Here is a 51545-nt window from a genome sequence, read left to right on the forward strand (position 1 = left end):
GAGCTCCATCGCCGCCTGGCCCGCGGTTACCGCAACCGGGACAACTACCGGCTCCGTATGCTCCTGGCGGCCGGCGGGCTCATCCCCTGATCCCCACTCAATGACCGAAGAGCCAGTTTAAGGCTCGCGCGGTGCGCATGATGCGCGAGCACCAGCAGGACTATCCGTCGCTGACGGTGGCTTGCCAGGAGATCGGTCAGCAACTGGATCTGGGCCGGGAGACGCTGCGCAACTGGGTCCGTCAGGCCGAGATCGACGCCGGGAACCGGGACGGGGTCACCACGGCTGAGACCGAGGAGATCAAGCGGCTGAAAGCCGAGAACAATCGGTTGCGCGAGCCAACGAGATCCTGCGCAAGGCCTCGATTTTCTTCGCGTCAATGTCATCGTAGGAAGTGCCGGCGGGGTTGGCTCGTTTATTCGCTGCCCTCGATCCTGGTGGGCTTGTCCGCAATGTGCCGCCCCGCCGGTCCGGCCTGGCGAGGCCCGGGTGTGGCCTGATAGGAGCGTGCGCTGTTCGGCGTCCGATTGAGGTGTGCCCGCCGGGGGCTCGTCCTGCCTTGCGATCAGGCACGAGGAGCACGCGGAGGTAGCCATGGTCACCGTTGTGGGTATCGACACCCACAAGAACACCCACACCCTGGTCGCCGTGGACGGGCTCGGGCGAAGACGCGCTTTGGAGGTCGACTTGCTGCTGGCCGGTCACCAGGTCGTGCGGGTGCTCACCCGGTTGATGGCTGGAATGCGCCGCGGGGCCAGGCAACGCGGCAGGTCCGATCCGATCGATGCTGAGGCCGTCGCCCGCGTCGCACTGCGGGAGGACGAGCTGCCGACCGCGGTGATGGCCGGCCCGGAACGCGATCTGAAGCTGCTGGCCGACCACCGCCGGTCCATGGTCGCCCGGCGCTCGGCCCTGCAGTCGAAACTGCGATGGTTCCTGCACGAGATTGACCCGGCCATCAAAGTTCCCTCTCGGGCCTTGCCCCGCTACTGCGTCCTGGACTCCCTGCAAGAGCAGCTGGCCGGCAGGGACGGGGTGGTGGTCGAGATCGCCGGGGACATGATCGCCGAGATCATCAGCCTGACCCGGCGGATCAACGAGCTCGAGGCGCGGCTGGGGCGACTGGTGCGCACCGAGTACCCGCATCTGTTGGCCGTGGACGGTCTCGGGGTGCTCGGCGCGGCGACGATTGTCGGGGAGACGGCCGGGGCGGCGCGCTTCCACTCTAAGGACGCCTTTGCCCGGTCCAATGGCACTGCCCCGATCCCGGTCTGGTCCGGCAACAACGAGCGGTTCCGTCTCAACCGCGGCGGCAATCGTATGATCAACACCGCTTTGCACATGGCCGCTGTGACGCAGCAGAGACTGGGCAGCGAAGGAGCGGACTACGTGGCCAAGCAATTGGCCCGCGGCAAGACCCGCACCGAAGCGATGCGCCTGCTACGACGGCGGATCTCGGACCGAGCCTTCGCCGCTCTGCGCGCCGATGAGAGGGCCATGGAGTCACCAACCGATTTCAGGCATCGCCCTGATGCGGAACCAGTTCTCGAGGTTGCTGCTTGACATAGGCGCATCGGGCAACTCGACCCCTGCAATCACTGATCATGGGGTTCATCGACCAGATGAGGGTCGAAGGCTACGCGGTCGAGTCGATCTGCGCGGTCCTGCGTCAGCAGGGCGTGCCGGTCGCCGCGAAAACGTATCGGTCCTGGAAGTAACCCGGCTGGAGGATCGCCGCACGCACCGTGAGCGACGCGGTGGTGGTGGTGGTCATGGACGCCCTGATGGCCACCGTGGGCACCCCGGAGGGCCTCTATGGCCGGCGGAAGATGACCGCCTTGTCAACGCCGAACGAAAATTGACCCCCTATCGCCGAGTGAAATCTGACCCCTCCTCGGTGGTGTAGCGGCGGGTGCGGTAGGACTCTCCGTCCATGGTGAGCACGTGGGCGTGGTGGATGAGGCGGTCGATGGTGGCCGCGGCGATCACGTCGTCGCCGAGGGTGTGGCCCCACTGGGAGAAGGCCAGGTTCGAGGTCACGATGACCGAGCCGTGCTCGTAGCGGTTGGCGATGAGCTGGAAGAAGAGATTGGCGGCCTCGGCCTCGAAAGGGATGTACCCGACCTCGTCGATGATCAGCACCCGGTAGCGGCGCAGCCGGCGCAGTTCCTTCTCCAGGGTGCCGGTGTTGTGGGCGGCGAGTAGGCGGGTGATCCATCCGGTGGCGGTGTCGAAGAACACCGGGTAGGAATGGTTGGCCGCGCAGACCCCCAGGGCGATCGCCAGATGGGTCTTGCCGGTGCCCGGGGGCCCGAGCAGCACGACGTTCTCGGTCCGGGGCACGAAGGTCGTCGTCGCCAGGTGCGCCAGCAGCTCGTTCTCCCGGGCGGCCAGCACACTGGGGTCGAAGTCCTCGAGGGTCTTGATCTGTGGGAAGTGGGCCCCTGCGATCCGCAGCCGATTGCCGTTGGCGGTGCGGGTGGCGACCTGCCGGCCCAGCACCGCGGCCAGGTACTGCTCGTAGGACCAGTGCTCGGTGCGGGCCTGGGCGGCCAGGGGGCCGGCCAGTTCGGCGATCTGTGGGGTCTTCATCGCCCGGCACAGGTAGCCGATCTCCTTGGCCGGGTCGGTGGACGGGTTCATGAGGCTCTCCTGATCAGTTGGTCGTAGACGGCCAGATCCCGGGTGGGCACGGTGAATTCCCTAGGCCCTGCGGCCCGGGTCGGGCGCTGCTGGTAGGCCGCACGGGCTGCGGCGGCCGCGGCCATGTGCACCGGGTCGGTGACGGTGCCAGTTCCCGCCCACAGCCGGGCATGGCAGGCCACCTCGCGCCCGGCGGTGGTCGCGGTGACGGTGTGGTGATCGGCGCGCACGCTCACGATCCGCCCGATCGCATCGGGGTGGATGGAGTAGTCGACCCCGGCCAGGCGCAGGTGGTAGTCCCGTCCCAGCCGGGTCGTGCTGCTCAGGCCCGTGGCCGGGGCCACCGGCGGCAGTGCCCCCATCGCGGCCCGATCGGCCTCGAGCACCTCGAGGGGTCGGGCGCCCAGGGCGCGGACCTTCCGCCGGTTGGCCACCTCGTCCAGCCAGTCCTGCAGCTGAGCGTTGAAGTCGGCCGGGGAGGAGAACGTGCGTCCGGGCAGGAACGAGGTGCGCTGGTACCCGTTGGCTCGCTCGACCATGCCCTTGGTCTCGGGGTCGTAGGGGCGGGCCTGCCAGATCCGGGTGCCCAAGGTCCCGGCGAATGCGGTCGTGGCCGGGGCCAGGCGCCGGTGGGCGCCGAGACCGGCCTCGTTGTCCCACAGCAGCATCCTCGGCACCGCGCCGAGCTGTTCCAGCAGCACGTACATGCCCTCGAGGATGTCCCCGCCCGCCCGCGAGGGCAGCATCACCGCCATCAAGAACCTCGAGTGCGCGCAGATCATGCTCAGCACCGGGAACGACCGGGCCACCTCGTGCTCGTCGGGCACCACCGGCGGCGGGAACCACAGATCGCACTGGATCACCTCCCCAGCACCCCAGCGCACCCGGTCCACCGGATCCGGTGGGGCGTAGCGCGGCCGCAGCTGCGCAACCTTGGCCCGCAGCACCGAGGCCGAGTGCTCCCACCCGATCCGCTGGCCGATCACCGACGCCGGCATCGTCGGGAACTCCCGCAGCAGGGCCTCGATCCCCGGCACGAACGGGTCCACGATCGAGCCGGCCGGAGCGCGTTCGTACCTCGGCGGCACATCACTGGCGATCGCTGCCCGCACCGTGTTCCTGGCCAACCCCAGCTGCCGCGCAATCGCCTTGATCGGCATGCCCTCCGCCCGGTGCAACCGGCGGATCTCGGCCCAGTCCTCCACACTGATCACTCCCTCAGCATCACCGCCGAGGGGTCAATATTCGCTCGGCGCCCGAGGGTCAGTATTCAGACGGCATCGACACGCCTACCTGCGCCGGTCCGGGCTGGTGTTGGCCCACTGCACGGTGGACCGTCTGATGCGCACCCTTGGGTTGGCTGGGGTGGTCCGCGGCAGGCGGGTGCGCACCACGATCCCGGCCAAGGATGGGACGCGGGCGTCGGATCTGCTCAACCGCAACTTCACCACCGCGGCCCCGAACACCGTGTGGGTGGCCGATTTCACCTACGTGCGCACCTGGGCCGGGTCCGTCTACGTCGCCTTTATCGTGGACGTCTTCGCCCAGCGGATCGTGTCCTGGAACGCGGCCAGCACGCGCACCACGGATCTGGTGCTGACCTGGCTACGAATGGGCCGGTGGGACCGCACCCGGCATGGGCTTGTGCTGCCGGATGGGCTGATTCATCACCACGACGCCGGGTCGCAATACACTGCGTTGCGCTTCACCGAACACCTGGGGCTGGAGAGCATGGCGCCGTCGATCGGCTCGGTCGGGGACGCCTACGACTCCTGCCTGATGGAGTCGATCATCGGTCACGGCAAGACAGAATGCATCCGCTCGGGCCCGTTCGTGAAAGGGCCGCTAAAGACCGTCAGCGACGTCGAGTACTCCATAATGGCGTGGCTCGACTGGTACAACACCCGCTGGCTGCATTCCAGCCTCGGCAACATTCCACCTGCCGAGTTCGAGGCCGCCCACTACGATCAGATCACTGCGTCCCGGTCGGAGGCGCAACCAGTATGAAGACGGCAGGAAAGCTGAGACGGTTCATTTTATGTTTTTGTGTGTTCACGGACGGAAGATGGTCTGCCTGTCGATCCCGCACACGCGAAAGCTACACGAGCAAACTTTGGATTTCTTGGGCTGTGGCCTTGAGCAGGGTGCCAAGTTCGATGCGCAGTTGTTCGGTCATGCGGTGAGCAGGAACTGACACGTTGATGCCATAGCACTTTCCGTTTGGGCTCATCACGGGCGCGGCGACTGACATGACGCCGTCTTCACTTTCTTCCCGGCTTGTGGAGTATCCGATTTGTCGGATCGTTTCGAGGGCACGCTCCAAGACAGCACGGGAGGTGATAGATCCCTTGGTAAGGCCCGGAAGTGTTTCCTGCGGATAGAGCGCATGGAGCTCATCCTGGGTGAGCAGGCTCAACATTGCTTTGCCAGTTGCGGTGCAGTTGGCTGGAAGTCTCGCGCCCCGACGTGAGGAGACTCGAACGGCGCGTTGGCTCTCGATGACTTCGAGGAAGTGCACATTCGAGCTTTCGAGCTCGGCGAAGTGCACCGTCTCTCCAGTGGCCTCGAACAGCCGTTCCAACGCTGGTCGGATCAAAGTGCCCACATCGACATGGCGCTGTATGGCGACAGCGATGGAGCTGAGCGCTTGTCCGGGTTCGTACGCCTTGGTGTCGGGGTTCTTCCGGACGAAACCCCGATAGAGGAGCATTCCCAGTAGTCGATGTGCGGTCGAAGAGGCCACGCCTAAGTATTTGCTCGCGTCCGTGAGCCGAATGCTCGGGCGGGTTTCGAACAGCAACAACAGTCGTAGTGCGTTGTCGACGGACTCGATGGGGTACTGCGGGAGAGGGCCGTACCGGGACGTGTCCTCCGCCGTCTCTGATGAGGGCATGAACTTCATGGTACTGAGCCACGGTGGCCTTGGCAGGTCGGCCGTGGCAGTTGCTTTCAACGCCGCTCGCCAAGGCGTGCCAGTTCATGCCTCCACGCAGTACCCATGTTGAATGCTCCTCCGAGGTCGGGGAGTTCAGCCATGTCGGCCTCGGGCAGGTCGACGAGCTCCCCGCCCGCGGACGTCACCTGGAGGGCCAGGCCGGCTAAAATGTCCACGCTGATCGCCTGCAACACCGCTTGTTCGACAGTCTCGGCCGCACTCGTGAGGCCGTGCCCACGGAGCACCACGATGGGCCTCATCCCCATGGCATCGACCATCTCGGCCGCGAGCCCCCGGTTGCGGATGAGGACTCCACGGGGATAGACGGGCACCCCATTAGCCGCGAGACGGGTTCCGGGGATGTCGAAGGCTCCCACGATGGGGCGAACCGTCAGTCCTGCAAGGTCCGCAGCGACCACTTGCGGAGGATGGGCGTGGACCACGGCCCGGAGGTCGGTACGGCGCCGGTACAGTTCGGTGTGCAGCGGCAGTTCGTTAGGGACCGTGTATCCTCCTCCCAGTTCGCCATCGGCCGCAGGATTGCCGTCGAGGTCTACCAGGCGGATATCTTCGGGCTGGGTGTACGCGAGGCCTCGCTCGTGGGGGCCCCGGCAACGTACCAGAAGGGTGTTCTCGGTGATCCGGAGGCTGATGTGTCCCAGGATGCCGTCGGCCAGGCCTCGGTGCGCCAAGACCCGGCAGGCGCTGGCGATGGTCTCGCGCGCGGCCCCGTGGTTGCGGGGCAAGGGGTTTTCCGAGGTCATGGTGCTCCCATCGGCTGGGTCTCCAGTTGGGGTTCGAGCTTCTCGCGCAATTCCTGAACCGTGGTGCCCTTGGCCATGCCGAGCCGGCAGGCGAGGAGGGCCTTGGGCCAGTTCACGATTGCTGCGCCTCGAAGGGTTGTGCCGTCCGTGGTGTACAGGGCGACGAATCGGCCGTGGACCTGAGGATGTCCGATGACGACATGGTCGACGTTGCCCCCGACGCGTCCAACGACCTGGATCTTCCAGTTGTGCTGGTCGCTCCACACGTACTCGATGGGCGTGTAGGCGCGAGGTTGATCCGGATGCGTGATGTTGTGGGCCACGCATGCGGCCTGCTCGACCGCATTGGTCCAGTGCTCAATCCGGACGTCCTCGCCGTGTTTCTGGTGGCGCCACCGGGCCACGTCACCGACGGCGTACACATTCGCGGCGTCGAGTGCCTGGCAGTACTCGTTGAGCACGACTCCATTGTCCACGAGCAGGCCGGAGGAACTGAGCCAGGAGTCGTTGGGGATGACTCCGATGCCGACCAGGATGGTGGCCGCCGGAACGCTCTCGCCGTTGGTCAGGCGGACGGCGAAGTTGCCCTCCTCGCCCTCGATGGATTCCACGCCGACGCCGAACATGGTGGTGACACCATTGTCTCGATGCAGATCACCGAACCAATGGCCGATCTCAGGATTGAAAATGCGGCTCATGGGTACAGGAACCGGGTCGATGACCGTGACCTCGAGTCCCAAGGAACGGGCAGTGGCTGCCGCTTCGGCGCCGATGAAACCTGCGCCGATGACAACGAGTGCTCCGCCCCGGAGAAGATCCCCTCGTAGTTCGCGGGCGTCTTCGAGCGTGCGCAACACGTGGATCCCCGGGGCTCGGCCCCAAGGCGAGGGCCGCGGATCAGCTCCTGTGGCGACGACCAGCTGGTCGTAGTGAAGGGGCTCGTGCCCTTCCAACTCCAGCAGGTTTTCGGCGATGTCCAGGCCGACGGCGCGGTGTCCCAGCAGAAGTCGGATGCCGTCGGCATCGGCTTGCTCCTGGCTCAGCAGACGGATGGACTCCTCGTCGGCGGATCCTGCCAGGACGGATTTGGACAACGGAGGCTTGTCGTAGGGAAGCTCGGTCTCTTCTCCCACGAGGATGATTTCTCCTTCATATCCTTCCAGGCGGAGCGACTGTGCGGTGCGTACCCCCGCGATGGAGGACCCGACGATGACGACGGTGCCCGCGCTCATGCTTCCTCCACCATGAGTGCGGAAACCGGGCAGCTGCGCGCAGCCTCGGTGACGCGGGCGCGTTCGGACTCGGGAACTTCAGTCTTGAGCAGGACGACGACTCCATCGTCGTCCAGGTCGAAGTAGTCAGAGGCTCCGACAATGCAGTTTGCATACCCCTGACAGGCTTCCAGGTCAGCTTTGACTACAGGCATGGTCACATTCCTTTTTGAGACGGTAGTGCTTTAGCGATTGGAGTTTTTACTCGTCACTCGTCTTCGGCCACGAGCGGTCCGAAGGGGTGGCCGATCATGGCCGAAAACGTGGCGGGGGCCTGCCAAGTCAGAGACTCCAGTTCCAGTGGGCACAGCGTGACCCACTGGCCCGAACGGGGCGACTTAATCAGCAGTCGTGAGCCGTTGCGGGTTTCGATGCGGGTGACCTGGACCTCAGAGAACTCATTGGCGATGACAATCGGCTTGCCGGTGACGTGTTGCTCCAGCCGGTGACGTTCCTCGGCGGCTCGGATCGCCGCGAGGCGATCCTCCTCTTCACCTTCCCATTCCAGTTTCACAGGAAGATCGCCAGGTTCTGCATGCGGATGACCGACTCATCGACCATGATGGTGCGCCGAGCCAATTCCCAACCGGTCGCGGTCCGTCGGAGCAGGTCTTCCCGTCCTGCGGACACGGTGGCGGCCTCCCCGACATCACCACGGCTGCGAAACAGCAGGACCGCCGAGTCCACGATGATTTCCTCCGGATTGGGGGTGCGGAAGGTGCGCACGTTGGTGATGTAGTGGCGCAGCCGTGACGGGGGGTCCTCAGTCCATGCGTGCTCCGTGGCAAAGCGAGCCACCCGGCGGCTGAGCGAGTACTTGTTCTCGTCCCAGTGCGCCATGCCGGGTGAGGTGGTGTATCCGGCACCCAGTGCGGTCGTGACACGCACCGGCATGAGATAGTGCACGTCCTCGGCGATCCGCGCAAGCCATTCGTCGTAGTCCTGCGCGTCGAGCAGGTATGCCTCGTCGACGAGCCACCGGTGCGCCTCCAGATGGAGATCGTCGTTGAACGGAAGGCTCTGCCCGATCCGCTGCGTTCGAGGTGCGTGAGATCCCAGTGCCGACTGCTCGGACAGCGTCAAGTCCTCGTTCTCGTGTGCTCCAACAGTCATGGTCAGGCCTCCTCGGGAAGGGTGGTTGCGGGCATGGTCGCTGCGCTGCCGCTGGCGGGCTGGGCAGGTCCCGATCCCGTGGCAGCTGGCGCCTGCACCGGGTCGGAGCCGACGTGAACCTGCGCCGCGGCTTCCGCCGGCCGCTCGAGGTGCTCTGCCCAACGGATCAGGAGCTCTCGCTGGTTGTATTCGCTGTATCCGATACGGGTGGAGCCGGGCCCCGAGTACTCCTCGGGGGACAGGGCCTCGACGACGTTCTGACCGTCCTCGAGCATGCCCATCCGGCTGTTGAGCAGCAGCCGCCGTGCCATAGACCCGGCGGCGGTGTTGGTGAGGGACACCCAGTTCTCGACGTCGTCCTGCTCGAACATGCCACCGCTGCCGAAGCACATGAGATACGCCTTGTAGGAGAGCGCCTTGAACTCCTCCGGCGCGTTCTTGTCGACGGCGAACCAAGAGAGAATCTCGGTCTCATTCTCGCTGATCGGCTGCCACATGCGGATGGAGATGAAGGGAAGGACCTCATCGGACCCCTCCTCGACCCTCGGCCAGTTGTGGACAAAGCTCATGTTCGGAAACACCGATGCCGCCGACACCATGAACCCGTCCTTGCCGACAACGTCAAGCTGCTGTTGGGTCCACTGCTCCTTCATCCGGTCGATCATCTCGTCCGGATAACCCACGTAGCGCAGGCGCTCCTCCAGAGTTCCTTCGGGCAACTTGTACGTCGTGCCGCCGCCGTTGCCTGCCCAGTAGGTGGTGCCGTCCTTGCGCTTCTCGGCCTTGGGCTCTCGGAAAAGGCCGATTTCTACCACGGAAGTGTGGGTCTGGGGTGTGTGGTACATGTCTCCGGCGAAGTTTTCGGCACCGATTTTCCAGTTGGCCTTGACCCGCCAGCGCTGTGGCCCGCGCAGTTCGATGCCATCGGCGCTCTGCTTCGTGTAGTAGTCCAGGTAGAACTTGAAGTCTCCCAGAAAGTCCTCGAGGGGCTCGGCGTCCGGGTCCATGCTGATGAAAATCAGCCCGTTGTATGTGGCCAACGAGGGGGCGGGCAGCAGTGTCTGGCCCTTCTTTTTGAAGCCTTCCTCCCCGCCGTAGGCCTCCTTATGGAACGGCAGGCCGACGATGCGCCCGTCGTTGCGGTACGACCATCCGTGGTACGGGCAGCGGAAGTGGGAGGCGTTGCCCATCTCTGCTCGGCAGACTTGCATCCCTCGGTGGAGACACATGTTGAACAGGGCTCGGACCTCGCCCTGTTCGTCCCGGGAGATGATGAACGAGTCTTCGAGAACTCGGCGGACCACGTAGTCGCCGGCCTCGGGGACCTCGGACTCATGGGCGACGAAGAGCCAGCTACGGCTGAAGAGCCGCTCCTTCTCCAGTTCGAAGATCTCCTTGTCGTTGTAGATGTGCGCGGGGATCATGCCCCGTCGAACGTCCTCTAGGACGCCGTGGTGGTCTGCCATGGGAGAGCTCCTTATCAATCTGAACGCGAAGTCTGGAGAGCAGAGGACTTCTCTGTAAGATAGAGAATCGCGTATTTTGTGATGTACGTCAAGCCCCGAGCGGTTTTCGTCTACTGCCGGGATACGTGTGGTCCGGGAATCAGTGGCCGTTCTCGGGGGCATCCGAGTCCCGCGCGGCGTGCTCCCCACGGTCCAGTACTGCCATGGCTTCCATGTCCTCGGCTGTCAAGCTGAAATCGAACACCGCGATGTTCTCCGCCAACCATTCGGGCTTGGCGGCCTGGGGGATCGGGATGATTCCTTGCTGGACGTGCCATCGGAGGAGAACCTGCGCTGGCGTCCGCGCCATTCTGCGCGCGATCTCAACCACGATCGGGTGGTCGCGCAGGCCCGTTTCGCGGCCAATGGGACTCCACGCCTCCGTGACGATTCCTAGGCTCTGGTGGACGGCCCGCGGTGGAAGTCGTGCGAGATCGGGACTGAGCTGGATCTGATTGACGTCGGGGGTCACGTCTGTCGCGGCGATGATCTTCTCCAGGTGTACCGGCTTGAAGTTGGAAACACCGATCGCCTTGACGCGTCCCTCGTCGAGGAGCTTGACGAGACCTTTCCACGCTTCGATGTACCGGCCTAGGGCGGGCACGGGCCAGTGGCACATGAACATGTCGAGGTAGTCGAGGCCAAGTGCCTGGAGGCTGTGGTCGTAGGCCCGCTGGACGCCGTCGACGCTGTGGGACTCTTTGTTGAACTTGCTGGAGACGAACAGTTCCTCCCGGGGGACCCCGGCCGTTCGGAGGCCCCGTCCCACGGCCTCTTCGTTGCGATATTGGAACGCCGTGTCGATGAGCCGGTAGCCGCTCCGGACGGCGTATCGAACGACTGCTTCGCATTCTTCTTCCACCATCGGCCAGGTGCCCAGTCCCAGGTGCGGAATGCTGTGCCCGTGCAGCAGGTCCAGCCGCGGGACTGCTGGGGGCTCGTTGATTGGATGGGTTTCCGTTGTCATGAACAACCTCTCTTCGAAATGTCTGTCGTGTCGGTCGCTGGATGCGAACGCCCGGGGCTCGGAACCTGTGTCGATCAGGTGACACCCTTGTTCGATCTCCAGGTGGTGGCCGCCGGGGCGGTGATGAGCAGGCCCGCGGCCAGCAGTGCAGCCGTCACGGGTGCAAGGGCGACCACTCCTGCCATAGCCACTGGTGTGAGCATGAGCGCCGTCGCACGGAAGATGCCCGTGAGCGCCAGTGCGTCGCCGCGTTCCTCTGGGTGCACCTTTTCGGCCGCGATGGCCGGGCCAACGGTCTGCAAGATCCCGGCGCCGATTCCGGAGACGGCCAGGGAGACGGCTACAAGGCCAGTCAGTCCGGCGAACGGTCCCGCTGCGGCCACACCGAGTCCTGTCGCGAAGACTCCGGTGACCAGAGACGCCCTGATGCCCTTCTGGCGTATCCAGCCGCCGAAGGCGCTGCCGGCGAGGACGGTGCTGTTGGCAATGGACAGCAGGATGCCGATGACTGCAGCCGACTGCCCTGCCAGAGACAGGGCGAGCGGAACGTAGGAGTCCAAAAGACTCTTCCATGCGCCTGCCGCAGCGTTCATCCAGCAGGCTGCGTTGACGCCGGGGCGTCGCCACAAATGCTTCTCCTGGTTTCTGCGGGCAGAAGGCCTGGGCGCGAACGGAGGAAACCTGATCAGCATGGCCGCCGGGAGAACGGCCATGGACCCCGCAACGGCTCCCAGCACCAGTGGAAGTTGCACTGAGACCTCCCAGAGGTAGCCGGCCACGACAGGTCCGACCAGTGCGCCGGCGCCGGCCGCCAGATTGACGTCCCGAAGCCCGTTGACTGCTGAGGCCGCAGTGCGGACGGCGTGAGTCTGGCTGCTGGTCCAGAAGAACGCTCGGGCTGCTCCCTGCACCAACTGGGATGCCATGAAGATCATGAACGCGGGCGAGACTGCCAGGAGGGCGCACGAAACTGCGATCATCAGCCCGGAAGCTATGAGGAACGACCTGTCCGGGATCCTACGCATGAGCGCGCCCATGCAGAGGCGTGTGAGGAGCTGCGCGATGGCAGCCACAGCCACCAGCAGACCGATCTCACTGGCGCTGTAACCCGCATGCACTCCTAGCAGAGGGACGACGACGGACAGAATGCCCAGCGCGACACCGAACAGCACGATGGCCAGCGCGCTCAACACCCTGTCACGGCCGACGGAGGGCAAGAACTTCCCCGTGGTGGCAGCTCGTTAGGCCGGGCGTCCCAGGGGCTCCCCCGGCGCGCGAGAGCTTACCCTCATCGTTTTTAGTCGCGGACATGCTGGAGGTAGGCGCTGGCGTCCTCCAGGCTCACGACGTCACCGTACTTGTTGTCGATGTCGAAGAGACTGGCAAGGTGCGGCAGCTCGGCCCTGTCTCCGACGCCCTCTTCCACGACGACCGTGTGGAACCCGTAGGAGCAGGCGTCCACGGCGGTGGCTCGGATGCAACCGCTGGTCGTGCATCCGAGGAGCATCACCGTGTCCACGCCCCGGGACACCAGCCGGGCCGCCAGGTCGGTGCCGAAGAAGCAGGACGCATACTTCTTGACCAGCAGCATCTCGTTCTCGCGGCGACCGAGCCGTTCGTCCAGCTCCACCCACTCGCTCCCTTCCACCAGCCAGCTGTTGGAGGGGATCTTGCGGATCCATTTGCCGGCCTCCTGGAGGTCGGAGTCGTAGGCGACCGTCGAGAAGATCACGGGCACGTCGGCCTCCCGCGCGTCCGCGAGTAGCTGTTGGGTGGCCCGCAGCTGAGAATCGAGCTCGCCGGCCAGGGGGGATCTCGTGTCGGTGAACCCCCGGATTAGGTCGATGACCAGCAGTACCGGGCGCTGTCCGAAGCCGGTCCGGCCTCCCAGGCCTTTGGTCTTGAATTCTGCTCGAAGACGTTCGTACTCATCCACCGCAGCGCTGTGGGACATGGTGTGCCTCTCTGTGGCTCGTTCGGACGGTCGTAGGTGATCTATGACCCATGTTCAGGACTTCTTGCTGAGTCTGCGTTCAACTGCCCAGAGCACCATGTTGCCGATCAAAGCTATGGCTGCGAGGAGCACGATAATTCCGTACATCGACGGCAAGTCCAACCGGCCGTAGGCGCGCAGGGCCAGGAGGCCGAGGCCTGCGCGTGCCGCGAAGAACTCGGCGATGATGACGTTGATGAACGCGATGCTGAAGCCGATCCGGATGCCCACCATCAGCGACGGAGCCATCGCGGGCACATAGATCTTGGTCACAGTCTGCAGCCGAGACAGGCTCAGCGATCGTGCAAGTTTTGGTAGTACCGGGTTGATGGCACGGACACCGGCGGTCGTGGACACAATGATCGGGAACACCGCCGCGAGGGCGGCCATCGCCGACTGGGCGCCGACTCCCACCCCGGAGATCTGCAGGAGCACGGGGAAGAAGACGATGCGCGGGATGGCGAAGGCCCCCGCGACGATGGGGTCGAAGACGGCGCCCAGGAACTTGCTTCTGCCGATGGCGTAGCCCAGTGGGAAGCCGATGGCTGCTGCGATGAGGAAGCCGATGGCTACTGCCTCCAGCGTGGTGCCCAGATGCCGGTAGATGGAGCCGTTGGCGAAGAGCTCAGCGAGTGCGGCGAAGGAGGCCGCGGGGGACGAAACCAGGTCCGAGAGGACGGACAGCCCGGCCCAGATGGCAATGAGCGCGAGGACCACCGCGACGCGCCACAGATTGTCCTTAATGGTCGTCGTCGTCCGGGCTCCGGAGGGTGCGGCAGTCTTGGGCGCTGCAGGAGCGCTCACGTCCGTGCTCATAGCATGTCCTTTCTGATCCGCTTCTCCGACCACGTGAGAATGCCGTTGACGATCACGCTGAGCACGACCACGATGGTGATGTAAGCCCACATGTCCGCGGTGTTCAGCTCGCGGTAGTAGAAGCCGGCGCGGAATCCGATGCCCTGTGCCGCGAGGATGAACTCCATGGCGATCGTGCCGATCACGGCGTAGATGAATCCGAGTTTCACGCCGGGGAAGACCAGAGGGGTCGCGGCGGGGAGCAGAACCTTCAGGTAGTACTGCGAGGCAGAGGCGTTCACCGATTTCGCGAGCTTGTGCAGGATCGGTTTGATCGAGCCCAGGGCGACCATCGTGGTGAGCGCTATGGGAATGAGCGACATGGTCGCCGCAATGACGATGATGGGTCCTGCGTTCAGGCCCATGATCGCCAGCAGGACCGGGTAGAACAGCAGGGTCGGCATCGCGTATCCCGTGACAAGGAACGGTTCCAGCACGCGTCCCACGCCGGGAAGTCGCCACAGGAGCACGCCCAGCGGTATTCCTCCGAGGAGTCCGACGGCGAAGGCCGCCAGGATGGTCGTCAGCGTGCGTACGGCGTCCGCACCGAACTCGCCGGTCGGGACGATCGAGGCCAGACGTTCGACGATCTCCGTCGGCGGCACCATGAGGCTGCGCTCGATGAGCCCGAACCTGGTCGTGGCTTCCAAGACGACGACGAGTCCGACGACGATGCACCAGCGCACGACCCGGGGCCGGCGCCACAGAGGATCTGTCCTGAGCTGCGGTGAGGGCTTCTTTTCTGTGACCGTCACGCCGACTGCGCTCCTGGGCCCAGGGTCTTCTCCGCTTCGACCTTGACCAGTTCCCACAAATGATCCTCGAGCTCCCGGAACCGCGGCATGGCATGGGTCCCAGCAGGCCGAGGGCGGGGGAGGTCGATCTTGACGACCTCCTTGACCACCGACGGTCTGGCGGACATGACCCAGACCTCGTCCGAGAGGTAGACCGCCTCCTGGATGTCGTGGGTGATGAATAGAACGCGGTTGCGCGTCTTCTCCCAGATGTTGAGCAGTTCCCGACCGACGAACTGCCGAGTCTGCTGGTCGAGCGCTCCGAATGGCTCGTCCATCAGCAGAACCCGTGGCTCCATGGCCAGCGCTCGGGCGATGGCCACCCGCTGCTTCATGCCTCCGGAGAGCTGCCCCGGGCGATGGTTCTCGAACTGTTGCAGCCCGACGAGCTCGATCATGGCGCGGGCTCTGTCGAAGCGCTCAGCCTTGGGCATCCCCTTGACCTCGAGCCCGAACGCCACGTTGTCCAGGACGCTGCGCCAGTGGAGTGTCGAGTCCTCCTGGAAGACCATCGCGGTGTCGCGTCGCGGGCCCGTCACGGTCTCGCCGTCGATGCTCACCGTTCCCTGGGTCGGCCTGAGCAGGCCGCCGACCATGTCTAGAAGAGTGCTCTTCCCGCAACCGCTGGGACCGATCACGGAGACGAATTTGTGCTCGGGGATGGCACCGCTCACGTTCGCGACGGCCTGCGTCACCCCGGTCGCACTCTGGAAGGTCATGCCGATGTTGTCGAAGACGACGTCGTGTTCCTGCGCGGTCGCCGGCTGGGTGGAAGCCGCGCTCATGACAGGAAGTCCCGCACAACGACGGAATCCATGTCCGGCTCCTGGGTGATCTGGTCCTGTTCCATACCGGCTTCGACGACCGCTTCGAGCTGCGCGTCAGTGAAGTCGAGACTGAAGAATTCCTGGGAGTTTCTCAGCGCCTCGAGAGCGACCTCCGGTTCGTACTCAATGGCCCTGGCGTAGACTTCGGCGGCCGCCTCCACGTCGTTGGAAATCATGTCCATCGCCCTCTGCAGGGCCCTGCCCCATCCCCGGAGGGCGTCGGCATTTTCGTCCATGAATGCTCCTGTCGCGACCAGGCAGGTGTCGGACCAGTCGGTGACGTAGTCCCTGGACCGCCAAATGACTTTGCCGCCGCTTTCGCTAGAAATCCTCTCGGACAGCGGCGAGGCGGTCCACGCCACGTCCACGACTCCCTGGGAAACTGCGGTCCACGAATCGGCGGCCGAACCGACACTGACCAGCTGAACGTCCGTGCCTGGCGTCAGTCCTGCTTCGCGCAGAGTTCGCTCGGCAAAGTACGAGGAGTTCGACCCCGGCGTGCTGACAGCGACCGTCCTGCCTCTCACGTCCTCGATGGCGTTGATCGGAGAATCCGGAAGAGCGATGAAGTCGACGGATGCGGCGGTGTAGACGTTGCCGAAGATTCGAACATCCATGCCGCTTTCCGCAGCAATGAAGACCGGCAGGGTCGAGGATGTGCCGAACCCGATGCCCGACTCGATGCCGCGCACCGTGTCCAGCCCACCGGGGAACTGGACGTGCTCTAAATCCAGCCCCTCTTCCTCGTAAAAGCCCTCTGACTGGGCGATGAAGAACGGTGCGGAGTGGATGAGGCTGGCGAGACCAGTGACGGCGACGTCCCCGGAGTAACCCCCGCTTCCGCCGCCTCCGCCCTGTCCGCATGCCGCCGTCGAGCCCAGCGCGACAACACCCCCTGCCGCGGCTGAGAGCTTTAAGAAACCTCGGCGCCCCATGGGGCGAAAGATGGTGGTCATGCGGTTCTCCCTCGTCGTGTGTGGCGCATATCCCAGTCAGTGAACCACGTCACTTCACTGCTGTCCAGACCCTTCCTCTGCTCTACAGATATGTCTAGGATCACTTTCACAAAGCGAGGAGCCGCGGAACGCCTAGGCGCGATAGTCGCGCGTGCTGAGCAGCCGGAGGACTCGTGCCGTCTGACCGAAGGACCATGTATCCGATGGACAACAAGCTCTACGACTACAGTCCGATCACTGATCGAGCGCCCCTCCACTGGCCCGAGGGCAAGAAAGTGGCCTTCTACTTGGGCCTGAATCTCGAGCACTACTCGATCGACAAGCCCTCGACGTCGATATTTGGGGGCACGGCAGGACTCCACCCCGACCCCCTCAACTACGGGTGGCGCGACTACGGACTGCGCGTGGGGCTCTGGCGCATGATCAACTCACTCGACGTGCACGGCATTCGGGCCAGCGCCCTGGTGAACGCGGAGGTATGCAGGCACTACCCACAGGTCGTCCGGGCCGGCCTGGATCGGGACTGGGTCTGGGTCGCCCACGGACGCGACAACTCGACCTTCCAAACGGGAATGTCGCGGGAGGAAGAAGTTGACTACCTCGAAGACGTGGTCCGCACCATCGAGTCGCACACGGGCTCAAGGCCCAAGGGCTGGCTGGGACCCGCACTGACAGAGACTGACAACACTCCCGAGATACTCGCAGAACTCGGTCTGAGCTACGTTCTCGACTGGTGCGCAGACGACCAACCTTTCCACCTCAACGTCGCCGGCATGATGAGCGTTCCCTACTCGATCGAGGTCAACGACGTCACGCTTTTCTCGAACAGAAACCTCAGCGGCCCCGATTTCCTGCAGATCGTGAAGGATCAATACGAGCAACTGAGCGCGGACGCGGGGGAAAGTGGGCGGGTGATGTCTTTGCCCCTCCACCCCTTTATCATCAACCAACCCTTCAGGCACAAGTACCTGGACCTCGCGCTCGAATTCATCGCAGGCCAGCCCGACGTCTGGTTGACCACCAGCGATGACATCGCGAAGCACTTCAAGGACATGCCTGAACGTCAAGACAGTTAGGCGCGCAGGCGCCTAGCCCAGCCACGCTGGTTGGCGCGCGCCGTCCCGTCCGGGCCGTCCCGGACCCGGCCCTGTTCACACCGGTGGGGCAAGCCGTGGCCGACTACCGGGTCGGCCGTGACCAACGAGAAACCGCCCGTCTGAGACGCCGCATCGAGCGCAAGGACCGGATGGGCCAGCCGCAGCGGATCAGCGACCTCCGCCGGGCTGAACGGAAAGGAATGTTCCATGGGTAGGCTCTTCGACAGCCCCTTCATGATCCTGATCATCCTGCTGGTGATCCTGCTGCTGTTCGGCGCGCCCAAGCTCCCGGGCATGGCCCGCAGCCTCGGCCAGTCGCTGCGCATCTTCAAGTCCGAGGTCAAGGAGATGAAGAAGGACGACCAGCCGGACGGCTCGGACGTGGTCATCGACGGCAAGGCCGTGGCGCCAGGCCGGGACGGCACCACCGACCGTGACCCCGGCGCCACCGGCACCGCCTCCGGCACGGACGCCCCGCGCGACCCCGAGCAGCACCCCGGCCGCCCTCCGGCCTGACCCTCGCCCCCCTCTCCCGGCGTCCGCCGCCGCCCCGATCCGCCGCACCGGCCGGTCCGCGCCCCGCCCGGGGAGCGGGCCGCCCGACCGGCCCCGCCGCCCCGGGCGGGCCCCGAGTCCCGAAGGTCCTCATGTCCTCGCAGTCCCCCCGCGGTCCGAAGAAGCGCCGGACCGCGCGCAAGGCCAATCCGCAGGCGCAGATGGCCCTGGCCGAGCACCTGCGGGAGCTGCGCAACCGGCTGATCAAGTCCGCGGTGGCCACCGTGGTGGGCATGGTCGGCGGGTTCTTCCTGTACATCCCGTTCATGGCCTACATCACGGAGCCCCTGCAGCGGCTGGCCTCCGCGGAGGGCAGCGAGGCCTCCATCAACTACTCCGCGGTGGGCTCGTCCTTCAACATCATGGTGGAGGTCTCCCTGGTGCTCGGCCTGGTCCTGGCCAGCCCCGTGTGGCTCTACCAGCTCTGGGCGTTCGTGACGCCGGCCCTGCACCGGACCGAACGGCGCTACGCGGTCGGCTTCCTCGCCGCGGCCGTCCCGCTCTTCCTGGGCGGGATCGCGGTCGCCGTGCTCACCCTGCCCACCGCCGTCTACGCCCTCACCGCGTTCACCCCGGCGGGCGGGACCAACTTCATCTCCGCGGACGTGTACCTGCGGTTCTTCCTCCAGCTGATCCTGACCTTCGGCGTCGCCTTCGTGCTGCCCGTGTTCCTGGTGGGCCTGAACATGCTGGGCGTGCTCTCCGGGCGCACGGTGCTCAAGAGCTGGCGGATCGTCGTGGTCCTCGTGATGGTCGTCTCCGCGATGGCCGCCCCGGGCCCCGACCCGATGACCATGTTCTACCTCGCCGTGCCGCTGCTCACGCTGTTCTTCGTGGCCGTCGGGCTGTGCCTGCTCCTCGACCGCCGGCGGGCCCGGAAGGAGGCCCACCGCGCGGAGGCCACGGGCGCGGGCGCCGACACGGCTACCTCCACCGATGAAATCCACCGCTTGGGGGAGGACTCCGTATGTTCGGTATCAACGGCGCTGAAATGATCGTCCTGATCTTGCTGGCCCTGGTCCTTATCGGGCCGGAGCGGCTACCGGAATACGCGGAAAAGCTCAAGCAGCTCGTCAAAACCGCCAAACGCTACGCCACCGGTGCCACCGAGGACCTCAAGGAATCTTTGGGACCCGAACTCGCCGACGTCGACTGGCGCAAGCTCGATCCCCGCCAGTACGACCCCCGCACCATCGTGCGCCAGGCCCTGATTGAGGACCAGGACGAACCGGCCCCGGCCCGGCCCAACGGGCCGATACGCACCAGCCTCGCGCCCGGCGTACCCGCACCTTTCGACGCCGAGTCGACGTAGACCTGTCTGTCGCACAACCGCGTAGCGGGAGATAGCCGATTCCCGCGTGATGTGACACGGCCGGCCGCCGTCACCGCACGAACCAGACACGGGCGATTGGCTCGTGAACAACGGAGTCAAGAGCAGCTCGACGCCTATCGCTTTACATATGGTCGGTTAGCGGCGTTGACGACGATTCCGTTTGATGCTCCAGATGATCCATACGGGGATCTGGATGAGCGCGGCCAGCCAGGCCAGGGCAACTGGTGCGACCCAGATCACGGAGTCCGGAAGGATGATCGCGCCGATCACCGCGAAGATGAACATGCCCACGGTCAGGAAAAGGAAGACCGCGCCCATGATGAGGTGGAACTTCTGCTGACCTTCCGAGGGCTTTTTGAGAGTTGGCATCTGAGCAGGTGGATTGGGTGCCGGCGGATACGGCTGACGGTGCGCGACGGTCTGTGGATGGGGTGACATCGGTGCCCCTCCGCCGCGGGTGTACTGGGTTGGCGCGGGTGCCTTCGGAGAGGTCGGCGCCGACTCCATTGGACGCGGCGATCTGGAGCTCTCGTTGTGTGTCCCGGGCCCAGACGGTGGAGCCCATTGCTTCGGTACGGGGACCGTCACCGGTGCCTGGAAGGGTGCTGTTACTGGTGATGGGCCTGCTTCGGGCAGAGCAGCCGGCTTCTGCGCCTTCGGTGCCTCGGGCAGAGGAGCTTGCACCGGCGCCGGAACCGGCTCCATGTTCCTGGCCGGCTCTGCTTGCGGTGGCGCGACCGGCTGGATGGTTGGCTTCTCTGGCATCGGAGGAACCGATGGTGTCGTCGGCTGGCTGAAGGCCCTTGTGGGCTTAAGCGTGGTTCTCGTGGCCGGCGTCGTTGTCCTGGCCCTCAGAAGCCGCTTTGGTCGATGCGAGGGCGTTACCGGGGTAGGCCCGGCAGGGCTCCCTAGGACGTGGGTTATTTCCACTTCCGGAAGGGAACGCTTCTCGGCCTCTGAAGAAGTGTTTGGCTTCTTTCCCTCGGCCCAGGCCATGAACTCTTCGGCCGTGAAGACTGGCTTGCCCCACTGGGTGGCCTTCTGGGCCTTGCCCGACTGGGATCCAGCTTCGGCTGAGATGAGGACTTCGCACTTGGTCTTGGTGACGGTGTCGACCGGCTTGAGCCCGCGCCCGGTCGCCAACTCTTTCAGGTCCTCCCGCGACAGAATGCGTCCTCGGCCGTCCCGGACGGAGCCAGTGAAGCAGACGCGGGCTCCGGCCACCATGACTTGCTCGATGTCGTGTCGGCCGTCCTCGGTGTAGGTCTCATCAAGGACTGGTGTCCCGGTGGTTGCTGATACCGCTCGGGCGAGGTCTTGGGCCTGTGGGTCCAGCCGTGCACGGCGTGAAGCTGCCTGTAGCTTCTGTGCCAGCACCTCGCCTGGGGTCGACGACGGTGGCATCTGGCCGCCGACGAGAAAGGTCGTGCGGCCGTTGGGACGAGGCATCAAGTAACCGGTGTGACTCGTGGGGTTGGGGAAGACATCGGCGAAGGCGTCGCTGGGTTTAAGTTTTGCGGCGATGTCTCGGACTGCGTGGGCGCGTTCCAGGGCGGTGGGCGCCTCGAGCCGTTTCCTGTCACGGGCGTCGAGTCGGTTTTCATCGATGTTCGTGCCGATCGGCATCTGCACGACGTAGCCGTTGCGTTTGAGCTCGAAGTCGAGGTACCCGAGGCCCCGGTCGATGTTGACGCCCACTGGGGTCCGCCCGCTCAGGTGGGGTGCCAGGGCGGCCCAGGCTTCGGTGAGCAGCGGGGCCAGCTGCACGTCACCGGCGGTGATGCCGTATTGCGACCGGGCTTCGCCCATGTCGCGGGTGGGGTTGACCAGTGTGGTGAGCTCTATCCCGTCGTCGGTGACCAGAGCGATCTCGGCCGGGCGCGGCCGCCACCGATCGCCCTCATCTCCGACGGTGCACAGGCCCAGGTAAGCAGTGCCGAGGGAGGTGGTCTGGGTGCCTTTGGAACGCAGGAAGCGGCGGATCCGCTGGTCGACCATCAGGTCCTTCGGCGCCACATCGCGGCGCAGCACCAGCCCGTCCAGGGAGGTGCACCGGCTCAAGGCCACATAGAGCTGGCCGTCGGCGAAGGTGCCCCCGGACAGGTCGACCACCACGCGCTCCAGGGTCTGCCCCTGACTCTTGTGGATGGTGATGGCCCAGGCCAGCCGGAACGGCAACTGGGTGTAGGTCCCGACCACCTCGTGCCGCAGCGCACCGGCCTCGACGACGGGACGGGTGACCTCCCAGGTGTACGGGCCGATTTCGACCGTTTCGCCGCGGGGCAGTTCGACCGTGACGCGCTGCTCCCCGTCCTTGACCCGGTGACCCGCGACCCGGGCGAGGGTCCCGTTGACCCACCGGTCCTGGGGGTCGTTGGTGAGCATCATGATCTGAGCCCCGGTCTTGAACACGAGCTCTTTTTCGGCCGGCAGATCGAATCCGTCCAGCTCTCCCACCGTCTGGCCCGGGTGCCGTGTGGAGGGCTCATCGATCTGCTCGAGCATCTCGCGATTGCGCGCGGTGGCCATCCGGTTGGTGGTCGTCAATGTCAACCAGAATTGTTCAAGCGGGGGACGGAAAGAGGGGTCGGTGCGGGTGTTGAGCTCGGCCCGATCGTCCTCCAACAACGCGCCTTCACGTACGGCGTTGAGGATCTCGACCAGCCGGGTATCACCGACCTGGCGGAAGACCGTGGTCAGCTCCACCATCGGGAAGGCATGGGTGTCGTAGTGATCGGCCGAGAAGAAGTACGGCGAGTCGTATCGGGTACCGAAATGCTCCCGCTCACCGTCGGTGACCACGGGCGGAAGTTGGTATAGGTCACCGACCAACACCAGCTGGACCCCACCAAACCGTTTCCCCGGGCGTGGGCCAAATTGCTCCAGGGCGATGGCCAGGCAGTCGAACAGGTCAGCCCGGACCATCGAGGCCTCATCGATGATCAGAGTGTCGAGTTTCTTGAGCGTCTTCGCGAACCGACCCGGGTAGTAATCACTGCTGCGGACGTACTCCGCGGTGGTGCCCTGTCGGAAGGAGAACAAGCGGTGGATGGTGTAACCCTCGACATTGAGGGCGGCAATCCCCGTAGGAGCGGCCACGACCACGTTGCGGTTCGTAGTGGCCAAGAACTGCCGTACCAGCGTGGACTTACCCGTCCCGGCCTTACCGGTCAAGAAGAGGTGATCGCCTCGTTCCAACCGGGACAGTGCATCCTGGAACTCCTGGGTAAGGACAAGTCCTGATTCCACGCCAGTCAACACCCGGCCACTTCCTTCCTAGATACATGCACCTTCATGTTATGCCGATGAGTCAGCTACGCGGCTCTGGGCTCACGGGGAAGGGGAACGGGCCTACGACCTAGTGACTTCTAATTTGGCTTGCCCGTGGCGTGGGTGCGGCGGAAGTTTGAGGGCGACGCTGTGCAGCTTCTGCTTGGCCCGCGGACGACGAGTACCAGGGCACTTTGTCCTAATGACTTTACATAAGGACAATTATCGGCGCTTTGACCCACGGGAGTTCTTGCATCTGGTGTGACTCCCGTTCGGCCGATTTCGCCCCGGTTCCGCGGCATCCCGCGGGCGATGGGACGGTGCCGGACGTCGAATGGATCACCGGGGTGTTGCCGCGGTGCTAGTGAGCGTAGATTTCCTGCATCAGATGCACGATTCCACGGTGAGGTGGGATTCGGATGGACGCTGTACCTGGCCAGGTCCCTGCCGTCCTGACCGACGCCGGTGTGAGGTTGTTCCGCGCCGACGAGCGGGTGTTCGAGGCGATGCTGGACGGGTGGCGGGCGCAGATGCTGGCCCGCGGGCTGACCCCGGCGACGATCAAGGCCCGGTGCGGTGTCGTGACCCGGTTTCAGCGCTTCACCGCCACGTTCCCCTGGCAATGGGGTCCGGGTGATCTGGAGGACTTCCAGGCGCAGCGGCGCTCCGGTCCCAGACCGATCAGTCTCACGACCTTGCGCGCGGACGCCAGCGCGGTCGCGGCGTTCTGCACCTACCTCACGACCCCGGTCTACGGATGGGCGCCCTTCTGCCAGCAGGCGTTCGGGGACGTGCCCGCCCAGGTGGTCTTCGAGTGGAACACGCCCCGGCACACGGCTGATGACGCCGTCACACCGGGGCGCCGGGCGTTCACCCGGGCCGAGCTGCAGCGGCTCTTCGACCATCTCGACGACCACATCGACCGTGAGCACGCCGCCGGGAGCAAGCGCTGGTTGCCGGCCCTGCGGGACTCGATCGCGTTCAAGGTCGCCTATGCCTACGGGTTGCGGCGCCGGGAGCTGACGATGCTCGAGATGGGCGACTTCGGGCCCAATCCGCACGTGCCCGCCTACGGGGGCTTCGGTGCGGTGCAGGTGCGCTGGGCCAAGGGCACCACCGGGTCGGGACCGCGCCGGCGCACCGTGCTCACCGTCCCGGAGTTCGACTGGGTGGTGGGCCTGCTGCGGTTCTGGACCGGCCCCGGCGGGCGGGCCCGGTTCCCGACAGCTGACACATCCGGCGCGCTGTGGCCCAGTGAACGCGGCGGCCGGCTGCGCCTGGGCAGTCTCGGGGACGCCTTCGCGCAGCTTCGCGAGGAGGTCGGGCTGCCGAAGGAACTGGGCCTGCACTGCCTGCGCCACTCCTACGTCACGCACCTGATCGAGGCCGGCTACGACCCGGCGTTCGTGCAGACCCAGGTCGGCCACGCCCACGCCTCGACCACCGGGCTGTACACCTCGGTCTCCTCGGACTTCAAGCAGAGGACCATCCAGCAGATGATCGCCGCCCGCCTGGCCACCGGACTCGAGGAGGTTCCTGATGCCTGAACAGCGCCGCATCGGCTACCGCTGGCACCTGCGCACCGTGATGGCCGGACGCAACCTGTGGAAGAGCACCGAACTGCTGCCGCTGCTGCGCGCCCGCGGGATCACCCTGTCGGAGAGCCAGGTCTACCGGCTGGTGACCGGCACCCCTGAACGCATTCCGGCGCACACCCTGGCGGCACTGTGCGACATCCTGGACTGCTCCCCCAACGACCTCTTCGAGCCCTACGTCGAGCTGCGTGCCGCGGCCACCGCCAACGCCCCGACCCGGCCGGAGGACATCGGCGTTGACCCGGGACAGCCGATGGCCCGCCGGATCCATCTGGTGCCCGAGGAGACCGACGAGTCCTCGTGAGTAGGCCCCGCCCACCCAGCGACCCGAAGACCTGGCCGATCCCGTGCACCCGGTGCCAGGGCCACCACGAGATCGCCGCCCACTGGCCCGACGGACCCGTGTGCCGGTACTGCTACCAGGCCGCCAAGCGCACCACCGGCACCTGCGCCTGCGGCCACACCGGCGTGCTGCCCGGCCGGCTCGACGGGCGACCGGCCTGCCGAAACTGCGCCGGGATCACGCTGAACCTCGACTGCCGCACCTGCGGCGCTGAGACCGAGCTGCACTCACACGGCCAGTGCTGGTCCTGCGTGCTGGCCGCCACCGTCGACCGGCTGCTCACCAACCCGCACACCCAGCAAATGCACCCGTCCTTGACCCCGGTGGCCACCGCGCTGAAAGCGATGACCCGCCCCAACAGCGGGTTGACCTGGCTCAACCAACCCCACGTCACCGCTTTCCTCACCGACCTGGCCACCACTGCGACCATCAGCCACGACGCCCTCGACGCGCTGCCGCCCACCCGGACCCGCGACTACGTGCGGGCCCTGCTAGTGACCCACGGCGGGCTGCCGGCCCGGGACGAGCAGCTGGCCCGGTTCACCGCCTGGAGCCAGGACGCCATCCAGCGCCTGCCCGCCGGGGAGCACCGCGAGGCCCTACGACGCTTCATCCGCTGGGACCAGGCCCGGCGGATGACCACCACCGACGGGAAGACCACCCACGGCGCCTTCCTCACCGCCAAACAGACCACCACCGTGGCCATCGACTTCCTGACCTGGCTCACCAGCCGGGACACCACCCTGAGACGGCTCACTCAGGCCGAGCTCGACGCCTGGCAAGCCGGAGGGCCCGCCACCCGAGAACTGGCCGACCGTTTCCTGGGCTGGGCGATCAACGCTCGTCTGGTGGACTCGCGCCTGCGCATGCAACCCCACCGGCGCGGCACCGCAGTGCGCCTCTCACACCCCGAGCAGGCCCGCGCCCTGGCACGGGTCGTCGACCGCGAGGAGCTCAGCCCCAGAGACCGCCTCGCCGCCATCCTCGTCCTGGTGCTGGCCCAACAGGTCGAAGACGTCGTCCGCCTGACCTGGGGCCAGGTCACCGTCGATGACGACCGGGTCACCATCACCATCGGGGCCCATCCCGTCGAGCTTCCGCCACCGCTGGACGAACCGCTACGCCAGCTGGTCACCGATCCCGGCCAGGACCGGACCGCCGCGCACCCCCACAGCCCGTGGATCTTCAGGGGTCACTCCCCTGGCCAGCACATCGACGCGAGCCACCTGCGGCGACGACTGAAGACCGTGTGCGCGCCCCGGGCCGCCCGCCTGGGCACCCTCGAGGAGCTCACCAAGCTCAGCCCCATCCCGGTCCTCGCCGAGATCCTCGGCTACCACCCGAGCACCATCGAACGTCACGCGACCAATGCGGCCAGCACCTACGCCCGCTACATCGCCGTACGCCAGAAGCCCCGAGAACGCTAACGACGTCGCCAACTCCCGCCTCATCAACATCCGTGCCTACCGGTTAAGTAGGACGAGTAGAAGTAGATGCGAGAACTCGTCCCACCCTGCCTACGGACGTCTGTCCAAGCGGTGACAGGGTGCACGGCGGATGGGATGGGTCGTCGAGCTCGTGAGGCCGGCGTCGTCCACGCAGGCCAGCATGAAGAACTCTCGTTTAATGAGAGATTCGCGCGTACGGTGCCTCTGCTGGATGCCCCGCCGCCGCGTCCTCGGTCGCTTGTGCCGAGTGCATCGCGGTCCTCCGTGTCATCCAGATCCTCGAATCGACGCCCTGAGGCTTCGCCGGCGGCGTCCTGCTCGTCCTCCCGCAGCGCCTCGCAACCGATTTGGCCTCCGGGAGCCCCTGCATTTACTGGTCCTCTCGCCCCTCCGACCCATTTTGTAGCCGCATTGGGTGCTACAATATGGGGATGGGAGTTGAGTGGACCCACAGTGCCAGTAGACACGGCATCACCAGGCAAGATGCCCTGTATGCCATGGCGCACGCCGAGGTCAGCGCGGAGGTCGAGGGGCACCCCGGTGAGGTGACGGTCGTCTACGTGGGTCACCCGCATGGGCAGACGGAGCGTTACCTCGAGGTCATTGCCGTCCACCGCCCACCGCGGGACCTGGTGATCTTCCACGCGATGGAACTCACTGATCTGTACCGGTATCTGCTCTATGAAGGAGAGTGACCCTGATGGGTGATTACGACGAGCTGGCTCGCCGCGCCGAGCGCGGAGGTCTGGGTGTGAAGCCGGGCACCGTCCGGCGTGGGCCGGAGGCGGCCGAGGCGGCCCGAGCCGCCCTGCTGGGCGCCACCGGAACCGAGACGGTTCAGGAGGCCACTCGTATCGCGGTGGGCCGGCCCGCTCTGGGTGGGGAGGGGAAGTCCCCGGTGGTCCGCGCCCGCGTCCCACAGGCTTTGAAGGACCGGTTGCACCAGATCGCGCAAGACCAACACCGCAAGGAGTCCGAGATCGTGCGTGAGGCGCTGATCGCCTACGTACGTTCCGAGGAAGGGGCGCAGGCGGCGAGTAGCCGGTAGTGGGGGTGGTTCCCACCGGTTGGCGTGGACTCGGTGACCACCGTGGCCGGCCCACCCGTCAGGGCCGACCACAGTTCTCCCATCCCCGACTCGACATCGAGGAATCGAAGCGCGATGACTCGAAAGCTCATGCGGCGGCCGAATCGAATCGACCCGGCCGGCTCATTGGCTACGCGCGGGTGTCCCCCACTTCCCAGGACCTCGAAGTGCTGTTGCAGCCTCTGCCCGGGGGCGAGATGGACGTCGGAGACGTCGAGGTCAACGAGGCCATGGGTTGCGCGCCGGCCGAAGAGGAGGCCCGATGCCGCGCATCTTGATCCCGTATCTGTTGTGGTGGGTGCGCCTGTACTACCGCATCGGTCATGGCCTGGCGCACTGGGTCCTGCGCATCATCCCGATGCCTTCGGCGCTGCGGCACCGCTTGGCCGGGACCGTGGCCATCACCCCGTACCTGTTCATGGTCTGGGCTGTGGTCGGCGCCAACGACTACACCTGGACAGCGATCGGAGTCGGTGCCGTAATCACAGCACTGCTACTGGTGCTGGTCCACACAGTGGAGGCCCGCCGTGCGTTCCTCGGACGTTGAGCGATTCAACTCCCACGTCCTGAAAGGCCCGGAACCCGATTCGTGCTGGCTGTGGCTCGGGGCGATCAGCGATGACGGCTACGGCCGCTTCTGGCTGCCCACCCCTAACGGTCAACGAGCCGTCGCCGCCCACCGCTTCTCCCTGGCCACCGTCCACGGCGGCCTGACCGCCATCGAGGGGTTGACCGCCCTGCACTGGTGCGATGTCCCGTTGTGCGTGCACGCCTCCCTGGAGCCGTCCACGCACCTGTTGCTGGGCACCGCCTCGGAGAACATGGCCGACCGGGCGATGAAGGGACGGATGCCCTCGGCCACCGCGGCGCGGTGGCGCCGGCTGTCCAGGGCGGAGCGCTCGGCCCGATCTCGGCAGCTGCGCGAGGAGCTCAAGACCCACGGGTGGGACGAGGACGTGGTGCGCGAGCTCGTGCACGGCATCGACCCCGATCACCCCACCTTGTTCTAAGCGATGCCTGGGCGCTCATCGTCTGTTCAGGGGTGGGCCTGGGCATGCTCGGCGTCCACGGTGGCCGACGCTGTGGTGGTGAGACGCCTGGTGTCCGGGCAGGGGTCACGGTCCCGCTGTGGGAAGCACTTCGATCGGGGCGGTGCTCATGCAGTGGTGGGGATCGTCTTCACCGGCGGGGCCGTTGGCGGTCCATGGACCGGTGCGCTGGTAGCCCAGCTCGGCGAGGTAGCGCTCTGCCGCCCCGTGGGGCCAAAGCCCCGCCGGGCTCAGTCCGGGAAGACTCGTCGGGCCGACAATGGTCTCCACTCCCCCAGCGGGCCGATGGGGGTCAAGTGCTCGGTCCCGCGCTTGGAAGAGCAGGAGGGTGCCGTACCAGAATTCCTTGGTGTCCTCATCGTGGCCGCAGGCTTCGCAGCGGTGCTGGATCTCGGCCCGGTTCAACCGCGGATCGGCAATCCGACTCTCGGCCAAGGGAGCACTTCCTGTGCTCCGCCGGACGGGGACACCGCTGCGTTGACTGTCTCTCATGCTGCGGCCCGCTTGTCCTCATGGGCGCCCTCACGGTCTTCGGATGCGTCATCGGCGGCGCGGGGCGAGGTGTCGCCGCTGGTGTCCTTCAACAGGCCACGGACCTCAGCAACCGACAGCTCCAGCCGTTGGGCGATCTCGGCCACCGCGACCCGCTCACCCTTCATGCCGACCACCACGCGGGCCTGGGCTTCTTGGGCCTGGACAGCATCGTGGGCGGCCTTGGCGCGGATCTCCGCGATGCGCTGCTCGGCCGTCTCCAGGATCTGCTCGGCCTCACCCTGAGCGAGGAAGAACTCCTCCCCCAGCTCCAACAACCGCTGCTCCCGGGCCATCGACTCCGCGGCCGCCTTACGGGCCCGCTCCCGCGCCTCAGTCCTAGTCGCACTCTTCCGCGGGGCCATTCCATCTCCTTCACATCGACCAACACCATTCCCTTCCATTGAACACCACCACCTCCCCGACGGTCTTGACCCGCCTTCATCGCGCGGGCCCCGCCGCCGGCGGGGCCCGCGCAGCGGGAAAGGACGCCCACCGGGCGGCAGTGCTGTGAGCTTTCGCGGGGGCTGTGGACCGCTTCCGAGATTCATCCTCCGGTCTCTCCACCGGACCCACACCCCGCCCGCGAAACCTCGTGCAGGTTGTCCACCCGAAACTGCGCGCGTGGACAACCTGGCCCGCTTGCACCCAGTCGACCGGGAGTGTGGACAGCTGATGCAACTTTGTCTGTCCTCGTTCCTCGCACTACTCAGGGGCATCACCTGCCCACACTCCAGGTCTCGTGGGCACAACCGCGTCACTTCCGTGACGGACAGTCTGGGTCGTTCCGGCCCGATGACTCGCTTGCTCGCATCGGCCCTCCACGCCCTATCAAGACGTCACACCTCATGCATCATTGATAAATAAGGATGAAAACGCGATAGATTGCTTCTGTGATGACCGTCCACAAGCTCAGCGCTGGGGACGGCTATGACTACTACACGTCCGAGGTCGCCTCCGCCGATGAGCTACGTGCGGAGGGCCGCGAGCTGGGCGACTACTACACCGTCGAGGGCATGCCCCCGGGGCAGTGGGTCGCCCACTCCCAGGCGCTGTTGGGGGTCTCCGGGGAGGTCACCGAGGCGCAGATGGCGGCCCTTTTTGGGGAGGGCATCCGCCCGGATGCGGACCGTATTCTGGCCGCCGGCGGCACCGAGGCGGACGTGGCTCTGGGCCAGAAGTACCACCGCTATGCCAGTGCTGACACGGAGCTGACCCGGCGTCTGGAGGAGGAGATCGCCCGGCACGAACGCACCACCGGGGCGGCCCCGACCCGTGAGGAACGCCAAGCCATTCGCGGTCGCGTCGGTGGCCAGCTGTTCCGTGAGACGCACGGGCGCGACGTGCGGAACAAGGAGGAGCTGGGCCGGTTCATCACGGCCCAGACGACCCCGAAGCAGCAGACCGTGGCCGGATATGACCTGGTGTTCTCCCCCGCTAAGTCGATCTCCCTGCTCTGGGCCCTGGGCGGCGACGAGGCCCGCAAGGCCGTTGAGACGGCGCACAACGAGGCCATCGCGGAGACCCTGAGCTTCCTGGAGCAGGAGGGTACCTACACCCGGCGCGGCCGCAACGGGGTGCGGCAGATCGACGTCGAGGGCGGGTTGGTGGCTACCCAGTTCCGCCACTACGATTCCCGGACCGGGGACCCGCAGCTGCACGATCACGTGGTGATCGCCAACAAGGTCTTGGGCGCTGACGGCAAGTGGTCCTCCCTGGACGGGCGCACCCTGTACCGGATGAACGTGGCCGCCTCGGAGACCTACAACGCGAAGGTGATGGAGAAGGTCACCGCCTCCCTGGGGGTCGCTGCGGTGCCGCGCATGGCCAGTGGGGACGAGCCGATCTATGAGATTGCCGGGGTGGACCTGGACGCCATCCACCACGCTTCCTCCCGCCGGGCCGACATTGCCGGGACCCTTGATCGGTTGTACGCGGAGTTCACCGACCGCCACGGCTATGCACCCAATGCCAAGCAGAAGATCGCCCTGGCCCAGCAAGCCACCCTGGAATCCCGCCCGGCGAAGAAGTCCGCCCGGCGCCTGTCGGAGCTGGTCGAGCAGTGGGGCGAGGAGTACGGGCAGCAGGTACAGATGCCGGTCGGAGACGACCTGTTGGCCCACGTGCGCGCGGCCGCAACGGGGATGCCGACCGGGCCCGATGCCACCCAGATTGACGTGGCCGAGCACGCCCGCCTGGTCGTCCACGAGCTGTCGCAGAAGCGGGCCACCTGGAGTGTCAACCACGTCCACGCCCAGACCCGCCGGCACCTGAAAGAGGCCATGATCGGGCGCACCGTGCCCGATGAGCTGGTGGCCGCAGTCGTCAGAGAGGCCACCACCACACACAGCCTGTCGGTCACCCCGACCGCCGATGTGCCGCACCTGGCCGAGTTCACTCGCGCCGATGGCACCAGCCAGTTCGTGCGCTCCGACGCCCACATTTACACCTCTCGGGAGGTCCTGGAGACCGAGCACCAGGTGCTCGCCGCGGCCCAGCGCACTGTCATTCCGGCCGTGTCGGCGGAGCGGTTCGAGGAGGTGCTGGCGGCCCACACCGGCCCGCTGAGCGAGGGGCAGGTGGCCCTGGCCCGTGCTTTCGCCACGGATGAGAAGCTGCTGGCGCTGGGCATCGGCCCGGCCGGTGCGGGCAAGACCACCAGCCTGTCCCTGGCCGCCGATGCGGTGCGTGCGACCGGTGGCAACGTCGTGGGCCTGGCCCCCACGGCTGCTGCCGCTGCCGTCATGTCGGAGGACATTGGGGCGCAGGCGACCACGATTGACGCCTTCCTGATCGCTCACCGCACCGGGCGCACCGGGGCGGCCCAGCTACACGCTGGGGACGTGGTGATCCTCGATGAGGTGGGCATGGTCACCACGCCCAAGCTGGCCGAGCTCGTGAGCGTGGCGGCCCGGCACGGGGCCGTGGTGCGCGCCATCGGGGATGACCGCCAGCTCGGGGCGATCGGCTCCGGTGGGGCGCTGCGACTGCTGGACAACGAGGTGGGGGCGACCCGCCTGGGTGCTGTCCACCGCTTCCGCACCGAGGGTGAGGCGGCCGCTTCCTTGGCGCTGCGCGAGCCGCCGGCGGCCGGGGCGGACGTCCCGTGGGCTTGGTATTTGGAGAACCGCCGCGTGGTGGCCGGGGACACCGAGGCGATGACCGACACCGCGCTGCGCGCCTGGATTACCGATACCGAGGCCGGGAAGCGGTCCCTGTTGATTGCCACCGACAACACCACCGTGACCGAGCTGAACGCCCGCGCTCAGGCCGCCCGGATCGCCACCGGGCAGCTCGATGCGTCGGGGGACTCGGTGGTGCTGCGCGACGGCCTCACCGCCCACACCGGGGACGTCGTGGTGACCCGTCGCAACGACCGGACCTTGCAGCTCAACGGCGGCAAAGACTTCGTGAAGAACAACGACGTGTGGACCGTGGAGAAGGTCGGGGCGGACGCCGCCACGCTGCGGCACACCGGCCACGGCGGCAAGATCACCCTGCACGCCGACTACCTGGCCCAGCACGGCCAGCTCGGCTACGCCGCCACCGTGCACCGCGCCCAGGGCGCGACCGTGGACACCGCCCACGCCATCGTGGACACCGCCACCGACCGGGCCGCCGCCTACGTCGCCGCCACCCGAGGACGGGAGACTAATCAGCTCTATGTCGCCCTGGCCGAGGGACAGTCCCGGGATGAGGTGTTGGAGGCCATCGCCGGGGCCTACGACCGGAACCTCTCCGCCCACGAAACGGTGGCCGCCGAGGCCATGCGCAACGGTGACGTCGCTACCCTGGGCGAGGTCTACCGCGAGACCGCCGACGCGGCCTGGAGGGCCAAGACCCGCGCAATGGCCGTGGAGGTCATGGGCGCGGACAAGGCTGCGGACTTCACCAGCACCGAGGCGTGGGGCGCGGTAGCCACCCACCTGCACACGGCCCAAGAGGCCGGCATGGACCCGGCCGAACTCCTGAACCGGGCAGTGCATCAGCGGGGCTTTGGTGGGGCGGAGGATCCGGCCGCGGTGCTCGCGTGGCGGCTGGAGCACCAGATCGAGGCCGCGAGGGCGATCATCGACAACACCGATCGCCGGCCCCTGGGCAACCTCACCGACGAGCACCTGGAGAGGCTGGCCGAGCGTGCCCGCGCCGCTCAGACCCTGCACCAGGTCGAGGACCCGGGGTGGGCTTCCCATCCCTACGCCTGGATGCCTTCGGCGCAGCTGGCTGAGGCGAAGGCCAGCGCGGAGGCTGAGAACCTGGCCCTGCCCCCGGAGTTGTGGGAGTCCACCACATCGCTGCACCTGGATTGGACCGCCCGCACGATGGGCGCCGAACAAGACCGCCGCGCCGGGCTGTCCCCGGAACAGGCGGCGGTGGAGCAGATCGCCCGCGGAGAGCGCACCCGCACCGACACGGGAGTGTCGATCGGGGAGGCGATCGCCGCCGAGCAGCAGGTGCGGGCGGTGGCCGCTAAGACCCCTGCACCGGCCCCGGTGGAGGACGGGCGCCGGGTGAGCGAGGACCTGGCCCCCACCCCACTGATCACCGACCGGCAGGTGCCGGTGCAGTACCGGGAGCAGCTGGAGAGGCTACGCACCCGGATTCAGGAGCGCGTCATGGTGCGCGGGGCCGAGCTGGCCGAGAACCGCCCGGAGTGGGCCTCGGCACTGGGGCCGGTGCCGGCCAAGCCCGCCAAGGTGGCCGAATGGCACCAGGTCGCGGCCGAGGTCGAGGCGTACCGCAATCGCTACAACATCGGGGCACACGAGACCGCGCTGATCCCCAAGGCCCACCACCAGGACCCAGTGGCGGCCGCGCTGATCGCTCGCGTCACCGCGCTGCACAAGCACTCCGCCCTCACCACCGTCGCTCCCCAGACGCCCGAGCAGATCCGCCAGGCTGCCGATGAGGCGCACGTGGCCGAGCGGGTGCGCGCCACCCCGGCCGAAGCACAGGAGGCCGTAGAGACGCTGCGCGCCACCCGTGGACAGGCCTCCGATCCCCTGCCGGCTCCGCAGGCACGGGAGGCCGCCGTCACCACGGCCGCCATGTCTCCGGTGACCGAGGAACCCCGGCGGGTGCTGACCACGGAGGAGTTGATTGCTCACGTAGTGGCAAGGCACCGTGCCCAGGCACAGCAGGCCACCCTGACCACCAATGCAGCTGCCCCCCAGGAGCTGGCGTCCCCCGCGCCGGCTGCTCAGCAGAAGGAGCCCACCGTGTCCGAGAACGCCCAGAACGACGCCAGCCGCCGCCAGCACACCGCCGGGATAGAGCAGAAGCAAGCCGAGTTGGCCAAGCGATACGCGACCACGCGACGCCCCGAGCAGGAGGCCCGCCGTCAGGAGAGTAAGGCGGCATCAGCCCGACGCGCTGCCGACAGCGCCCGCCGCGACGGAGGGCGTAGCCTCTAGGGTCATTCAAGCTACAGGCGGGCTGTTTATTTATCTCCATACGTGGCGGCCAGAACGCTTCACACGCCCGTCCTCCAAATAAGTCGCCGCGTCGTAGATAGTTTCGATCTTGGCAGGCGGAGGAATGGAAATGCTCGCCAGTGGATCATCATCCGGGTGGTGGTATATATGTCTTTCTGCTCTATCCGCAATCGCAAGATTGATGTGGCGAGCCCAAAATGGATTCGAAAACCCGGTGTGTTCTTTTCCGGTGGACATATAGCCCAGGGCTGTATACCTGTCGAATGCCATAAAGATACCCCTGGCATTCGCCCAGCCAGCAGACCGCGGTTCAGCCCTATCGGGCGCCCATAAACCAACGGCATCATCGCTCGTCAATAATGGAGTGTCCTCAAAGCGAAAAATTCTAAGTGATCGGCCCATCAATGAATGTGTCATTTCATCCACCTGGGATAAGGAGTACTTGATGAGATTTTGCTTAGGGGCATTTAGCTTCCAAGGCGCATCTCTACACTCTCGAATGAGTGCCTTGACCTTTTCAAGATCGTTCGGTTTTCCTTGGGAACGCAGTTGCTCCTTAAAGCGATCTTGCAAATCCTTGTCCTCAGGATCAAAGTGATGGTGTGCGGAGTGGTTGACCATTTCAACTAAGGATTTTCTGAATCGCCAACCGCGTGTATGTTGCAAAGCGACGAATAAGGCTAAGTGATACCTTTCTTCCCCTGTTTCCGGCATTTCCCCTTTTGCCAAGGCGGAAAAAATGGGGCTCGTTACGGTTTCTACTTTTGAGAAAGCTTCCTCGATCCCTTCCGGATCGTAGGTATCCCGAACTGCGGGATCAACACTTTCTCGGGGGACGTGGTAAAACCCGGTTTCAGCAGCGGCCTTATCGACCGATTGATTAAAGGTTCTTGATAGGTCCCCACGCAATACAACTCGCAACATTTTATCGTTTTGGGCGAAGCGGCGAAGCATCATTTTGGGCACGATGTGGTGCAGCGGCATATCTGAAAGGTACTAGGGTCTCCGGCATGACAGTGGCCGGGATCCCTGAGAAGGAGGGACCCCGGCCACCGTGGGACAGCGCACGAGTGCCTGTTCCTTGGGAGGGGGCAGGCCGCCTACTGGGAAGGGATGGCGGCCTGCCCCCCGGTCTATGTGGTCACCATGACCAGTCGCTAGGGGGTTGCTCGCAGGCCAGCGTCCGGCGCATTCCGCGTTCGGTGTGGGAGACCCCGCACTCCCCGAAGGGGCCATTGCGGGCGAACAGCACTTTGGCGTGAGCGTCGAAGTGATCAACCCACCATGAGGACATGCCCCCATCGGCCAGGCGGAGCAGCCACTCCTCGTGGAGGGCGCGCAACCGCTTGACGGCCTCGGGGTGGGCCCACCACTGGGAGCACCAGTGCATGTTGGCGGAGCGGTCCACGGATTCCACATCGGCCATCGTGGCCTGGACCCACTCAATGAAATCTTCCACGGTGGGCTGGTTTTCGTCCGTGGTTGCTATTTGATCGGTCATCGCCGCTGTCCTTCCGTGATCCGCTCCAGCACCGGGGTGATGCGGGCTGTCAGGTCCTTGTCCTCGAACCACCGCACGGTGCGCACGATGGTGCCGCCGCCGGTGGAGGTCTTCACCCAGGCGTGGCCGGCCGGCAGCTCGGAGAGCTTGGAGACGGGCATAATGTCGCGCTGCTGTGTTTGCACCGACCGGGAGGCCACTCCCCGGGAGGTGGAGGTGCTGCGCACCTTCGCGTCGTAGGTGCCGATGAGTTTTCGCAGGGACTCCAGGAATTCCGCGTCGTCGGAGCCGCCGCCGTAGACCTTGATCGCGGCCGCCGACCAGAGGGTGTCCCACCCGGTGCGGGCGAGCATGTCCACGCCTTGGCCGCGGGTTTGGAAGTAGGCGGAGACCACGATGCCCATGGACCCGAAGTAGGAGTACCACTCGGGCAGCTGCTTGAGCTTGACCACGTTGCCGACCTCATCGAGGTCAGCCACCAACGGCACGGACAGCCGGCCCCCAGCACGGCGGGCCGCCTGCTGGGCGGCGGTGACCACCGCGTAGACCAGTGTGGAGACGAACGCCGCCCCGGAGCCGGCGGCGTCCTGGGTGAGCAGGATCAGGGTGTCTTTGCTGGTGACGAAGCGGTGCGGATCGAACACCGGCACCCCCGGGGTCGGAGTGGTCCAGGCCAGCAGCTCGTCGTGGACCAGGGCCGAGGACATGCGCTGAGCACTGGCAGCCACCGACCCCCGGGTGTCCTCCGGTTGACGCCCCATCCCATCCACCGCTGCGGCCGGCCCGGTGTGGCCGGCCTGCTTCAAGGCTTGGGCCGGTTCCAGGAAGTCGGCCGAGGACACCCACCTCAGCACGTCCGAGAGCGTTTTGCCGCTCTTGGCGGCCGCCAAAAGGCACCAGGAGAGGTAGTCGCGGCCCTGGGAGTCGAACTGTGGATCACCCTTCCCACCGGCGGCCGCCCCGGCTGAGGCGGTCTCAAAGATGGAGGCGACTTCCCCGGCCGAGACCGTGTCGGTGACGGTGGCCAGGAGGTTGAAGATCATCGCCGGACGGGCGCTGTCGCGCCAGATGCGTTGCGGGTCGAACAGCCATACGGTGCTGCCCGTCCCGGTGCGGGCGGCCAGGACCTCGGCCACCCCGTCCACCTTGTTCGACGTCATCACGAATGCACCCGGCGCCTCGACGGCATGGCGGATCACCTGGGAGGTGGTCTTACCGCGACCAGTGCCCCACACGTGTGCCGAGCACTCCCGCCACCCCTGATACACCGGGTTCTTGCCCACCCATCCGATCGTCAGGCCCGGCCCGATGTTCTCGGCCTGGGGGTGGAGCCGGTGGGCCTCCTCCGATCGCGCGGGGCCCATCGCCGGGTTGATCCGCCCGGGAGGGCTCATCCGCCGGGCGGCCTCCTGAGTCTTGGACGGGGTGCGCGTGCCCCACACCATCAGCGCGGCCACACCGGCCACCACCTCCAGACCGACCAGGAAGGTGGCGGCCATCGGCCAGTCCACCGCCCCGGTGGCCAGCTCGATCCCCAGCGTGAACGGGTTCCAGGGCAGGTCCCCGGTCACCGGGGTCAGCACATTCCCCAGATGCACCAGGCCGACCGCACCCATCACAGCGGTGAACAGGATCAGCACGCCGATGAAGCTCTTGTTCTGGTCGTTGTTCATGCGTTCACCCGTGCCTGGGCGGCCGCCCACGCGGCGTTGGTGTCATGGACCCGCATCTCCCCGGCGGTGAGGTTGGTCTGGAACGGCACCCCCGGGGCCTCCCCGGTCTTGAGCATGAACCGGCCCCGCCCTGGAGGGGGCGAGGTGCGCCCGGTCTTAGGGTTTACCGAACCCTCGGCCGACCACGCCACCAGCAGCGCCTTCTCCTGCTCGGAGAGCGGGAAGACCGTCTCCAGCATCCCCATCTCGTTCTGCGCCAGCCCACCGAGCACCTTCATGGAGGAGCGCTCCATGAACCCGGTGGCGATCTTCGTCAGCTCCTCGGTCGAGAGCTGGAGGTCTTTCATGGAGTGGGTGATCAGCAACTGCCCGAGACCCTTGGTGCGGTTCAGGCGGGTGATGCCGTCGATCTGGTGGACCAGCAGCTCGGAGGCCCGCAGGGCTTGCCACAACTCGTCCATGATCATCAGGTGGTGGCGCTCCTCCATCAGCCCGGCCTCGGCCAGGGTCTTGGCTGCGGAGATCCCGGCCTGGGCGTAGGACCAGCACACGATCTGCACCGCCGCCCGCAGATCCAACAGGGTCTCGTCGATGGCCGACAGGTCGAAGTCCACCGACTGGTCGATCTCCATTTCCTCGGAGGTCTGCCGGCAGAACACGTCCCCGAACGGCCCGTGGGCGCCCAGGGCGTTGAGCCCGGCCAGCAGATTGCGCACTTGCCCCCGATAGGCCGCCTGGTCATCGACCAGGATCGCGGCCATGATCGCCGGCCGCGCTACCGTGATCACGTCCACCACGTCGGCGATGATCGGTTGCCGGCCCTGGGCCTCGGCGTGCTCGGCGGCTTCGGTGATCGCCATCGACAGCACCGTGGGCTCCTGCTGCCGGGCATCCAACGGTGCCTTGAACACCAGCTCCAGCAGCCCGGTCAGCGCATTGAGGCGGCGGCTGTGAATCTCCGCCCGCATCTGCCGCTGCAACGCCTCGGGCAGCTCACCCAGCCGGCGCCACAACGGCCCGGCATCCAAGGGGTTGATCGACCCCACACCAGGAGCCACCCGGATGACCTGCCCGCCCACCTCAACGGTGAGCCCGGCCAGATCCGGCTTCACATCACTGGCCCCGACGAACAGGAACCCCTGGTCCACCAGGGCCAGGGCCATGCGCACCGCCACCGAGGACTTCCCCCGGGCCTGGAGTCCGAGGATGAAGCAGGAGGGGGAAGAGATGATCCCGCGCAGGAACAGGTTGATCGGGTCCCCGCACACCACCGAACCGTTGAGCTGATTGCGCCCCAGCACCGCCCCTACCAAGGGTGAGGAAGTGCCCACGGCGAAGGGCCACAGTCCCGCGGTCTGGTTGGAGGTCGCGGTGAATTCCGGCGGTGCCTCCACCCAGGAATTCATCCCGCCGTGGGGCACGTCCACGCCTTTCTCGGTGAGCTCCCGCAACTGCCCGGTGCCGGCCGCAGTGGACCGGCCGAAGAACTTGTTGAGAATCGCATCGGTGAACTGGTCGAAAACAGACATCACAGCGCCTTTCGCACATCAGCCGGAATCGTCGCTACGGCATCGGGCACCACGCCCAGACCGAGGTTGAACGCGAACGCCGCGTCGTCGTTGTAATCGCACTCCCGTAGGCCCAGCTGCACGCCCTGGGAGGCGTTGCGCCGCAGGGTAGCCGCCACCCGCGGCAACTGCTCAACCCGTTCGACGGTGGCGGTGACCACGATCGAGAACCGCACCAGCGACGCCCCCTCGGCCTGCTCGCGTTCGGCCTTCCGGGCTTTCTCCAGGGCGATGATCTGGGAGCTGGTGGGCCGGCGGTTCTTCTGGTTCGCCGCGAACTGCGCGTTCGTCAACGACTGCTGCACCTGGGTGGCCGACTTGTCCGGGGACTGGGGCCGGTAGAACACCGTCACCCGCTTCTGCAACATCTCCGCATTCGGGGCCAGCAGGGCCACCAGGGCGTTCTCCCGGAACGTCCCGGCCGGGGGACGCCACATCTGCCAGGACTTCGACACCACCCCACCGTGCTCATACCGACCCGGGGAACCGACCACCCGGGCGGCGGAGGGCCCGACCTCCTCCCAGCGCAGCCCGGTGCCGGCCTCTGACAGGCGGGCCTTCTCCACCGCGGCGGCCGCCAGGGGGTTGTAGGCGACGTGCGTCTGGTCGATCAGGTCGTGTTCCTGCATGAGAGACACGGACCCGGCACCGGCCTGCTCCAGCTGCTCCAGGAACCCACTGAGCAGCGAGGAGACGTCCGTGGCCAGCTCCTCGGCGGTGCGCTCGGGCACCCCCTCACCCTCGTTGGCCCGGGCACTGAACGTCAGCGCGATCCACTGCTCCAGCTTGGGCACGTCCTGGTTGAGGTTGGCGACCACCTCGTCCATCGTCGCCCGGGCGAAAGCCGGCACCGACTGGGACCCGGCCTGAGCCCGGCCCACGGCCACCGCATCGGGCAGCCGCTCCCCCGGATCAGTGGTGGATTGGGTGGTGACCGAAACCTGCACCAGTTCGGTGTTGGAGCCGGCGTCGCGCTGGAAGGCGGCCCAGGTGCCCACCATGCGGTCCACCCGGTCCTGATCCAGCAGCCCCAGCCCGGAGGAGTTGGCGATGACGAACACGGTTCCGGTCTTCAGCTTCGGGTGCCACAGCATCACGCCCTGGTGGCCGAACAGGTCGGTGAAGGACACCGGCTCGGTCGCCGCCAGTACGCCCGGGGCGCGGAAGGACCCGTCGGGGATCTGTGAGGTCGGCCCGGCCTTGTAGGTGGTCCGGTGCTTTTTCTCGGCCCGGGAGAACATGCCCCTCGCGATCCAGCGCTCGGGCTTGGATCGGCCGTGGCGGTCCTTGGAGCCGAGCACGGTGGCCACGATGAACGCGGCCAGGGCGATGCCGGCGGCAACCCAGATCTGGGAGGCCATGATGAACAGGAACACCAGCACCGATCCGACACCGAGGACCACGGTGGAGGCCATCGAGAACCCCAGCAGCCCGGCCGTCTTGTCCTCGGCGATGTTGCCGTACTGCCGCACGATCACCTGGTTACTACTCACAGATCCTCACCACTTTCGATGGATTGCTCAGCGTCCCGGACGACTTCCCGTAGCCCGAATTCGATCCGTTGGCCGTTGACCAACGGTTTCTTGGCGCCTGTGGCCGAGGACCCTTCCCCGTCCGGGTGTCCAGTCGGCCCGGCACCATTGGTCGGAGCCACCGGCTCGGCACCGGTCGGCCCCGCCGCCTCAGATGCCCCACCGGCCGTTGCCGGGGACGGGCTCGAGCTCTGCACGTTCTCAGCACCCGAGGCCCCGCCGGTGCCGGCGGCACTGCTGGGGGCGGCACCCGTGCTCGGGGTCTGCACGTTCTCCGCGCCCGAGGCCCCACTGGTCGTGGTTCCTGGTGCGGAGGTAGGAGCTGCACCGGCTGTGGTGCTCTCCACGTTCTCGGCACCGGCCGGCCCACCGGCTGAGGAAGACCCACCACCAGGCGCGCCAGCAACAGCCGATCCCGGCGCCCCGGTCGAACTGGAGGCACCGCCCCCAGCACCCGAGGCACCCGAACCGGCGCCAGCACCCGAGGCACCCGAACCGGCGCCAGCACCCGAGGCACCCGAACCGGCGCCAGCACCCGAGGCACCGGCCCCGGCAGCTCCAGCGCCACCGGCTCCAGCACCCGCAGCGCCTCCGGCAGCTCCAGCGCCAGCAGCTCCAGCAGCGCCACCGGCCGCTCCAGCACCGGCCCCGGCCGCTCCGGCACCCGCGGCGGCCGCTCCGGCGGCGACCGTGCCGACGCCAGCGGTGAGTGCACCGATGGCCACCGCGCCACCGAGCATCGCCAGCCCACCAGCGCCCATGCCGCGCGGACCAGCGCTAACGGCCGGGACCATCACGCGGGCCAGGGCGGGCATCGACAGGCAAGCGGAGAAGATGATCACGGTGCCGGTGAGCAGGGTGATCACATGGTTGGCCACCTCACCGTCACCGGTGCCCCTGATCCCGTTCATCAGCGCCAGCCCGAAACCGTAGAGCACGGCCGCGACCGGCTTGAACAGGATCACCGAAATCAGCCAACCCACCGCTTTGTCGAACGCCTTGCGTCCCCGCTCCGTGGTCGAGGCCGCAGCGAAGATCGGCAGCAGCCCGCACAGGGCTCCAGCCACCCCGTAGGAGAAGATCACCAGGGCCGCATTAAGGATCGCCCCGAGGATGGCGAAAGGGGCCAACACGATCAAAATTCCCGCCGTGGTCAGCGCCATCTTGGACCCGGCCACAGCGTCCAGATCCATCGACTGTCCCAAACCGTCCCGGGCCGCGTTGCCGGCGATCGTGTCCACCAGCCACGGGGCCACCTCATCGGTGACCGCCAGCGACAGGGACACCATCGACACCGCCAGCCCGGAGACCACCACGGTGCGGATCAGACCCATTACCAGGTTCTCCGCCGACTCCCGGTTGTGGTCCCGAGCGATCTTGATGACGGCGAAGGCGGTGCCGATGATGCCGGCAACGCCGACGAAGGTCGTGGTGGCAGTCTGCACCCGTTCGGTGGCCGATCCGGCGCCCATTGCCGGTGCGCCGATATTCAGCCACCAGGTGCCCACGAAATCGAGCATGGTGGTGAAGATTTCGACCAGCCACCCGGCCATGAACAGGATCAACTTCTCCACCGTGTCCCCGGCGATACCGCTGGCGAGGTCTCCGAGCAGTCCCATTAGACCTTGGGCCCCCACTCGATGTAGGGCTGGCCCTGGTGGAGGTCGGCCGTCATCATCTTCGTGCCCGAGGCCGGGTCCAGCTTCCAGTCCCCGTCCTCCCACACCAGGTCAGCCTGGGCGAGGGCTTTCTGCTCCAAGCCGTTGCCCGAAGGGAAGGAGTAGACCAGCTGGTAGGAGGCGGCCTCATCGGTGTAGTTGAGCTGGGAATAGCCGAGCAACGTGGACGAGGCCGTTGTGGTCCCGTCGTCACCCTGCTCCAGACCATCGCGGATGCGCTGAGCTTTTTCCTCGATCTGGTCGCGGTTGGGACCTTCCACCATTGCCACCTCCACGTCCTCCGCGGCCTCCTCGCTCAGCGAAGGATCCAAGGCCATCGCGTAGGTCGCGGCAGCCATCAGCGCCCCGGCCTCCGAGTGAGCGAAGCCGACCCGCAGCCCCGAGTCGCGTCGTTCGCAGCCGCCGAACTCGTCGGAGGAGGGCACCACGTTGTAGCCGGCGGCCACCCAGTCCAGGACCTCGGGGGCCTCATCGGCCACCGAGGAGGTGTCGGTGCTCAGCTGCGCCTGGCAGTCCCAGGCGAAGTCCTCCCCGGAGGCAGGGGCAGCCGCCTCGGCTTCCCCCTGGGTGGGGGCGGTCGTGGCAGCAGGGGTCGTGGGTGCCTGCACCTCATCAGGGGTAGAGAGGTTGCGGATGGTCCAGCCGGCCACCGCGACCAGCAGCAGCACCAAGGCGATCATCGCCGGGCCGAACCAGCGGGGGCGGGTCCGGGTTGCGTCGTTGTTGTTCGTGTCCATCGGGGGGTCTCCCTGTCGTTGCGGTGCCGGGTGAGGAACGGGGGCCGGCTCAGCCGCCGGTGATCATGTTCCAGATCGCCCCGGCCGCCCCGAGCAGGGCGGCCGCGACCAGCGGCCACACCGGGGCCTCGACCTCATCGCCTCGGCGGCGGTTCCGCCCGGCGGTGACGAGCCCGAAGATGAAGTAGACGAACAGCACCAGCCCGGCGGCCCAGAGAATCCAGCCGAGGATCATGGTCACGTTCTCCATGCCCGGGGGCTGGGTCGGAGTGGCGTTGATGGCCGGGATCATCAGGGCGTTGAGGGTGTTGGTCAGCATTGGGGGGGTTTCCTTTCTCAGTGCCCGGTCTGGGCGATTTTTTCGATTCTTCTCAGCACGGTTTTCAACCGGGTGCTGGAAGGGGCAGGGGTGACGACGACCTCGCGCCAGGACGGTTCGTAGGGGACGGTCATGGCCACGGGAAACATGCGCGCCACACTGCGGGCGAAGCTCAGGGTGGGTTTGGTGATCCGGTTCTTGGGCCGGTCGTGGACGATGACCAGACCGACCAGTTCATAGGGCAGCTGCCCGGTGGCGGACTTGCGCGCCAGCTGGGCGGCCGCTTCCAGGGAGGCCGCACTGGTGGAGCACACCAACAGCGCACGTCCTGCCCACTCCGGCTCCTGCACCGCCGCATCCACGATGGCCTCCGAGCACAGCCCGGCCAGCGTGGTTGTGCCCACCCCGCCGGAGGCGCCGACCAGCCACAGCGTGGCCTGGGAAACCTCCACCGGGGTGGCCGGTTCCTCGGCGGGCACTGGTTCCTCGGCCAGCCGTTGCTGGAGGTTCTGCGGCCCACGGATGGAGTCTCGGGACCCGAGGATAGGGTCCTCCTCCATCGGGTCCTCCTCCTCGATGACCTCCGGCGCGGCCACGAAGGGGTTACGGGGGTTGTCCACGATCACAGTCCCTCCCGCACTGCCGCCCCGGCTCGGAGCCAGGCCCGGCGGGTGGCCGGGGTCATCGCGGAGAACCGCACCCGACCCTCTACCAGCGCCCGGTCATAGGGGATCGTGACCACGGCACGGGCGTAGGGGGCGAACTCGGCGGCCAGTTCTTTGGCTTTGGTTTTCTGGTGGCCGGGCTCGCAGCACAGCACCACCATCACCGCATTCCGGGCGAGCTCCTGGGCGTGGGTGTCCCCGGTGTGCAGGGCGGCCAGCACCCGGGAGGCGCCCTCGGCGGCGTCGTCGACGGACTTCACCGGGATCACCACCTGATCGGCGTGGCGGATCATCGCTTGCCAGTTCGCTCCGCGTTCGGTGTTGCCGGAGTCCATGACGATGGCCCGGTAGTACTTCGCGGCCACCGCGTGCAGCCGGTCCACTTCGGTCCCGGTGACCATGTGTCGTTCCTGGTCCCCGGAGCGGTCATCGGAGCGCAGCACGTCGTAGCGATCGGCGGGCTGGTGGTGGACGTACCCGGACAGGTCTCCTACCCGGGCGTCGGAGGTCATGAAGTGCTCGGTGCGTCCGAGCAGATCGACCACAGTGGACTCGTGCCCGGCGTCGAAGGTGCGCCAGCCCAGCGAGCCCAGGGAGTTGTTGTTGTCCCAGGCCAGCACCCCGCCACCGGAGAGGCGGGCGAACACGGCCGACAGGCAGATGACTGTGGGGGTTTTGCCGGCCCCGCCCTTGGGGTTCAGGACAGCGATCGTGCGCGGGCCCGGCCAGTGGGCCGAGACCGCGGCCTCGTCCTGGCGCTGGCTCAGCTCGGCGGCCGAGGGCGCCAGGTGCAGGCCCATTGAGTTCAGTGCACCGCGCCAGCCGTGCTGGGCCGGGGCGTCCACCTCGGGGCGGTCCACGAAGGACGGCAACGACTCCCGCCGACTACCAGCCGCAGCGGGCTCCGCCGGGCGGGCCGTGGAGGGGCGGCCACCGAGGAACGGATTCGGTGCCGTGGCACCGGCCGCGGCCGGTGTAGCGGGGGCCTGTTCCTCCTCCGCCGCCGCAGCCACCGGGGCGGTCTCCCCCGACGCCGGCTCCATCGGCTCTACGGCAGGCACGGGCTCAGGCTCAGCAGCGGACACCGGCTCTACCGGCGCTGGCACCGCCGATTCCACGGCAGGCACCGACTCGGACCGAGCGGGCTCGACCGGGGCCGGAGGCTCGATGGTGGCCGGTGCCGGGGCCACACTTTCCTGCCGGGACGTGCCATCGGCGCCGACCAGGAAGGTGCGGGACCCGGAGGGGTCCTCGATGTGCAGCTGCATGTCCTGGCTGGTCTGCTCCGCCAGGGTCTTTGCCGTAGCCATCACGGCCCGGCGGGCATCGCCCACGGTGGAGTGGTTCTCACGGGTGATCTGCCCGGCAGTGTCCAGCTCCACGGCACCGGTGGAGTCGATCGTGGCGGTCATTCTCATCAGGGGCTCTCCTTGGCAGTGGGGGTAGGGCTCGCAATCGGTGAAGTGCTGGCAGTTGGCGAAGGGCTGGCTGTGGGGGTGGGGCCGGTCTCGACCAGTGCGTAGAGGGAGCCATCGGTGGCCCCGGCCACCCGAGTCATCGCCATCCCGTTGTCCGTGATGACGTCAGGCACCGCCGCCTGATCGGCTCTGGTGGTGGCCTCGGTCGCCCCGTCACGGGTGACCTGGGACTGCTCCCCGTCATCGGTGACCCAGGCGTAGCCGGCGGCCAGCGTGGCTTGGCCCTCCATGCGGTGGGCGGTGGTGGCTTCCACATCGATCAGCACCGAGGAGGCCAGCAGCAACCCGTGCGCCCGATCGGCTTGAACCGTGGAGGTGGTGATCTGGCTCCCGTTGAGTTCGCGCACCGCGACCTGCTTCACCGCAGTCGCATCCGTGGCCTCATCGACGTCATAGAAGCCGACGACGGTCTGCTTGCCGTCCTTCCACGCGGCGACCACCCGGCCCTCCACGCTGCCGAGCACGGCGGTCAGCTCCGCGCCCTTGGCCGGGGCCGGCAGGGTCGCCGGCTTGGGCAGGGCCGCGGAGTCGGTGCCGACCCGCCACACCTTCCCCGCCTTGGCATCAGCGGCGATCAGGTCCGCCCCCTGGGCCTCCAGGGGCTTGGCGGCCGCCGGGACCACCCGGGCGGCGGTGGACCCGTCCGCTGCCACCAGCAGGGACTTCTGATCGGGCAGATCCAGCCGGGGCACCGTGCCCCCGTCCAGGACCACGGTCGCCTCCTGAGGAACCTCCACCCGGATCGGCTCGGGCGAGTCCGGGGTGAACAGCACCAGCTCCTTGGACGTGGCGGCTGCCAGGCGGGTCTGCCCGTCAACGGTGAACACCGCCATCTGGGTCACGGTGAACGGCGCGGCCCGGCTCCACTGCTCCACCCCGGTGTCGGGGTCGTGGCCAATGAGCTTGCTCCCGTCCACACTGACCGGCCGACCCTCCCAGTCCAGGATCGCCTTCACCGGGGAGCCGGACATGGGGGTGGCCCAGGCGCCGTAGGTGTCCCACCCGGCCGGAGCCGGCACCGGCAGCTGCGCCGGGGGCGGGGTGTGCACCACCGCGACCGGCTCCCCATCATCGGCGGTCAGGTTCATCGCCACCGAGGCCCCGGCCGTCAATCCCAGAATCCCGACGCTGCCCCAGATCGCCAGAGCACGACGACGCTGGCTCCCAGACCGGGCACCCGCCTTGCGTGTGCTGGCGCTGCTCCCGCCCTGCCGTCCACTACTACTGGTGGCCGGCCTGGGACCAGCCGGGGGCTCGTACTCCTCCAAGGTGCCCAGCTCGGCGTCCACGACCATCTCGAACACCGACCCGTCCTCGGTGTGACCCTGCACCCGGCACGCCTTCAACCCCAGCCGCCGGCACGCCTCGGCGGCCGCATCCGCGGCGACCTCGTGCGCGGTGGCGGCATCGAGCACCGGATAGGTCAGTACCTCCCCGTTGGCATCGGCCACGATCTGCTCCGCCCCGAAGGTCAAAGTGATCACCGGCCAGGTGTGCACGGCCGGGCTCACGAGGTGGCCTCCCCGGCGGGCAGCTCGTGGGACTGGTGGCCCACGACCTCCCAGGCCCCGGAGTGGCGCTCCAGGTAGATCGTCACGTGCCGGGTTCCGGTGCCCTCGGCCGGTTCCCCGTCGCGGCTGGCCCACCGCCAGGTCACCTTGTACGCCCGGACCGCCTTATCGTCAGCAACGTCGCGGGTCGTGTCCCCGATCGCCGGCACCGCCTGGGCGCGGCTGTAGGCCCCGTGCGAGGCGGGGTCCAGCCACGCCCCCTGGGAGGAGTTGCGCTCAGGCTCCACCTGGTGGGCCGCCCACTCATCGGACATGAGTGGCTTGGTGCGGATCGCCGCGGCCGTCTCGGTGCGGTCCACCACGGTGTCCCAGGAGTGCAGCAGAATGGCGGCCGCTCGGGCGGTGGAGTCCACGTCGGTGCGGTCCACGTCCTCAACTGCCGGGAACGTTCCATCCCCGGGGACCTCCGGGGTGGGGAAGCTGCTGGTCGTAGGCCAGGCGGCCGGGGCCGAGCTGGCCGAGGCCGTCGCGCTGGAGGAGGCGGACGTCTCCTGAGCCGGCTCAGCAGAGCATCCCGCCAGGGGTACGGCGCACAGGGCCAGGGCAGTGATCAGGTGGGGGTAGTGGCGGCTCATGCCGGCCACGCTCCTTTCTCTCGCAGGATCGGCTCGGGGTCGATGTTGAAGCCCTGATAGGGAAAAACGACGTCGGGGGCATTGGGCTTGTAAATCTCGATGTGCAGGTGGGTGGACATGCCGAACTGACCCCGGTTGCCCTCCACACCGATCACGTCGCCGCGGCTGAGTTTCTGGCCCTTCTTCACGCCCCAGGAGTTCAGGTGACAGAAGGCGAACCCGAAATCGGGGTCGTCCCCGTCCTCCTTGGCGATCACGCACCCGTCCGCAGCGTTGAACCCGGTGATCCGCAGATCGGTCGGGGCGATCACCGGACCACCGGCACCGGAGCCAGCACCGGGGGTGGCGAAGTCCAAGCCCACGTGGTCCTGCGCCCACTCGGGCACACCGGGCACGTTGCGCCGCCCGTAACCGGAGGTGAACTTCCCGCCCGGAAGCGGTGTGGTCCACTCCCCTTCCCCCAGGTCCCCGTCCCACGCCTTGCCACCGGTGGGGGCCTCACACCCGGGCGAGAACTCGATCTGACCGCCGTCCAGGATTCTCTCCACGTACCGCTGGGTCTCCGCGAACGGCGGCACACCCTTGTGCTGGGCGACCGCGCCGGGGCCGGCGTTGTAGGCAGCCAGGGTCAGGCGCACCAACTGGTCCGCGTCGTTGCCGGCCAGGGACTTCACTTCATTCTTGAGATCTGCCATGTAGCGGCCGTAGGCCGGAATCGCGTCCTCGGGGTCAGTCACGTTCCCGCCGTTCCCGTACTGGGCCCAGGTCTCGGGCATGAACTGGGCGATGCCCTGAGCCCCGGCAGAACTGCCGGCATTGGGATTCCAGTTGGACTCCTGCTTGAGCTGGGCAGCTACCACGCTCACCGGCAACCCGGCCGTCTTAGCGGCCTCCTCCACCAACGGCCCCCAACCGTTGGGGACATTGATCACCGCGTCCTCGGAGTCCTCATCGGAGACGACCGCGGAAGGGGAACACTGACCCATTGCGGCTTGCATATCGGTCACCAGGGCGATGCCGGCCACACTCACAATGGGGGCGCCTACTGCGACCACTCCCACCAACGCCAGGACAGTAATTGCGAGTGTCGATGAGCTTCTGGACTCTTCCTCTTCCACGAGTCACCTCCTTCCACGTTTAGTAGTACCATCATGTAGTGAAAGGAGAGTGCAATCAAGAAAGCGTGGTGGGTCCATCGGGGCATTCGCTGTCTTGAGGAAATTCGGCGCAATCAGTGGAAGGTGTGGACAATGGTCCGTATGCCAGCGCCGATTCAGCCCCAGGGCCAAAGTGACGACGTGCATCAGGCCGTCATCGCGCTCGGGAACGGACTACGGGCCGCCATCATTCACGAACTCAGACGGAGCCCCCTGCTGGGGCCCGACCTCAACGAGCGGTTATCCCTGCCCTCGGGCACCGTGACTCCACAGCTGGCAATCCTGCGCGACCTCGGTGTAGTGGTGTCTGAAACCCAGACAGGCCGGGGCCGGCCGACACTCCACACGCTCAACGAGGCGCGGATCCAAGAACTGCTCGACACGTTGGATGCCTACCTCCTGGGCGACAACCCGTCCTGATTCTGTTGCGGCACACCAACACAACGCTCTCCCCCAAAGGTCCTTTCTGTCCCGCTCTTGCAAGGCGGAGCCCTACCTCAGCTCAACGCCGATGGTATGTATGCAAACTCCAGGACCCCAATCAATGCGGGGGACATTGCATCGCCGCACCCCAGAGGCAGGGACGTCAAACATGCAGAGCTACAGGACCAGCAGTCAGATCGCATCTGTCCCCTGATCCGGGGACGCGGTACGCATTATGTGAACAGGTAGGTGCTGTAAGGCATGAGGTTCTTGCCATGGATGGGCCGATGAGCTGTGAAACGGGGGTCAAGTCCTTTTGAGTGGTGTACAGGATCGGCGTGATCCTGGTGGGGTCAGGCGCTGAGGGCGCCGAGGGTGGTGGTGTCCTCCTGTGCGGTGGTGGTGCTGCTGACGAGGCTCAGGCGGGACTTGGTGAGCACGTCCAGGCCGAGGTAGCGCCGTCCTTCGGCCCACTCGTCGTGCTGCTCGGCCAGCACGGCCCCGATCAGACGGATCAGCGAGGTGCGGTCCGGGAAGATCCCGACCACGTCGGTGCGGCGGCGGATCTCGCGATTGAGCCGCTCGTTGGGGTTGTTCGACCAGATCTGCCGCCACAGTCCTTTGGGGAAGGTGGTGAAGGCCAGGATGTCGGCCCTGGCCTCGTCCAGGTGGGCGTGCACGGCCGGCAGCTGGGGCTCGACCATCTCGAGGAGCTTGTCGAACTGCGCCTGCACCGAGGCGGCGTCGGGCTGGTCGTAGACCGAGTGCAGCATCGCCTTCACCGCCGGCCAGGAGGCCTTCGGGGTGGTCGCCATGAGGTTCGCCGCGTAGTGGGTGCGGCACCGCTGCCAGGCCGCCCCGGGCAGGGTCGCCCCGATGGCCTCGACCAGCCCGGCGTGGGCGTCAGAGGTCACCAGGCGCACCCCGGCCAGGCCGCGGGCCACCAGATCCCGGAAGAAGCCCAGCCACCCGGCCCCGGACTCGGCCGTGGCGGCCTGCACGCCGAGGATCTCGCGGTGGCCGTCGGCGTTGACGCCGGTGGCGACCATGACCGCGACCTTCACCACCCTCCCGCCCTCGCGGACCTTCATCGTGAGCGCGTCAGCTGCCACGAACGTGTACGGCCCAGCATCCAGGGGCCGGGTGCGGAAGGACTCCACGTGCTCGTCGAGGTCGGTGGCCATGGTCGAGACCTGGGAACGAGACAGCCCGGTGATGCCCAGCGACTGTACGAGCTTGTCCATCCGGCGGGTCGAGACCCCGAGCAGGTAGCAGGTGGCCACCACGGAGGTCAGGGCGGACTCGGCCCGGCGGCGTCGTTCCAGGAGCCACTCCGGGAAGTAGGTGCCGGTCCGCAGCTTGGGGATCGCCACGTCGAGGGTGCCGGCGCGGGTGTCGAAGTCGCGGTGGCGGTAGCCGTTGCGGGAGTTCACCCGCTCCGGGGACGAGGCCCCGTAGGCGGCTCCGCACACCGTGTCGGCCTCGGCCGAGAGCAGGGTGTTCACGAAGGTCGTGAGCATCTCGCGCAGCAGGTCCGGTGAGGCCTGGGCAAGGTGCTCGTGCAGGAACTGGGCAGGGTCGATACTGGAAGGAGCGGTCATCGTGATGGTCCTCTTCGAGAGTGCTGTGGAAGGTTCACTCGAAGGATCACGCGGTGACCGCCCTCGTCTATGACGACGCGCTCACCGGGCTACCCGTACACCACTCTGCCGGACGCAACTTTCTGGGCTCTGACATGGCCGTCTCTTCTCGGCTCAGGACGGCCCTCACACACCATCTGCCTCACAGCCCACTCCCTCTATGGCTGCCAACTTCCCCAAATGCCAAATCTGTCTAGCAGAACTCTGCTCTGGACAGCAGTGACGTGACGTGGTTCACTGTCTAAAACCGGCTGCACATGTCAAGGGAGGAGTCGTGGAGCACGCATGAGGTGGAGCATCCCTCCAAGAGTCCACCTGCACTACATCGACGACAGGCGACAGTAGGTACACCCGACGGCAACTGCAGTACTTACCGGGTGAACTCTGTCCATCAACCTTGGTGGCCCACGAGCACGGTCAGCAGGTGCGGACACCAACAACTGAGGGGTGAAATGCCCTGAGCGAACCCCTTCCACGTCTTTGACGTGACCCACCCGAGCTTCATAATTCTTGGCGGCATGATTCGCCGCATGTGAGTGGCCTTTTGTGGCTCTACGTCTTTCGGGTGGGGAGTGAGACTCGCGTAGTGAGTTCAGCAAGGTAGGGGTCGAGGTCCCCGATGATCAGTAGCGACCAAGCATGCTGATCTATTCAGAGGACC

At 66.7% G+C, this 51545-nt stretch carries 47 protein-coding genes and 2 pseudogenes; 17 read left to right on the forward strand and 32 right to left on the reverse strand.

The window, feature by feature from the left end; all coding sequences use genetic code 11:
• Positions 1-125: 125 nt before the first annotated feature.
• The 3 genes and pseudogenes from PU704_RS16250 to PU704_RS16260 form a co-directional block, all read left to right on the forward strand.
• Positions 126-500 (forward strand): annotated as a pseudogene (locus PU704_RS16250) (transposase); the annotation flags it as partial.
• Positions 501-594: 94 nt separating this feature from the next.
• The gene (locus tag PU704_RS16255) at positions 595-1563 is read left to right on the forward strand and encodes a transposase (RefSeq protein ID WP_277552021.1); all 969 of its coding nucleotides are present in this window, start codon (positions 595-597) and stop codon (positions 1561-1563) included.
• Positions 1564-1580: 17 nt separating this feature from the next.
• A pseudogene (locus PU704_RS16260) lies at positions 1581-1838 on the forward strand (IS3-like element ISPfr13 family transposase); the annotation flags it as partial.
• Positions 1839-1866: 28 nt separating this feature from the next.
• On the opposite strand, the gene istB reads toward PU704_RS16260, so the two are convergent.
• Both istB and istA read right to left on the reverse strand, forming a co-directional pair.
• Positions 1867-2643, reverse strand: coding sequence for an IS21-like element helper ATPase IstB (istB, locus tag PU704_RS16265; RefSeq protein ID WP_109244646.1), 777 nt, complete (start codon positions 2641-2643; stop codon positions 1867-1869).
• The gene (istA, locus tag PU704_RS16270) at positions 2640-3857 is read right to left on the reverse strand and encodes an IS21 family transposase (protein WP_258300638.1); all 1218 of its coding nucleotides are present in this window, start codon (positions 3855-3857) and stop codon (positions 2640-2642) included. Before istA ends, istB begins: the two co-directional genes overlap by 4 nt.
• Here istA and PU704_RS16275 point away from each other — a divergent pair.
• Complete coding sequence (locus PU704_RS16275) at positions 3802-4650, forward strand: IS3 family transposase (RefSeq protein WP_277552022.1); 849 nt, start codon at positions 3802-3804, stop codon at positions 4648-4650. The two genes, istA and PU704_RS16275, sit on opposite strands and share 56 nt — an antisense overlap.
• A 91-nt stretch (positions 4651-4741) precedes the next feature.
• Here the strand turns inward: PU704_RS16275 and PU704_RS16280 are convergent, their stop codons facing one another.
• The 14 genes from PU704_RS16280 to PU704_RS16345 form a co-directional block, all read right to left on the reverse strand.
• Positions 4742-5545 carry an IclR family transcriptional regulator gene (locus PU704_RS16280; protein ID WP_338130238.1) on the reverse strand — a complete coding sequence of 268 codons (804 nt, stop codon included), beginning with the start codon at positions 5543-5545 and terminating at the stop codon, positions 4742-4744.
• A gap of 47 nt (positions 5546-5592) precedes the next feature.
• On the reverse strand, positions 5593-6342 hold the full coding sequence (phtC, locus tag PU704_RS16285; protein WP_277552024.1) for a 3,4-dihydroxyphthalate decarboxylase: 750 nt from the start codon (positions 6340-6342) through the stop codon (positions 5593-5595).
• Complete coding sequence (locus PU704_RS16290) at positions 6339-7574, reverse strand: NAD(P)/FAD-dependent oxidoreductase (protein WP_277552025.1); 1236 nt, start codon at positions 7572-7574, stop codon at positions 6339-6341. Before PU704_RS16290 ends, phtC begins: the two co-directional genes overlap by 4 nt.
• Entirely contained in the window at positions 7571-7768 is a 198-nt protein-coding gene (locus PU704_RS16295) for a ferredoxin (RefSeq protein WP_277552026.1), read from the reverse strand. The genes PU704_RS16290 and PU704_RS16295 overlap by 4 nt, the downstream gene beginning before the upstream one ends.
• A 53-nt stretch (positions 7769-7821) precedes the next feature.
• A complete protein-coding gene (locus tag PU704_RS16300) occupies positions 7822-8127 on the reverse strand; it encodes a hypothetical protein (RefSeq protein ID WP_277552027.1) in 306 nt (101 codons plus the stop codon).
• A complete protein-coding gene (locus PU704_RS16305) occupies positions 8124-8726 on the reverse strand; it encodes a 3-phenylpropionate/cinnamic acid dioxygenase subunit beta (RefSeq protein ID WP_277552028.1) in 603 nt (200 codons plus the stop codon). The genes PU704_RS16300 and PU704_RS16305 overlap by 4 nt, the downstream gene beginning before the upstream one ends.
• Before the next feature lie 2 nt (positions 8727-8728).
• Complete coding sequence (locus PU704_RS16310) at positions 8729-10192, reverse strand: aromatic ring-hydroxylating dioxygenase subunit alpha (protein ID WP_277552029.1); 1464 nt, start codon at positions 10190-10192, stop codon at positions 8729-8731.
• 139 nt (positions 10193-10331) lie between these two features.
• Entirely contained in the window at positions 10332-11198 is an 867-nt protein-coding gene (locus PU704_RS16315; RefSeq protein WP_277552030.1) for an aldo/keto reductase, read from the reverse strand.
• 74 nt (positions 11199-11272) lie between these two features.
• Positions 11273-12391 (reverse strand): MFS transporter, encoded by a 1119-nt coding sequence (locus PU704_RS16320; protein WP_277552031.1) that lies wholly within the window; start codon positions 12389-12391, stop codon positions 11273-11275.
• Between the two features lie 104 nt (positions 12392-12495).
• Positions 12496-13152 carry an N-carbamoylsarcosine amidohydrolase gene (locus tag PU704_RS16325; protein ID WP_277552032.1) on the reverse strand — a complete coding sequence of 219 codons (657 nt, stop codon included), beginning with the start codon at positions 13150-13152 and terminating at the stop codon, positions 12496-12498.
• A 54-nt stretch (positions 13153-13206) separates the two neighbouring features.
• Positions 13207-14007, reverse strand: coding sequence for an ABC transporter permease (locus tag PU704_RS16330; RefSeq protein ID WP_277552033.1), 801 nt, complete (start codon positions 14005-14007; stop codon positions 13207-13209).
• A complete protein-coding gene (locus PU704_RS16335) occupies positions 14004-14801 on the reverse strand; it encodes an ABC transporter permease (protein WP_277552034.1) in 798 nt (265 codons plus the stop codon). Before PU704_RS16335 ends, PU704_RS16330 begins: the two co-directional genes overlap by 4 nt.
• Positions 14798-15625 carry an ABC transporter ATP-binding protein gene (locus PU704_RS16340; protein WP_277552035.1) on the reverse strand — a complete coding sequence of 276 codons (828 nt, stop codon included), beginning with the start codon at positions 15623-15625 and terminating at the stop codon, positions 14798-14800. The genes PU704_RS16335 and PU704_RS16340 overlap by 4 nt, the downstream gene beginning before the upstream one ends.
• On the reverse strand, positions 15622-16623 hold the full coding sequence (locus tag PU704_RS16345) for an ABC transporter substrate-binding protein (RefSeq protein ID WP_277552036.1): 1002 nt from the start codon (positions 16621-16623) through the stop codon (positions 15622-15624). The genes PU704_RS16340 and PU704_RS16345 overlap by 4 nt, the downstream gene beginning before the upstream one ends.
• A gap of 203 nt (positions 16624-16826) precedes the next feature.
• On the opposite strand from PU704_RS16345, the gene PU704_RS16350 reads away from it, so the two are divergent.
• The 4 genes from PU704_RS16350 (at position 16827) to PU704_RS16365 (ending at position 19587) form a co-directional block, all read left to right on the forward strand.
• A complete protein-coding gene (locus PU704_RS16350; protein WP_277552037.1) occupies positions 16827-17699 on the forward strand; it encodes a polysaccharide deacetylase family protein in 873 nt (290 codons plus the stop codon).
• 228 nt (positions 17700-17927) lie between these two features.
• A complete protein-coding gene (gene tatA, locus PU704_RS16355; RefSeq protein WP_277552038.1) occupies positions 17928-18236 on the forward strand; it encodes a Sec-independent protein translocase subunit TatA in 309 nt (102 codons plus the stop codon).
• Between the two features lie 131 nt (positions 18237-18367).
• Positions 18368-19270, forward strand: coding sequence for a twin-arginine translocase subunit TatC (gene tatC / locus PU704_RS16360; protein WP_277552039.1), 903 nt, complete (start codon positions 18368-18370; stop codon positions 19268-19270).
• Entirely contained in the window at positions 19243-19587 is a 345-nt protein-coding gene (locus PU704_RS16365) for a twin-arginine translocase TatA/TatE family subunit (protein ID WP_277552040.1), read from the forward strand. The genes tatC and PU704_RS16365 overlap by 28 nt, the downstream gene beginning before the upstream one ends.
• Positions 19588-19743: 156 nt before the next feature.
• On the opposite strand, the gene PU704_RS16370 is transcribed toward PU704_RS16365, so the two are convergent.
• On the reverse strand, positions 19744-22869 hold the full coding sequence (locus PU704_RS16370; RefSeq protein WP_277552041.1) for an AAA family ATPase: 3126 nt from the start codon (positions 22867-22869) through the stop codon (positions 19744-19746).
• Between the two features lie 428 nt (positions 22870-23297).
• On the opposite strand from PU704_RS16370, the gene PU704_RS16375 reads away from it, so the two are divergent.
• The 7 genes from PU704_RS16375 (at position 23298) to PU704_RS16405 (ending at position 28361) form a co-directional block, all read left to right on the forward strand.
• Positions 23298-24425 (forward strand): tyrosine-type recombinase/integrase, encoded by a 1128-nt coding sequence (locus PU704_RS16375; protein WP_277552042.1) that lies wholly within the window; start codon positions 23298-23300, stop codon positions 24423-24425.
• Positions 24418-24777, forward strand: a complete 360-nt coding sequence (locus PU704_RS16380; protein ID WP_101852278.1) for a helix-turn-helix domain-containing protein — start codon at positions 24418-24420, stop codon at positions 24775-24777. Before PU704_RS16375 ends, PU704_RS16380 begins: the two co-directional genes overlap by 8 nt.
• Positions 24774-26243 (forward strand): tyrosine-type recombinase/integrase, encoded by a 1470-nt coding sequence (locus PU704_RS16385; protein WP_277552043.1) that lies wholly within the window; start codon positions 24774-24776, stop codon positions 26241-26243. Before PU704_RS16380 ends, PU704_RS16385 begins: the two co-directional genes overlap by 4 nt.
• Before the next feature lie 518 nt (positions 26244-26761).
• On the forward strand, positions 26762-26959 hold the full coding sequence (locus PU704_RS16390; protein WP_277552044.1) for a hypothetical protein: 198 nt from the start codon (positions 26762-26764) through the stop codon (positions 26957-26959).
• A 5-nt stretch (positions 26960-26964) separates the two neighbouring features.
• On the forward strand, positions 26965-27312 hold the full coding sequence (locus PU704_RS16395; protein WP_277552045.1) for a ribbon-helix-helix domain-containing protein: 348 nt from the start codon (positions 26965-26967) through the stop codon (positions 27310-27312).
• 301 nt (positions 27313-27613) lie between these two features.
• Positions 27614-27898, forward strand: coding sequence for a hypothetical protein (locus tag PU704_RS16400; RefSeq protein WP_277552046.1), 285 nt, complete (start codon positions 27614-27616; stop codon positions 27896-27898).
• Positions 27879-28361 (forward strand): regulatory protein RecX, encoded by a 483-nt coding sequence (locus PU704_RS16405; RefSeq protein WP_277552047.1) that lies wholly within the window; start codon positions 27879-27881, stop codon positions 28359-28361. The genes PU704_RS16400 and PU704_RS16405 overlap by 20 nt, the downstream gene beginning before the upstream one ends.
• Positions 28362-28888: 527 nt before the next feature.
• On the opposite strand, the gene PU704_RS16410 is transcribed toward PU704_RS16405, so the two are convergent.
• Complete coding sequence (locus PU704_RS16410) at positions 28889-29227, reverse strand: hypothetical protein (RefSeq protein WP_277552048.1); 339 nt, start codon at positions 29225-29227, stop codon at positions 28889-28891.
• Positions 29228-29827: 600 nt separating this feature from the next.
• On the opposite strand from PU704_RS16410, the gene mobF reads away from it, so the two are divergent.
• Positions 29828-34345, forward strand: coding sequence for a MobF family relaxase (gene mobF, locus PU704_RS16415; RefSeq protein WP_277552049.1), 4518 nt, complete (start codon positions 29828-29830; stop codon positions 34343-34345).
• Between the two features lie 30 nt (positions 34346-34375).
• Here mobF and PU704_RS16420 read toward each other — a convergent pair whose 3' ends face one another.
• The 13 genes from PU704_RS16420 to PU704_RS16480 all read right to left on the reverse strand — a co-directional run bounded on the left by PU704_RS16420 (position 34376) and on the right by PU704_RS16480 (position 48782).
• Positions 34376-35350: a DUF4238 domain-containing protein gene (locus PU704_RS16420; protein WP_277552050.1), complete on the reverse strand. Its 975-nt coding sequence runs from the start codon at positions 35348-35350 to the stop codon at positions 34376-34378.
• A gap of 157 nt (positions 35351-35507) precedes the next feature.
• The gene (locus tag PU704_RS16425; protein ID WP_277552051.1) at positions 35508-35867 is read right to left on the reverse strand and encodes a DUF4913 domain-containing protein; all 360 of its coding nucleotides are present in this window, start codon (positions 35865-35867) and stop codon (positions 35508-35510) included.
• Positions 35864-37540 carry a type IV secretory system conjugative DNA transfer family protein gene (locus PU704_RS16430; RefSeq protein ID WP_277552052.1) on the reverse strand — a complete coding sequence of 559 codons (1677 nt, stop codon included), beginning with the start codon at positions 37538-37540 and terminating at the stop codon, positions 35864-35866. Before PU704_RS16430 ends, PU704_RS16425 begins: the two co-directional genes overlap by 4 nt.
• Positions 37537-39069, reverse strand: a complete 1533-nt coding sequence (locus PU704_RS16435; RefSeq protein ID WP_277552053.1) for a hypothetical protein — start codon at positions 39067-39069, stop codon at positions 37537-37539. Before PU704_RS16435 ends, PU704_RS16430 begins: the two co-directional genes overlap by 4 nt.
• Positions 39069-40601 carry an SCO6880 family protein gene (locus PU704_RS16440; RefSeq protein WP_277552054.1) on the reverse strand — a complete coding sequence of 511 codons (1533 nt, stop codon included), beginning with the start codon at positions 40599-40601 and terminating at the stop codon, positions 39069-39071. Before PU704_RS16440 ends, PU704_RS16435 begins: the two co-directional genes overlap by 1 nt.
• Positions 40598-42259 (reverse strand): hypothetical protein, encoded by a 1662-nt coding sequence (locus tag PU704_RS16445; protein ID WP_277552055.1) that lies wholly within the window; start codon positions 42257-42259, stop codon positions 40598-40600. The genes PU704_RS16440 and PU704_RS16445 overlap by 4 nt, the downstream gene beginning before the upstream one ends.
• Positions 42259-43056: a DUF8175 domain-containg protein gene (locus PU704_RS16450; protein ID WP_277552056.1), complete on the reverse strand. Its 798-nt coding sequence runs from the start codon at positions 43054-43056 to the stop codon at positions 42259-42261. The genes PU704_RS16445 and PU704_RS16450 overlap by 1 nt, the downstream gene beginning before the upstream one ends.
• Positions 43057-43105: 49 nt before the next feature.
• Positions 43106-43375, reverse strand: coding sequence for a hypothetical protein (locus PU704_RS16455; RefSeq protein WP_035930757.1), 270 nt, complete (start codon positions 43373-43375; stop codon positions 43106-43108).
• 17 nt (positions 43376-43392) lie between these two features.
• A complete protein-coding gene (locus PU704_RS16460; RefSeq protein WP_277552057.1) occupies positions 43393-43995 on the reverse strand; it encodes a DUF6668 family protein in 603 nt (200 codons plus the stop codon).
• Positions 43996-43997: 2 nt separating this feature from the next.
• Complete coding sequence (locus PU704_RS16465) at positions 43998-45458, reverse strand: MinD/ParA family ATP-binding protein (protein ID WP_277552058.1); 1461 nt, start codon at positions 45456-45458, stop codon at positions 43998-44000.
• Entirely contained in the window at positions 45458-47029 is a 1572-nt protein-coding gene (locus PU704_RS16470; RefSeq protein WP_277552059.1) for a hypothetical protein, read from the reverse strand. Before PU704_RS16470 ends, PU704_RS16465 begins: the two co-directional genes overlap by 1 nt.
• Entirely contained in the window at positions 47026-47664 is a 639-nt protein-coding gene (locus PU704_RS16475) for a hypothetical protein (protein ID WP_277552060.1), read from the reverse strand. Before PU704_RS16475 ends, PU704_RS16470 begins: the two co-directional genes overlap by 4 nt.
• Positions 47661-48782, reverse strand: coding sequence for a transglycosylase SLT domain-containing protein (locus PU704_RS16480; RefSeq protein WP_277552061.1), 1122 nt, complete (start codon positions 48780-48782; stop codon positions 47661-47663). Before PU704_RS16480 ends, PU704_RS16475 begins: the two co-directional genes overlap by 4 nt.
• Positions 48783-48962: 180 nt before the next feature.
• On the opposite strand from PU704_RS16480, the gene PU704_RS16485 reads away from it, so the two are divergent.
• Positions 48963-49241, forward strand: coding sequence for an ArsR/SmtB family transcription factor (locus PU704_RS16485; protein ID WP_277552062.1), 279 nt, complete (start codon positions 48963-48965; stop codon positions 49239-49241).
• A gap of 356 nt (positions 49242-49597) precedes the next feature.
• Here the strand turns inward: PU704_RS16485 and PU704_RS16490 are convergent, their stop codons facing one another.
• Positions 49598-50845 (reverse strand): IS256 family transposase, encoded by a 1248-nt coding sequence (locus PU704_RS16490; RefSeq protein WP_277552063.1) that lies wholly within the window; start codon positions 50843-50845, stop codon positions 49598-49600.
• Positions 50846-51545: the final 700 nt, after the last annotated feature.

The organism is Kocuria oceani, assembly GCF_029524215.1.
Taxonomy (GTDB): Bacteria; Actinomycetota; Actinomycetes; order Actinomycetales; family Micrococcaceae; genus Kocuria; species Kocuria oceani.

Bases quoted from the DNA above. Each gene is read 5' to 3' on its own strand.
- PU704_RS16410 (WP_277552048.1), bottom strand. From the start codon at position 29,227: ATGGCCCGGGAGCAGCGGTTGTTGGAGCTGGGGGAGGAGTTCTTCCTC.
- PU704_RS16330 (WP_277552033.1), bottom strand. From the start codon at position 14,007: ATGAGCACGGACGTGAGCGCTCCTGCAGCGCCCAAGACTGCCGCACCC.
- PU704_RS16375 (WP_277552042.1), top strand. From the start codon at position 23,298: ATGGACGCTGTACCTGGCCAGGTCCCTGCCGTCCTGACCGACGCCGGT.
- PU704_RS16290 (WP_277552025.1), bottom strand. From the start codon at position 7,574: ATGAGCGCGGGCACCGTCGTCATCGTCGGGTCCTCCATCGCGGGGGTA.
- PU704_RS16425 (WP_277552051.1), bottom strand. From the start codon at position 35,867: ATGACCGATCAAATAGCAACCACGGACGAAAACCAGCCCACCGTGGAA.
- PU704_RS16400 (WP_277552046.1), top strand. From the start codon at position 27,614: ATGCCGCGCATCTTGATCCCGTATCTGTTGTGGTGGGTGCGCCTGTAC.
- tatA (WP_277552038.1), top strand. From the start codon at position 17,928: ATGGGTAGGCTCTTCGACAGCCCCTTCATGATCCTGATCATCCTGCTG.
- PU704_RS16350 (WP_277552037.1), top strand. From the start codon at position 16,827: ATGGACAACAAGCTCTACGACTACAGTCCGATCACTGATCGAGCGCCC.
- PU704_RS16365 (WP_277552040.1), top strand. From the start codon at position 19,243: ATGTTCGGTATCAACGGCGCTGAAATGATCGTCCTGATCTTGCTGGCC.
- PU704_RS16450 (WP_277552056.1), bottom strand. From the start codon at position 43,056: ATGGACACGAACAACAACGACGCAACCCGGACCCGCCCCCGCTGGTTC.
- PU704_RS16435 (WP_277552053.1), bottom strand. From the start codon at position 39,069: ATGTCTGTTTTCGACCAGTTCACCGATGCGATTCTCAACAAGTTCTTC.
- PU704_RS16455 (WP_035930757.1), bottom strand. From the start codon at position 43,375: ATGCTGACCAACACCCTCAACGCCCTGATGATCCCGGCCATCAACGCC.
- PU704_RS16340 (WP_277552035.1), bottom strand. From the start codon at position 15,625: ATGAGCGCGGCTTCCACCCAGCCGGCGACCGCGCAGGAACACGACGTC.
- PU704_RS16490 (WP_277552063.1), bottom strand. From the start codon at position 50,845: ATGACCGCTCCTTCCAGTATCGACCCTGCCCAGTTCCTGCACGAGCAC.
- PU704_RS16295 (WP_277552026.1), bottom strand. From the start codon at position 7,768: ATGCCTGTAGTCAAAGCTGACCTGGAAGCCTGTCAGGGGTATGCAAAC.
- PU704_RS16255 (WP_277552021.1), top strand. From the start codon at position 595: ATGGTCACCGTTGTGGGTATCGACACCCACAAGAACACCCACACCCTG.
- PU704_RS16325 (WP_277552032.1), bottom strand. From the start codon at position 13,152: ATGTCCCACAGCGCTGCGGTGGATGAGTACGAACGTCTTCGAGCAGAA.
- PU704_RS16430 (WP_277552052.1), bottom strand. From the start codon at position 37,540: ATGAACAACGACCAGAACAAGAGCTTCATCGGCGTGCTGATCCTGTTC.
- PU704_RS16305 (WP_277552028.1), bottom strand. From the start codon at position 8,726: ATGACTGTTGGAGCACACGAGAACGAGGACTTGACGCTGTCCGAGCAG.
- phtC (WP_277552024.1), bottom strand. From the start codon at position 6,342: ATGACCTCGGAAAACCCCTTGCCCCGCAACCACGGGGCCGCGCGCGAG.
- PU704_RS16345 (WP_277552036.1), bottom strand. From the start codon at position 16,623: ATGACCACCATCTTTCGCCCCATGGGGCGCCGAGGTTTCTTAAAGCTC.
- PU704_RS16280 (WP_338130238.1), bottom strand. From the start codon at position 5,545: ATGAAGTTCATGCCCTCATCAGAGACGGCGGAGGACACGTCCCGGTAC.
- PU704_RS16395 (WP_277552045.1), top strand. From the start codon at position 26,965: ATGGGTGATTACGACGAGCTGGCTCGCCGCGCCGAGCGCGGAGGTCTG.
- istB (WP_109244646.1), bottom strand. From the start codon at position 2,643: ATGAACCCGTCCACCGACCCGGCCAAGGAGATCGGCTACCTGTGCCGG.
- PU704_RS16475 (WP_277552060.1), bottom strand. From the start codon at position 47,664: ATGAGCCGCCACTACCCCCACCTGATCACTGCCCTGGCCCTGTGCGCC.
- PU704_RS16275 (WP_277552022.1), top strand. From the start codon at position 3,802: ATGCCCTCCGCCCGGTGCAACCGGCGGATCTCGGCCCAGTCCTCCACA.
- mobF (WP_277552049.1), top strand. From the start codon at position 29,828: ATGACCGTCCACAAGCTCAGCGCTGGGGACGGCTATGACTACTACACG.
- PU704_RS16465 (WP_277552058.1), bottom strand. From the start codon at position 45,458: ATGAGAATGACCGCCACGATCGACTCCACCGGTGCCGTGGAGCTGGAC.
- PU704_RS16315 (WP_277552030.1), bottom strand. From the start codon at position 11,198: ATGACAACGGAAACCCATCCAATCAACGAGCCCCCAGCAGTCCCGCGG.
- PU704_RS16390 (WP_277552044.1), top strand. From the start codon at position 26,762: ATGGCGCACGCCGAGGTCAGCGCGGAGGTCGAGGGGCACCCCGGTGAG.
- tatC (WP_277552039.1), top strand. From the start codon at position 18,368: ATGTCCTCGCAGTCCCCCCGCGGTCCGAAGAAGCGCCGGACCGCGCGC.
- PU704_RS16445 (WP_277552055.1), bottom strand. From the start codon at position 42,259: ATGGGACTGCTCGGAGACCTCGCCAGCGGTATCGCCGGGGACACGGTG.
- PU704_RS16310 (WP_277552029.1), bottom strand. From the start codon at position 10,192: ATGGCAGACCACCACGGCGTCCTAGAGGACGTTCGACGGGGCATGATC.
- PU704_RS16380 (WP_101852278.1), top strand. From the start codon at position 24,418: ATGCCTGAACAGCGCCGCATCGGCTACCGCTGGCACCTGCGCACCGTG.
- PU704_RS16420 (WP_277552050.1), bottom strand. From the start codon at position 35,350: ATGCCGCTGCACCACATCGTGCCCAAAATGATGCTTCGCCGCTTCGCC.